The 57671-nt window shown below is 60.3% G+C and carries 51 protein-coding genes and 2 pseudogenes (2 of these 53 cut by a window edge); 27 read left to right on the top strand and 26 right to left on the bottom strand.

The features are described 5' to 3' along the window. From BT116_RS08795 to bioB, 7 genes are all read right to left on the bottom strand, one after another. Window positions 1-883, bottom strand: partial view of a phenylacyl-CoA dehydrogenase gene (locus BT116_RS08795; protein WP_072342398.1) — the 5' portion only. It extends 923 nt beyond the left edge of the window; 883 of the gene's 1806 nt are visible here — the first part of the coding sequence; its start codon is at window positions 881-883; its stop codon lies beyond the left edge, outside the window. 276 nt (window positions 884-1159) lie between these two features. After that, a complete protein-coding gene (locus BT116_RS08790) occupies window positions 1160-1456 on the bottom strand; it encodes a pyrroloquinoline quinone biosynthesis protein PqqE (protein WP_072342395.1) in 297 nt (98 codons plus the stop codon). Window positions 1457-1574: 118 nt separating this feature from the next. Next, the gene (gene bioD, locus BT116_RS08785) at window positions 1575-2255 is read right to left on the bottom strand and encodes a dethiobiotin synthase (protein WP_072342392.1); all 681 of its coding nucleotides are present in this window, start codon (window positions 2253-2255) and stop codon (window positions 1575-1577) included. Next, the gene (bioC, locus tag BT116_RS08780) at window positions 2252-3064 is read right to left on the bottom strand and encodes a malonyl-ACP O-methyltransferase BioC (protein WP_072342389.1); all 813 of its coding nucleotides are present in this window, start codon (window positions 3062-3064) and stop codon (window positions 2252-2254) included. Before bioC ends, bioD begins: the two co-directional genes overlap by 4 nt. Continuing rightward, complete coding sequence (locus BT116_RS08775; RefSeq protein WP_072342386.1) at window positions 3057-3788, bottom strand: alpha/beta fold hydrolase; 732 nt, start codon at window positions 3786-3788, stop codon at window positions 3057-3059. The genes bioC and BT116_RS08775 overlap by 8 nt, the downstream gene beginning before the upstream one ends. Continuing rightward, window positions 3781-4959, bottom strand: coding sequence for an 8-amino-7-oxononanoate synthase (gene bioF, locus BT116_RS08770; protein ID WP_072342383.1), 1179 nt, complete (start codon window positions 4957-4959; stop codon window positions 3781-3783). Before bioF ends, BT116_RS08775 begins: the two co-directional genes overlap by 8 nt. A 161-nt stretch (window positions 4960-5120) precedes the next feature. Further along, window positions 5121-6176, bottom strand: coding sequence for a biotin synthase BioB (gene bioB / locus BT116_RS08765; RefSeq protein ID WP_063324077.1), 1056 nt, complete (start codon window positions 6174-6176; stop codon window positions 5121-5123). Between the two features lie 90 nt (window positions 6177-6266). Between bioB and BT116_RS08760 the strand changes: the two genes are divergently transcribed. The 5 genes from BT116_RS08760 (at window position 6267) to rarD (ending at window position 12070) form a co-directional block, all read left to right on the top strand. After that, the gene (locus tag BT116_RS08760; protein ID WP_072342380.1) at window positions 6267-7007 is read left to right on the top strand and encodes a ComF family protein; all 741 of its coding nucleotides are present in this window, start codon (window positions 6267-6269) and stop codon (window positions 7005-7007) included. Between the two features lie 58 nt (window positions 7008-7065). Next, on the top strand, window positions 7066-7830 hold the full coding sequence (locus tag BT116_RS08755) for a TOBE domain-containing protein (RefSeq protein WP_072342377.1): 765 nt from the start codon (window positions 7066-7068) through the stop codon (window positions 7828-7830). A 66-nt stretch (window positions 7831-7896) separates the two neighbouring features. After that, a complete protein-coding gene (locus BT116_RS08750; RefSeq protein WP_072342374.1) occupies window positions 7897-9798 on the top strand; it encodes a PhoX family protein in 1902 nt (633 codons plus the stop codon). A gap of 205 nt (window positions 9799-10003) precedes the next feature. Next, window positions 10004-10978 carry a serine/threonine protein kinase gene (locus tag BT116_RS08745; protein ID WP_072342371.1) on the top strand — a complete coding sequence of 325 codons (975 nt, stop codon included), beginning with the start codon at window positions 10004-10006 and terminating at the stop codon, window positions 10976-10978. Window positions 10979-11182: 204 nt separating this feature from the next. Further along, window positions 11183-12070 (top strand): EamA family transporter RarD, encoded by an 888-nt coding sequence (rarD, locus tag BT116_RS08740; RefSeq protein WP_072342368.1) that lies wholly within the window; start codon window positions 11183-11185, stop codon window positions 12068-12070. A gap of 217 nt (window positions 12071-12287) precedes the next feature. Here the strand turns inward: rarD and BT116_RS08735 are convergent, their stop codons facing one another. Beyond that, a complete protein-coding gene (locus BT116_RS08735) occupies window positions 12288-12806 on the bottom strand; it encodes a glycine cleavage system transcriptional repressor (RefSeq protein ID WP_072342365.1) in 519 nt (172 codons plus the stop codon). 554 nt (window positions 12807-13360) lie between these two features. Here BT116_RS08735 and BT116_RS08730 point away from each other — a divergent pair. Continuing rightward, the gene (locus BT116_RS08730; RefSeq protein ID WP_072342362.1) at window positions 13361-15538 is read left to right on the top strand and encodes a malate synthase G; all 2178 of its coding nucleotides are present in this window, start codon (window positions 13361-13363) and stop codon (window positions 15536-15538) included. Window positions 15539-15794: 256 nt separating this feature from the next. On the opposite strand, the gene BT116_RS08725 is transcribed toward BT116_RS08730, so the two are convergent. Continuing rightward, on the bottom strand, window positions 15795-16241 hold the full coding sequence (locus BT116_RS08725; RefSeq protein WP_072342359.1) for a response regulator: 447 nt from the start codon (window positions 16239-16241) through the stop codon (window positions 15795-15797). A gap of 258 nt (window positions 16242-16499) precedes the next feature. Here BT116_RS08725 and BT116_RS08720 point away from each other — a divergent pair, with 258 nt between their 5' ends. From BT116_RS08720 to BT116_RS08680, 9 genes are all read left to right on the top strand, one after another. Further along, window positions 16500-18434, top strand: coding sequence for a putative nucleotidyltransferase substrate binding domain-containing protein (locus BT116_RS08720; RefSeq protein WP_305883132.1), 1935 nt, complete (start codon window positions 16500-16502; stop codon window positions 18432-18434). Then, a complete protein-coding gene (locus BT116_RS08715) occupies window positions 18431-19138 on the top strand; it encodes a 3'-5' exonuclease (protein ID WP_072342353.1) in 708 nt (235 codons plus the stop codon). The genes BT116_RS08720 and BT116_RS08715 overlap by 4 nt, the downstream gene beginning before the upstream one ends. Before the next feature lie 174 nt (window positions 19139-19312). Continuing rightward, window positions 19313-19831 (top strand): RNA polymerase sigma factor, encoded by a 519-nt coding sequence (locus BT116_RS08710; RefSeq protein WP_072342350.1) that lies wholly within the window; start codon window positions 19313-19315, stop codon window positions 19829-19831. Next, complete coding sequence (locus tag BT116_RS08705; RefSeq protein WP_072342347.1) at window positions 19828-20802, top strand: FecR domain-containing protein; 975 nt, start codon at window positions 19828-19830, stop codon at window positions 20800-20802. Before BT116_RS08710 ends, BT116_RS08705 begins: the two co-directional genes overlap by 4 nt. Window positions 20803-21032: 230 nt before the next feature. Further along, the gene (locus BT116_RS08700) at window positions 21033-23471 is read left to right on the top strand and encodes a TonB-dependent siderophore receptor (protein WP_072342344.1); all 2439 of its coding nucleotides are present in this window, start codon (window positions 21033-21035) and stop codon (window positions 23469-23471) included. Window positions 23472-23688: 217 nt separating this feature from the next. Then, window positions 23689-24819, top strand: a complete 1131-nt coding sequence (locus tag BT116_RS08695; protein ID WP_072342341.1) for a PepSY-associated TM helix domain-containing protein — start codon at window positions 23689-23691, stop codon at window positions 24817-24819. After that, window positions 24816-24995: a hypothetical protein gene (locus BT116_RS08690; protein ID WP_072342338.1), complete on the top strand. Its 180-nt coding sequence runs from the start codon at window positions 24816-24818 to the stop codon at window positions 24993-24995. The genes BT116_RS08695 and BT116_RS08690 overlap by 4 nt, the downstream gene beginning before the upstream one ends. Before the next feature lie 205 nt (window positions 24996-25200). After that, entirely contained in the window at window positions 25201-26499 is a 1299-nt protein-coding gene (locus tag BT116_RS08685) for an MFS transporter (RefSeq protein ID WP_072342335.1), read from the top strand. A gap of 83 nt (window positions 26500-26582) precedes the next feature. Further along, entirely contained in the window at window positions 26583-27212 is a 630-nt protein-coding gene (locus tag BT116_RS08680) for a glutathione S-transferase (protein ID WP_072342332.1), read from the top strand. A 510-nt stretch (window positions 27213-27722) separates the two neighbouring features. Here the strand turns inward: BT116_RS08680 and creD are convergent. The 4 genes from creD to creB all read right to left on the bottom strand — a co-directional run bounded on the left by creD (window position 27723) and on the right by creB (window position 32395). Next, window positions 27723-29096 (bottom strand): cell envelope integrity protein CreD, encoded by a 1374-nt coding sequence (gene creD, locus BT116_RS08670; RefSeq protein WP_072342326.1) that lies wholly within the window; start codon window positions 29094-29096, stop codon window positions 27723-27725. A 54-nt stretch (window positions 29097-29150) separates the two neighbouring features. Beyond that, window positions 29151-30125 carry an alpha/beta hydrolase gene (locus BT116_RS08665; RefSeq protein WP_072342323.1) on the bottom strand — a complete coding sequence of 325 codons (975 nt, stop codon included), beginning with the start codon at window positions 30123-30125 and terminating at the stop codon, window positions 29151-29153. Between the two features lie 171 nt (window positions 30126-30296). Beyond that, the gene (gene creC, locus BT116_RS08660; protein WP_072342320.1) at window positions 30297-31715 is read right to left on the bottom strand and encodes a two-component system sensor histidine kinase CreC; all 1419 of its coding nucleotides are present in this window, start codon (window positions 31713-31715) and stop codon (window positions 30297-30299) included. Beyond that, window positions 31715-32395, bottom strand: coding sequence for a two-component system response regulator CreB (gene creB / locus BT116_RS08655; protein WP_072342317.1), 681 nt, complete (start codon window positions 32393-32395; stop codon window positions 31715-31717). The genes creC and creB overlap by 1 nt, the downstream gene beginning before the upstream one ends. Window positions 32396-32573: 178 nt before the next feature. Between creB and BT116_RS30100 the strand changes: the two genes are divergently transcribed. Then, window positions 32574-33596, top strand: a complete 1023-nt coding sequence (locus tag BT116_RS30100; protein WP_083569124.1) for an RHS repeat-associated core domain-containing protein — start codon at window positions 32574-32576, stop codon at window positions 33594-33596. Window positions 33597-33891: 295 nt separating this feature from the next. On the opposite strand, the gene BT116_RS08645 is transcribed toward BT116_RS30100, so the two are convergent. Then, window positions 33892-34398, bottom strand: a complete 507-nt coding sequence (locus BT116_RS08645) for a retropepsin-like aspartic peptidase RloA2 (protein ID WP_072342314.1) — start codon at window positions 34396-34398, stop codon at window positions 33892-33894. A gap of 293 nt (window positions 34399-34691) precedes the next feature. Here BT116_RS08645 and BT116_RS08640 point away from each other — a divergent pair, with 293 nt between their 5' ends. After that, the gene (locus BT116_RS08640; RefSeq protein WP_072342311.1) at window positions 34692-35585 is read left to right on the top strand and encodes an acyltransferase; all 894 of its coding nucleotides are present in this window, start codon (window positions 34692-34694) and stop codon (window positions 35583-35585) included. Window positions 35586-35666: 81 nt separating this feature from the next. Further along, complete coding sequence (locus BT116_RS31400; protein ID WP_256572585.1) at window positions 35667-36692, top strand: RHS repeat-associated core domain-containing protein; 1026 nt, start codon at window positions 35667-35669, stop codon at window positions 36690-36692. Between the two features lie 109 nt (window positions 36693-36801). Here BT116_RS31400 and BT116_RS08630 read toward each other — a convergent pair. After that, window positions 36802-37245, bottom strand: a pseudogene (locus BT116_RS08630) (DUF2780 domain-containing protein). 225 nt (window positions 37246-37470) lie between these two features. Here BT116_RS08630 and BT116_RS08625 point away from each other — a divergent pair. After that, on the top strand, window positions 37471-37866 hold the full coding sequence (locus BT116_RS08625) for a DUF3757 domain-containing protein (protein WP_139197655.1): 396 nt from the start codon (window positions 37471-37473) through the stop codon (window positions 37864-37866). A 36-nt stretch (window positions 37867-37902) separates the two neighbouring features. Here the strand turns inward: BT116_RS08625 and BT116_RS08620 are convergent, their stop codons facing one another. Beyond that, window positions 37903-38481: a DUF2780 domain-containing protein gene (locus BT116_RS08620; RefSeq protein WP_072342304.1), complete on the bottom strand. Its 579-nt coding sequence runs from the start codon at window positions 38479-38481 to the stop codon at window positions 37903-37905. 301 nt (window positions 38482-38782) lie between these two features. Between BT116_RS08620 and BT116_RS08615 the strand changes: the two genes are divergently transcribed. From BT116_RS08615 to BT116_RS08590, 6 genes are all read left to right on the top strand, one after another. After that, window positions 38783-39205, top strand: coding sequence for a DUF3757 domain-containing protein (locus tag BT116_RS08615; RefSeq protein WP_072342301.1), 423 nt, complete (start codon window positions 38783-38785; stop codon window positions 39203-39205). 105 nt (window positions 39206-39310) lie between these two features. Then, window positions 39311-39886 (top strand): hypothetical protein, encoded by a 576-nt coding sequence (locus tag BT116_RS08610; RefSeq protein WP_072342298.1) that lies wholly within the window; start codon window positions 39311-39313, stop codon window positions 39884-39886. Window positions 39887-40611: 725 nt separating this feature from the next. Then, window positions 40612-40884 (top strand): hypothetical protein, encoded by a 273-nt coding sequence (locus BT116_RS08605; protein ID WP_072342295.1) that lies wholly within the window; start codon window positions 40612-40614, stop codon window positions 40882-40884. Window positions 40885-41063: 179 nt separating this feature from the next. Next, window positions 41064-41276, top strand: coding sequence for a cold-shock protein (locus BT116_RS08600; RefSeq protein WP_063324053.1), 213 nt, complete (start codon window positions 41064-41066; stop codon window positions 41274-41276). 24 nt (window positions 41277-41300) lie between these two features. Then, window positions 41301-42389 (top strand): RHS repeat-associated core domain-containing protein, encoded by a 1089-nt coding sequence (locus tag BT116_RS30095; protein WP_083569122.1) that lies wholly within the window; start codon window positions 41301-41303, stop codon window positions 42387-42389. A 149-nt stretch (window positions 42390-42538) separates the two neighbouring features. After that, window positions 42539-43564 (top strand): RHS repeat-associated core domain-containing protein, encoded by a 1026-nt coding sequence (locus BT116_RS08590; RefSeq protein WP_072342292.1) that lies wholly within the window; start codon window positions 42539-42541, stop codon window positions 43562-43564. Window positions 43565-43684: 120 nt separating this feature from the next. On the opposite strand, the pseudogene BT116_RS30445 reads toward BT116_RS08590, so the two are convergent. After that, window positions 43685-43815 (bottom strand): annotated as a pseudogene (locus BT116_RS30445) (formaldehyde dehydrogenase, glutathione-independent); the annotation flags it as partial. 121 nt (window positions 43816-43936) lie between these two features. On the opposite strand from BT116_RS30445, the gene BT116_RS30090 reads away from it, so the two are divergent. Further along, a complete protein-coding gene (locus tag BT116_RS30090) occupies window positions 43937-44947 on the top strand; it encodes an RHS repeat-associated core domain-containing protein (RefSeq protein ID WP_083569121.1) in 1011 nt (336 codons plus the stop codon). 104 nt (window positions 44948-45051) lie between these two features. On the opposite strand, the gene fdhA is transcribed toward BT116_RS30090, so the two are convergent. From fdhA to BT116_RS08545, 8 genes are all read right to left on the bottom strand, one after another. Beyond that, window positions 45052-46251, bottom strand: a complete 1200-nt coding sequence (gene fdhA, locus BT116_RS08580) for a formaldehyde dehydrogenase, glutathione-independent (protein WP_063324052.1) — start codon at window positions 46249-46251, stop codon at window positions 45052-45054. Between the two features lie 155 nt (window positions 46252-46406). Then, on the bottom strand, window positions 46407-47264 hold the full coding sequence (purU, locus tag BT116_RS08575) for a formyltetrahydrofolate deformylase (RefSeq protein WP_063324051.1): 858 nt from the start codon (window positions 47262-47264) through the stop codon (window positions 46407-46409). A gap of 206 nt (window positions 47265-47470) precedes the next feature. Then, a complete protein-coding gene (locus tag BT116_RS08570) occupies window positions 47471-48103 on the bottom strand; it encodes a sarcosine oxidase subunit gamma (protein WP_072342289.1) in 633 nt (210 codons plus the stop codon). A 135-nt stretch (window positions 48104-48238) separates the two neighbouring features. Continuing rightward, on the bottom strand, window positions 48239-51256 hold the full coding sequence (locus BT116_RS08565) for a sarcosine oxidase subunit alpha (RefSeq protein WP_072342286.1): 3018 nt from the start codon (window positions 51254-51256) through the stop codon (window positions 48239-48241). Beyond that, complete coding sequence (locus BT116_RS08560) at window positions 51253-51582, bottom strand: sarcosine oxidase subunit delta (protein WP_014340581.1); 330 nt, start codon at window positions 51580-51582, stop codon at window positions 51253-51255. Before BT116_RS08560 ends, BT116_RS08565 begins: the two co-directional genes overlap by 4 nt. A 14-nt stretch (window positions 51583-51596) precedes the next feature. Continuing rightward, on the bottom strand, window positions 51597-52847 hold the full coding sequence (locus BT116_RS08555; RefSeq protein ID WP_003206307.1) for a sarcosine oxidase subunit beta: 1251 nt from the start codon (window positions 52845-52847) through the stop codon (window positions 51597-51599). Between the two features lie 21 nt (window positions 52848-52868). Beyond that, window positions 52869-54122 (bottom strand): serine hydroxymethyltransferase, encoded by a 1254-nt coding sequence (gene glyA / locus BT116_RS08550; RefSeq protein ID WP_072342282.1) that lies wholly within the window; start codon window positions 54120-54122, stop codon window positions 52869-52871. A gap of 379 nt (window positions 54123-54501) precedes the next feature. Next, on the bottom strand, window positions 54502-55206 hold the full coding sequence (locus tag BT116_RS08545; protein ID WP_083569120.1) for a TraX family protein: 705 nt from the start codon (window positions 55204-55206) through the stop codon (window positions 54502-54504). 195 nt (window positions 55207-55401) lie between these two features. On the opposite strand from BT116_RS08545, the gene BT116_RS08540 reads away from it, so the two are divergent. Further along, on the top strand, window positions 55402-56442 hold the full coding sequence (locus BT116_RS08540; RefSeq protein ID WP_072342276.1) for a threonine aldolase family protein: 1041 nt from the start codon (window positions 55402-55404) through the stop codon (window positions 56440-56442). Window positions 56443-56661: 219 nt separating this feature from the next. Here the strand turns inward: BT116_RS08540 and gbcB are convergent, their stop codons facing one another. After that, on the bottom strand, window positions 56662-57671 hold the 3' portion of the coding sequence (gbcB, locus tag BT116_RS08535) for a glycine-betaine demethylase subunit GbcB (protein WP_060743118.1). Its footprint extends 91 nt past the window's final position; only the last 1010 of its 1101 coding nucleotides appear in the window; the start codon falls outside the window, past its right edge; it ends in the stop codon at window positions 56662-56664.

Raw genomic sequence — 57671 nt, 5'->3', positions numbered from 1 at the left:
CGGTGTTCATGAAGGTGAACATGCAGTTCAGGCCTTTGTTCGCCGGGCCGATCAGGTAACCGGTGGCCGCGTCGAAGTTCATCACGCAAGTGGCGTTGCCGTGGATGCCCATCTTGTGTTCCAGGGAACCGCAGCTCACCGCGTTGCGCTGGCCGATGGAGCCGTCGGCGTTAGGCAGGAACTTGGGAACGATGAACAGCGAAATGCCCTTGGTACCAGCCGGTGCGTCCGGCAGGCGCGCCAGCACGATGTGAACGATGTTGTCGGCCATGTCGTGTTCGCCGGCCGAAATGAAGATCTTGGTGCCGGAAACCTTGTAGGAACCATCGGCCTGAGGCTCGGCCTTGGTGCGCAGCATGCCAAGGTCAGTGCCGCAGTGTGGTTCAGTCAGGCACATGGTGCCGGTCCATTCACCGGACACCAGCTTGGTCAGGTAAGCCTCTTGTTGCTCAGGCGTACCGTGCTCGGAAATCGTGTTCATCGCGCCATGGGACAGGCCCGGGTACATGCCCCACGACCAGTTGGCTTCACCGACCATCTCGCTGACCGCCAGGCCCAAGGATTCCGGCAGACCTTGACCACCGTGCTCGACGTCGTGGGCCAGGCTTGGCCAGCCGCCTTCGACGAATTGCTTGTAGGCTTCCTTGAAACCAGTCGGAGTCTTCACGCCGGACTCGCTCCAGGTGCAACCTTCGATGTCGCCCACACGGTTCAGCGGCGCCAGCACCTGCTCACAAAACTTGGCGCCTTCTTCGAGAATGGCGTCAACCATGTCCGGAGTTGCGTCCTGGCAAGCCGGAAGGCTCTGATAATGCGCTTCGTAGCCAAGCAGTTCGTCACGAACGAAGCGAATATCACGCAAGGGGGCCTTGTAGTCAGGCATAGCGATAAACCTCTGCTGATGTAACCGGGAATGAACGACCGCGTGGATTTGTTGTAGCGGTCAAACAGTTGTTTGAAACATACGTTTACGCCCAAATCTTGTCAAGCGCCGATCTTTTGCCGTTCGTCATCAGCCTGAGAAAAATGTCGGACACGGGAAATCTATCGCGCTGAAGATTCCGCAATGCGCGTAGGAAAAGATTAGTTGAGCAATAAGACGTTAGAGACAAGAACGCCGCGAATAATCGCGGCGTTTTCGTAAATCTGAAGGGCAGGATCAGGCGAAGGTATCGATTAACGTACCGAGCATTTCGTCGGATGCCTTGGCGACATTAACGCCCAGTTGCAGCTGGAACTTGCCCTGGGCCATTTCGACCATGTTGGCGGCCTGGTCCGACTGCTGGCTACGATCCACCGAACGCAAGCGATCAACCTGGACTTCCGAGGACTGGCTGGTGACCGAACGCTCGATCGTATTGTTGGCGATCTGGCTGGAGGCCTGATCGACGCGGTTCTGCCCTGTCTGAATCGTGCTCAGACCGGCATAGAACGCGGTACTTCCTGAGATTTCCATGGCAGAGCTCGTCTTCTTGAGGGGTCGACAGGGGCCATTGAAGCAGAACCCCAAGGAAAAGGCCCGACAAAAACACTAATGGCACAGTGCCGCGTCATAGGCAAAACCTTGGCGGGACTCAGTCCAGCAGATCCAATTGCAGGTGTCCGGCCACGGCTTCGGCCGTCACGCTCTGAATCCGCGCCACCCTGCCCAGGCACGGCGCCGGAAGTCGCTCGGCCAAGGTTGCCAGGTTTTCTTCCAGGCGCGAGGTGGCCGGGTCGACGATGTTCGCGACCCAACCGGCAAGCTGCAAGCCATCACGAGCGATAGCCTCGGCGGTCAACAACGCGTGGCTGATGCAACCCAGGCGTACGCCCACCACCAGAATCACCGGCAAGCCCAGCGCGATCGCCAGATCGGAAAGATTGTCCTGGCCGGCCAGCGGCACGCGCCAACCACCCGCGCCTTCGATCAAGGTGAAGTCGGCGCCCAGCGCCAGCACTTCGCGCATCGGGCCGAGTAGCGACTGCACCGTCAACGCAACGCCCGCTTCCCGAGCGGCCAAGTGCGGCGCTATTGCCGGTTCGAACGCCACCGGATTGACCTGTGCATACGTCAACGGTATCGAGCATTCGGCCAGCAAGGCCAAGGCATCGGCATTGCGCAGGCCCTTGGGGGTGACCTCGCAACCGGAGGCTACGGGCTTGCCGGCGGCGGTGCTCATGCCGGCCTGTCGCGCGGCGTGCAGCAGGCCTGCCGCGACGGTGGTCTTGCCCACGTCGGTGTCAGTGCCGGTAATGAAATAGGCCTGGCTCATAGCGGTTTCTCCAAAACGGCGTAGACCACCTGGTAAGTCGCCGGCAGTCCCAGCGCCTGACGAAACTGCTCATAGGCTTCAACCAGCGCCAGGATCCGCGCCCTGCCGGTCAAGCCGCCGGGGCGCCCGGGGTTCAGATTGTGGGCGCCCAAGGCTTTCAATTCATGCGTCAGGCTGCGCACGTCGGGGTAATGCAACACATGGGGACGGTTTTCCAGACTGACGACATTCAGCCCGCTGTCCGCGCAAAGGTGTTGATACGTCTCGAACCCACGGAAACGATTGACGTGCACCAAGCCATCCACCTGACGCCAACTGTCGCGCAATTCGTACAAAGTGCCTACACAGAGGCTGGTGAAGGCAAACACCCCACCCGGTTTCAACACTCGATGGGCCTCGCTCAGCACAGCGGCAAAATCCGCACACCATTGCACCGCCAAGCTGGAGAACACCAGGTCACAGCTCGTCGCTTGCAAAGGCAACCGCTCAGCATCACCGGCGACAAAATGCGCGGCGCCACCTTGGGGACGAGCATGGTTGAGCATGCCTTCGGCGATGTCCAACGCCAGGCCGGAATCCACGCCATAACGCGCGCCCAGGGCCCGGGTGAAATAGCCAGTGCCGCAGCCCAGGTCCAGCCAACGTTGTGGGATAAACGAAGACGGCAAGCGCCCGAGCAACTGTTGGCCCACGTCGCGCTGCAGTTCGGCCACGCTGTCATAGCTGGTTGCCGCCCGGGAAAACGAAGCCGCCACCTGGCGCTTGTCGGGCAAGGCACCGGGCAATTTGGGAAGAGACAGATCAGTCATCGCCGGACTCATGCAAAAAAGCCTGGATCGCCCCCGCGACACCGTGCGGGTCCTCCAGAAGGAATCCGTGGCCGGCCTGTTCGATCAGGCCGATTTCGACATCCGGCAGCAAGACCAGCAACTCACCCGCGGCTTCGGCCGGCACCAGGGCATCGAGCCCGGCAAACAGATGCAATTGCGGGCCACGAAAGCGCTGCAATGCGGCGCGAGTGTCCAATTGCGCCAACAGTTCGAGCCCGGCCATCAAGACCTCGGGCGACGTGCCCGGCGCCCCGGCCAATAACAACCGCGACAACCCGCGTGGGTCGCTGCTGCCCTGGGCACACAGCAAACTGAAGCGCTTGAGGGTCTGGCGTGGATCGGTCGCACAGCCGGCGAGAAAACCATCGAAGGTTGCTCCATCCATCGCACACGGCCATTGCTCGTGGGCGACAAAGGACGGATTGCTCGCCAGGGTCAGCAGGCCGCAGCAGCGCTCACCCCGACGCGCCGCCAGCGCCGAGGCCAGCATACCGCCCAGGGACCAACCGCCCAGCCAGGCATCCTGGGGTACGGTGGCGTCCAATTCTTCGAGCCATTCATCCGGGTCGTTCGATAGCAACGCCGGCAATGGTTCGATTTCCACTCGCAAGTGCTCGTCGAGCCCGTGCAACGCCGCCGCCAGCGGCTCCAGCGGTGAAACGCCCAAGCCCCAGCCCGGCAGCAATATCAGTCGGTCACGCATCGCTTGGCTCCGGTCCCAACAGGGCAAAACACTCGGCCAGTGCATTCAACAATAGCTGCACCTGGGCCTCGCTGTGGGCGGCGGTCAGGGTCACGCGCAAACGGGCGCTGCCAGCCGGTACGGTGGGTGGGCGGATCGCCGTGACCATCAGCCCGCGCTCTCGCAGCATTTGCGACAAACACATGGCCCGTCCCGCATCGCCAATCAGGATCGGCTGGATCGGCGTGAAACTGTCCATCAGTTGCAGGCCAATCTGCTCGGCACCCTGGCGGAACTGACGAATCAGCGCCTGCAAGTGCTCGCGTCGCCAATGCTCGCTGCGCAGCAGCTCAAGGCTCTTGAGCGTGGCGCAGGCCAGGGCCGGCGGTTGGCTGGTGGTGTAGATGTAGGGGCGAGCGAACTGGATCAGGCTTTCGATCAGTTCTTCACTGCCGGCGACAAAAGCCCCGGCGGTGCCAAAGGCCTTGCCCAGGGTGCCCACCAATACCGGTACGTCATCCTGGCTCAAGCCAAAATGCTCGACGATACCGCCACCATTGGCTCCCAACGGGCCGAAACCGTGTGCATCGTCGACCATCAGCCAGGCGCCCTTGGCCTTGGCTTCACGGGCCAGGGCTGGCAGGTCGGCGATGTCGCCGTCCATGCTGAACACGCCGTCGGTGACCACCAGGGTATTGCCGGTGGCTTTTTCCAGGCGGCTGGCCAAACTCTGGGCATCGTTGTGCAGGTAACGGTTGAAACGCGCACCGGACAACAGGCCGGCGTCGAGCAGCGAGGCATGATTGAGGCGGTCTTCCAGTACCGTGTCGCCCTGCCCCACCAGCGCGGTGACCGCACCGAGGTTGGCCATGTAACCGGTGGTGAACAGCAACGCCCGCGGGCGGCCGGTCAGGTCGGCCAAGGCTTCTTCCAAGGCGTGATGAGGGCCGCTGTGGCCGATCACCAAATGGGAGGCGCCACCCCCGACACCCCAACGGAGCGCCCCGGCGCGCCAGGCTTCGATCACTTGCGGGTGATTGGCCAGGCCCAGGTAATCGTTGTTGCAGAACGCCAGCAACGGCTGGCCGTCCACCACCACTTCCGGGCCCTGGGGGCTTTCGAGCAGCGGGCGCTGGCGATAGAGGTTGTCGGCACGACGGGCAGCCAGACGTGCGGCGAGATCGAAGGGCATGCAGGCCTCAACTGTTTAAAGACTGGCCAAAGCCCCTTGTGGGAGCGAGCTTGCTCGCGATAGCGGTGTGTCAGTCGACATCAATGCGAATGTTCCATCGCCATCGCGAGCAAGCTCGCTCCCACAGGGTCTTGCATTCCAATCCGGGTATCGGTGAGTGGTCAAACAGCGGCGTTGTAGAACTGCTCGCTGCTCTTCTGCTCCACCAGCGCCTGTTCAATCGCCGCCTGGTGCACTTCGTCGGCATGTTCTTCGCGGGCTTCGGGCTGGATGCCCAGGCGTGCGAACAACTGCATGTCCTTGTCGGCTTGCGGGTTGGCGGTGGTCAACAGCTTGTCGCCGTAGAAAATCGAGTTGGCACCGGCCAGGAACGCCAGGGACTGCATCTGCTCGTTCATCGCTTCACGGCCGGCGGACAGCCGCACATGGGACTGGGGCATCATGATCCGCGCCACGGCGAGCATGCGGATGAAATCGAACGGATCGACGTCCTCGGCATTCTCCAGCGGCGTGCCGGCGACCTTGACCAACATGTTGATCGGCACCGATTCCGGGTGCTCCGGCAGGTTCGCCAGTTGGATCAGCAGGTTCGCGCGGTCGTCCAGGGACTCGCCCATGCCGAGGATGCCGCCGGAGCAGATCTTCATCCCCGAATCACGCACATAGGCCAGGGTTTGCAGGCGCTCGCTGTAGGTGCGGGTGGTGATGATGCTGCCGTAGAACTCCGGCGAGGTATCGAGGTTGTGGTTGTAGTAGTCCAGGCCAGCCTGGGCCAGCGCTTCGGTCTGTTCCTGGTCAAGGCGGCCCAGGGTCATGCAGGTTTCCAGGCCCATGGCCTTCACGCCTTTGACCATTTCCAGCACATACGGCATGTCCTTGGCCGACGGATGTTTCCAGGCCGCGCCCATGCAGAAACGGGTAGAACCGATGGCCTTGGCCCGTGCAGCCTCTTCGAGGACCTTCTGCACTTCGAGCAATTTCTCTTTATCCAGGCCGGTGTTGTAGTGACCGGACTGCGGACAATATTTGCAATCTTCCGGGCACGCGCCGGTCTTGATCGACAGCAGCGTGGAAACCTGGACGCGATTGGCGTCGAAGTGCGCGCGGTGCACGGTCTGCGCCTGGAACAGCAGGTCATTGAATGGCTGGACGAAGAGTGCTTTGACTTCGGCCAAAGACCAGTCATGACGCAGGTTGGCAGTGGTGCTGGCGCTCATGGGCATTTCCTTGATTATGCTTGGCTGGCGCCTGGGGCATGGAATACCCACAGGCGCGACACGGATGTTCGGCATATTTAAGGAAGAGTCATGCGCTGTCAACCACGATACAAAGGACAGGTTTACATCTGGTTAAAAAACAAACAATCCTGCCTGCTGTGCGGCGAAAGCACCGATACGCCGCAGCCGATCTGCACGCCCTGTGAAAGCGAGCTGCCCTGGCTCGGTGATCAATGCAGCGTCTGTGCCTTGCCACTGCCCATGGCCGGGCTGCGTTGCGGACAATGCGCCGCGCAGCCGCCGGCCTTCGAACGGGTCCTGGCGCCCTGGGCCTACGACTTCCCGGTGGACAGCCTGATCACCCGTTTCAAGCACCAGGCGAAATGGCCCCTGGGCCGACTGCTGGGCGAACTGCTCGCGCAGTCGTTGCAACATCATTTCGACGAAGGGCTGGAACGACCCGACGCACTGGTACCGGTGCCACTGGCGACCCGGCGTTTGCGCCAGCGCGGTTTCAACCAGGCGGCGCTGCTGGCCCGCTGGCTCAGTGGTCCGTTGGCGATCCCTTGCGAAGAACACCTGCTGCGACGCACCCAGGACACCCCCGCCCAACAGGCACTCGATGCCAGGGCTCGGCGGCGAAACCTGCGTCAGGCCTTTGCCCTGGCACCCCAGGCTGCGTTGCACAACCGTCATTTGGCGTTGGTCGACGACGTGCTCACCACGGGCGCCACCGCCCAGGCCCTGGCCGCCCTGCTGCTCGATGCCGGCGCTGCGCGGGTCGATGTGTACTGCCTGGCTCGCACGCCGAAACCCGGAGAGTCGGCTTGACGCGCCACGCCCAAGGCGCCAACGTCCGCTCATCGACCCTTGCACGCAGTTTTCCGCCATGTCCTTGCCCACGCTTCTGACCCAGCACATCGCTCGGCGACCACAACGCATCGCCCTGTTGCAGCACATCGCCGAACAAGGTTCGATCACCCGCGCCGCCAAGAGCGCGGGCCTGAGCTACAAGGCGGCGTGGGATGCCATCGATGAGTTGAACAACCTGGCGGACCAACCGTTGGTGGAGCGCAGTGTTGGCGGCAAGGGCGGTGGCGGTGCCAGGCTGTCGGAGGAAGGCCAACGCGTGCTGCGCCTGTATCTGCGCCTGCAAGCGCTGCAGACACAACTATTGGAAGCGAGCGAGGATGCCGGTGACCTGAGCCTGCTCAGTCGCCTGATGCTGCGCACCAGCGCCCGTAATCAACTGCATGGCAAGGTCCTGGACATCGAGGCCCAGGGGCACAACGACCGGGTACGCCTGGAGCTGGCCCGGGGCCTGGTCATCGAAGCCCAGATTACCCACGACAGCACGCTGCGCCTGGAGCTGGATGTCGGCACTAACGTGGTGGCGCTGATCAAGGCTGGCTGGCTGGAATTGCACCCCGTCGAGCAAGTGGAAAAATCGCAGGTCAATACGCTGCGCGGCATGATCGAACAGGTCGATGCCGCCGAAGACGGCCCCAGCGAAGTGCGCATCAGCCTGCCCAACGGCCAGACGCTGTGCGCCCTGGCCGACCCGCTTGAGCTACAAAAGCAGCATCTGGAAGGCGGCTCACCGGTGCAAGTGACGTTTTCAGCGACAAATGTGCTGCTCGGCACACCGCTGTAGCGTGTTGCAACAATAGTTTCATCGACCCGCTTTAAGGTGACTGCCAAAACCAGCAGGGAGCCTGAGATGAGCCTATTAGAAGAAAACCAATCCACCGACCTGGAAAAGATCGTCGGCCTGAGCCGGCGCAGCTTCATTAGCGCCGGCGCCCTGTGCGGCGCGGCGATGTTCCTGGGCGGCAACCTGCTGAGCCGCAGCGTCCTGGCCGCCGCCGTGAGCGAAGGCAACAGCCGGCTGCTGGGCTTCAACAGCATCGCCGCCGCCACGGCCGACACCATCACGTTGCCGCCAGGTTACAAATCCTCGGTGCTGATCAGTTGGGGCCAGCCGCTGCAGAAAAATGCACCGGCGTTCGACCCCAGTGGCAACGGCACCGCCCGCGCACAGGAAGTGCAGTTCGGCGACAACAACGACGGCATGAGCCTGTTCCCGTTCCCCGGCGACAATAACCGGGCGCTGATGGCGATCAACAACGAATACACCAACTACCGCTACCTCTTCCCCCACGGCGGCCAGCCGCAGTCGGCCGAAGACGTGCACAAGGCCCAGGCCAGCGAAGGGGTGTCGGTGATCGAGGTCCAGCGTCGTCGCGGCCAGTGGCAGTTCGTCCAGGAGTCGCGCTACAACCGCAGGATCCACGGCAACACGCCGATTCGCCTGCGCGGCCCGGCCGCCGGTCACGACCTGCTGAAAACCAGTGCCGACAAGAGCGGCAAGAAAGTCCTGGGGACTTTCCAGAACTGCGCTAACGGCATGACACCGTGGGGCACTTATCTGACCTGCGAAGAAAACTTCACCGACTGCTTCGGTAGCAGCAAGTCCGACTTGCAGTTCGACGAAGCGCAAAAACGCTATGGCGCCACCGTCACCAGCCGCGAGATCAACTGGCACCTGTACGATCCGCGCTTCGATCTGGCGAAAAACCCCAACGAACTCAATCGCCACGGCTGGGTGGTGGAAATCGACCCGTTCGATCCAGAATCCACACCGGTGAAACGCACCGCCCTGGGCCGTTTCAAACACGAAAACGCCGCCCTGGCGCAGACCAACGACGGTCGCGCCGTGGTGTACATGGGCGACGATGAACGCGGCGAGTTCATCTACAAGTTCGTCAGCCGCGAGCGCATCAATCATCGCAATGCCAAAGCCAACCGCAACCTGCTGGACCATGGCACCTTGTATGTGGCGCGCTTCGATGCCGGCGACGGCAACCCGGACCATCCCAAAGGCAAGGGCCAGTGGATCGAGTTGACCCATGGCAAGAACGGCCTCGACGCCAGCAGCGGCTTCGCCGACCAGGCCGAGGTGCTGATCCATGCGCGCCTGGCCGCCAGTGCCGTGGGCGCCACCCGTATGGACCGCCCTGAGTGGATCGTGGTCAGCCCGAAAGACGGTCAGGTCTATTGCACCCTGACCAACAACTCCAAGCGTGGCGAAGACGGCCAACCGGTAGACGGGCCGAACCCTCGGGCCAAGAACGTCTACGGGCAGATCCTGCGCTGGCGCACCGACCGCGACGACCATGCGTCCAAGACCTTCGACTGGGACCTGTTCGTGGTCGCCGGCAACCCGACGGTACACGCCGGCACGCCGAAAGCCGGATCGTCCAACATCAACCCGCAGAACATGTTCAACAGCCCCGATGGCCTGGGCTTCGACAAGGCCGGCCGGCTGTGGATCCTTACCGATGGCGACTCCAGCAACGCCGGAGACTTCGCCGGCATGGGCAACAACCAGATGCTCTGCGCCGACCCCAACAGTGGCGAAATCCGCCGCTTCATGGTCGGGCCGGTGGGCTGCGAAGTGACCGGGATCAGTTTTGCGCCAGACCAGAAAGCCTTGTTCGTCGGGATCCAGCATCCCGGGGAAAACGGTGGCTCGACCTTCCCTGAGCACCTGCCCAATGGCAAGCCGCGGTCTTCGGTGATGGTGATTACCCGTGAGGATGGCGGGGTCATCGGCGCCTGACAGGAACTCATCGCGAGCAAGCTCGCTCCCACAATGTGGACTGCCCCCAAAAAGTTGGACTGTTGGGGTCAGTCCAATGGATCCGCTATCCCTGTGGGAGCGAGCTTGCTCGCGATAACGTCAGCACAGCCGCCACCTATCTGCCTCTGTCTGCGCTACCATGCTGTGCCGGACGCGGCAGCCCTGCCGCTGCGCAGGAGTCAGCATGTCCCATCCGTTTGAAACCCTCACGCCCGACCTGGTACTCGATGCCGTTGAAAGCATCGGTTTCCTCAGCGACGCCCGCGTGTTGGCCCTCAACAGCTACGAGAACCGCGTCTATCAGGTCGGCATCGAGGATTCCGAGCCGCTGATCGCCAAGTTCTATCGCCCTCAGCGCTGGACCAACGAAGCGATCCTGGAAGAGCACAGCTTCACCTTCGAGCTGGCCGAATACGAAGTGCCGGTGGTGGCGCCGCTGATCCACAACGGCACCAGCCTGCACGAACACGCCGGGTTTCGTTTCACCCTGTTTCCCCGTCGCGGCGGCCGTGCACCGGAGCCGGGCAACCTCGACCAGCTCTATCGCCTGGGACAATTGCTCGGGCGCCTGCACGCGGTCGGGGCGACCCGTCCGTTCGAGCATCGTGAAGCCTTGGGCGTGAAGAACTTCGGCCACGATTCACTGGCCACCGTGCTGGCAAGCGGCTTCGTCCCTCGTAGCCTGCTGCCGGCCTACGAGTCGGTCGCCCGGGACCTGCTCAAGCGCGTCGAAGAGGTCTACGCCGCCACCCCCCACCAGAACATCCGCATGCACGGCGATTGCCACCCGGGCAACATGATGTGTCGCGACGAGGTGTTCCACATCGTCGACCTGGACGACTGCCGCATGGGCCCGGCGGTGCAGGACCTGTGGATGATGCTCGCCGGCGATCGCCAGGAATGCCTGGGCCAATTGTCGGAACTGATGGACGGCTACCGAGAGTTTCACGACTTCGACCCGCGACAATTGGCACTGATCGAGCCACTGCGGGCCCTGCGCCTGATGCACTACAGCGCCTGGCTGGCGCGGCGCTGGGACGACCCGGCGTTCCCGCGCAGCTTCCCGTGGTTCGGCAGCGAACGTTACTGGGGCGACCAGGTATTGGCGTTGCGCGAGCAACTGGCGGCGCTCAATGAAGAGCCGTTGAAGCTGTTCTGACCTACTACAGGTCCCCTGTGGGAGCGAGCTTGCTCGCGATGGCGATCGAATACTCGACACCTCTGTCGACTGACACATCGCTATCGCGAGCAAGCTCGCTCCCACAAAGGGATTTGCGCTGGAACCCTCACAAAGGTTCACAGCATGACCCGACAAATCTCCTTACAATCACGTCTTTGTTAGCTGCCTAAGCAAGGATTCTGCATGCAAGCCGCCAACCCGCGTCGCGGGTACATCCTGGGCCTGAGTGCCTACATCATCTGGGGTCTGTTCCCGATCTACTTCAAGGCCATCGCCAGCGTGCCGTCGGTGGAGATCATCATCCATCGGGTGCTGTGGTCGGCCCTGTTCGGCGCGGCGTTGCTGCTGGTCTGGAAACACCCGGGCTGGTGGCGCGAACTGCGGGACAACCCAAAGCGCCTGGCGATCCTCGCCCTGAGCGGGACACTGATCGCGGCCAACTGGCTGACCTACGTCTGGGCGGTGAACAACGAGCGCATGCTCGAAGCCAGCCTGGGTTACTACATCAACCCGCTGGTGAACGTTTTGCTGGGCATGTTGATCCTCGGCGAGCGCCTGCGCCGCATGCAATGGCTGGCGGTGAGTTTGGCGGCGGTCGGTGTGGCGCAACAGGTCTGGCAAGTGGGCAGCCTGCCGTGGGTGTCACTGGTGCTGGCGCTGACTTTCGGCTTCTACGGGTTGATCCGCAAGCAGGCACCGGTCAAGGCGTTGCCGGGGCTGGTAGTGGAAACCTGGATGCTGGTGCCGATCGCCATCGCCTGGTTGCTGTTCAATCCCACGGCCACCAGTGCCCAGGCGGCATTCTGGACCACTTCCGAAGCCTGGTGGCTGGTGGCGGCTGGCCCCGTGACGCTGGTGCCGTTGGTGTGTTTCAACGCCGCAACACGGCATTTGCCCTACACTACCATCGGTTTTCTCCAGTACATCGCGCCGACGCTGGTACTGCTGCTCGCCGTGATGCTGTTTGGTGAGCACCTGTCGTCCAGCACACTGGTGGCGTTCCTGTTTATCTGGGCCGGGCTGGCGGTGTACAGCGTCGATGCGGTGATCAGCATGCGTCGGCGCAGCTGATCAAAAAACGCACAAACCTCTATAGGCCACGTCTGGCGTGGCCTGCGCTCATCCTTCCCAAGGTTATCCACAGCGTGATCCCCGCCGTTTGTGCACAAGCCCTTGATAACTGATGATTTTTTGAGCATTCCCCGCCGAGGCCCGGCGGGCTTGGGCTGGAGCCGGGTCTCTACAGGTTATCCACAGACAGGCGCAGTTTTTCCTTGGATAACCTTCGTCACGCTTCGTCGCTGAGCTTAAGCTCCACCATCAACTCATCGGCCAGGGTCTCCAGGCGTTCCTGCAACGTCTCCAGTGACAGGGTCAAGGGCACCCCCAGGATCGCTTCGGCGTGGAACAGCAGCTCGCTGCTCATCGGCGCCGGCCGGACGTAAGTCACCAGACGCTCGACATTGACGCCCTGCTCGCTCAACAGCCGGGTGATGTCCCTCACTATGCCGGGACGGTCGTTGCCCACCAGCTCCATGGTGATGGGTTTCCAGGTGCAGGACTCCTCAAGGGCGCTTTCAGCGATCAACACGCGGATGTCGTAAGTCGATAACCCCTGCAAGGCTTCGATCAGTTCCTCATGGGCCTCGGCGGGGGCGCCGATTCGCAAGATCCCGGCAAACTGCCCAGCCAGGCGCGACATGCGGCTTTCCAGCCAGTTACCGCCGTGGTCGGCGATGCAATCGGCAATGCGCTCGACCTGCCCGGGCTTGTCCGGGGCGAAAACAGTGATGACGAGGTGGTCCATGGCGCAGTCCTCTTGTTGGGGAAGGGACAGTATAGGCAGGACGCACAAGTCCTGTGGCGAGGGGATTTATCCCCGCTGGGGCGCGAAGCGGCCCTAAATCCGACACTTCGGTGTATCAGACAGATTGAGTTGGATGTCTTGGGGCTGCTTCGCAGCCCAACGGGGATAAATCCCCTCGCCACAGGACTCGTGCGCCCACGTAAATCGTGTACAAGTTTTAATATTTATCTGGAACAATCCACATATTTTTTGAGAACATCCGCTACCGCGCCGTGACTGTACTGCTTTAGTCGGTCGCGGAACGACGCAATTAGTCTAATTTTCACAACCGCAATTGATCATGTAGTATGCCGCAGCGAGCACTACATAACGTTGTACCGATGTCTGCTTAAGGCGCAGTCGCATCCCTGAAAAGCCCCGTCAGCAAGGCTTACCACCCAGCCGCCAGCGATGGCATGTACTGGTTCCGGGGTTTGTGCTTTAAATGTCCCGAGGCTTCATTGTCAAAATCGAAGAGCTGAAAAGCGAAATAGCTGAGCAGAGTGAGGCAAGCAATGACTGAACACGTTCAAGTCGGTGGCCTGCAGGTCGCCAAAGTCCTGTTCGACTTCGTGAATAACGAAGCCATTCCCGGAACCGGCCTCACCGCCGACGCGTTCTGGGCCGGTGCCGACAAGGTCATCCACGACCTGGCGCCGAAGAACCAAGCCCTACTCGCCAAACGCGATGATTTCCAGGCGCGGATCGATGCCTGGCACCAGGCCCGTGCTGGCCAGGCCCACGACGCCGTGGCTTACAAAGCCTTCCTGCAAGACATTGGATACCTGCTGCCAGAAGCGGCGGATTTCCAGGCTACGACCCAAAACGTCGATGACGAAATCGCCCGCATGGCCGGCCCGCAGCTGGTGGTGCCGGTGATGAACGCCCGCTTCGCCCTCAACGCATCGAACGCCCGCTGGGGTTCGCTGTATGACGCGCTGTACGGCACCGATGCCATCAGCGAAGCCGATGGCGCGGAAAAAGGCAAAGGCTACAACAAGGTCCGCGGCGACAAGGTCATCGCCTTCGCCCGCGCCTTCCTCGACGAAGCCGCGCCCCTGGCGGCCGGCTCCCATGTCGACTCCATTGCTTACAAAATCGTCGACGGCAAACTGGTGGTCACCCTCAAGGGCGGCAGCAACAGCGGCCTGCGTGACGATGCCCAGTTGATCGGCTTCCAGGGCGATGCCTCGGCACCGACCACCGTGCTGTTGAAACACAACGGCCTGCACTTCGAAATCCAGATCGATGCCAGCACCCCGGTCGGCCAGACTGACGCCGCTGGCGTCAAAGACATCCTGATGGAAGCCGCGCTGACCACCATCATGGACTGCGAAGACTCGGTCGCCGCCGTCGATGCCGATGACAAAGTGGTGATCTACCGCAACTGGCTCGGCCTGATGAAAGGCGACCTGGCTGAAGAAGTCGCCAAAGGCGGCCAGACGTTCACCCGCACCATGAACCCCGACCGTGTCTACACCGCTGTCGACGGTTCGAGCGTGACCCTGCACGGCCGCTCGCTGTTGTTCGTGCGTAACGTCGGCCACCTGATGACCATCGACGCGATCCTGGACCAGCACGGCAACGAAGTGCCGGAAGGTATTCTCGACGGCCTGATCACCAGCCTGGCAGCGATCCACAGCCTCAACGGCAACACCAGCCGTCGCAACAGCCGCACCGGCTCGGTGTACATCGTCAAGCCGAAGATGCACGGCCCGGAAGAAGCCGCGTTCACCAACGAGCTGTTCGGTCGCGTCGAGGACGTGCTGAACCTGCCGCGCAACACCCTCAAGGTCGGGATCATGGACGAGGAGCGCCGTACCACGGTCAACCTCAAGGCCTGCATCAAGGCCGCCAGCGAGCGCGTGGTGTTCATCAACACCGGCTTCCTCGACCGTACCGGCGACGAAATCCACACCTCCATGGAAGCCGGCCCGATGGTGCGCAAGGCCGACATGAAAGCCGAAAAGTGGATCAGCGCGTACGAGAACTGGAACGTCGACATCGGCTTGAGCACCGGCCTGCAAGGCCGTGCGCAAATTGGCAAGGGCATGTGGGCGATGCCGGACCTGATGGCGGCGATGCTTGAACAGAAAATCGCTCATCCGCTGGCCGGCGCCAACACCGCATGGGTTCCCTCGCCGACCGCCGCGGCCCTGCACGCGCTGCATTACCACAAGGTCGACGTGTTCGCCCGCCAGGCCGAGCTGGCCAAGCGCGCGCGAGCATCGGTGGACGACATCCTGACCATCCCGCTGGCCGTCAACCCGAACTGGACACCGGAGCAGATCAAGAACGAACTGGACAACAATGCCCAGGGCATCCTTGGCTACGTGGTGCGCTGGATCGACCAGGGCGTGGGCTGCTCCAAAGTGCCGGACATCAACGACATCGGCCTGATGGAAGACCGTGCGACGCTGCGTATCTCCAGCCAGCACATCGCCAACTGGCTGCGCCACGGCATCGTTACCCAAGACCAGGTGATGGAAAGCCTCAAGCGCATGGCGCCGGTGGTCGACCGCCAGAACGCCAGCGACCCGCTGTACCGTCCGCTGGCACCAGACTTCGACCGCAACATCGCCTTCCAGGCGGCGGTCGAGCTGGTGATCGAAGGCACGAAGCAGCCTAACGGCTACACCGAGCCGGTGCTGCACCGTCGTCGTCGTGAGTTCAAGGCAGCCAATGGGTTGTGATTGAGCAGCCGTGACAACGAAAAAAGCCCTGATCGAAAGATCAGGGCTTTTTCATTGGAAGTAACAATACTGCCAACCCAGGCAATAACGCCAAGCGCTGCATTTGTGGCGAGGGGATTTATCCCCGCTGGGTTGCGAAGCAACCCTAAAGCCTGTCGGCTCGGTGTGTCAGGTTGATTGGGTTGAACTCTATTGGGCTGCTGCGCAGCCAGCGGGGATAAATCCCCTCGCCACAGTTTATGTTCCACTGGCGGTCTTAAAGATCCACCCCCAACTCATGCTTGACCAACCCCAGCAACTTGTCGGTATCGATCGGCTTGAGCAGAAAGTCCACCACGCTCAGGTGCATGGCTTCGATGGCGTCCTTCACGTCGGCATCGCCCGACACGATGATGATCGGCAGCGCCGCCCGCGGAGACTCGCGCACCAGGCGAATAAGTTCCAGCCCATCGACATTGCCCATCCGCAGGTCGGTGATCAACAGGCCGATCGATGGCTTGGTTTCCAGCATCTTGAGTGCCGTTTCACCACTGGCGGCGGTCATGCAGTGAATCCCGTCCAACGCCAGGATCTCCGACAGCAGCTCACGAGCGTCCTTGTCGTCATCGACGATCAAGACGCGCTGCGGCGGCAGGTCGGGTTCCAGCATGACGGCACTCAGCGCCTCGCGCTCGGCGTCACTCAAAATATCGTGGTCGGACATGGTGCTCTCTACGTTCTTTAAATCGATCCCCTGGCACAGTGGTCAGACATCGTTCTGCGGCGCTTCAATGTGCACTTCGTCGGATTTTTTTCCAAGAACATTTAATGAAGATTTTTCTGACGCTTGGCGTAGGATTTTTCCGTAAGCCCACCCCTAGGCGGCGACCTAGACTTACGTCCAATGGGCACCCCGCTCTGAGGGGCCGACCATGGGAGAACAGATCGACCACAACAATTCAAAAAAGACTGCGTAATGGTTATGAAAAAAGCGGACGCCTTCACCCAGGCAGGGAAAACCGCGGTGTTGCAAAACATCCAGGGGACACTGCAGTTTCTCCAGCGTTTCCCACCGTTCAATCAGATGGAAAACGCTCACCTGGCCTATCTGGTGGAGCAATGCCTGCTGCGTTTTTATGCGCCGGGCGAAACCATCATCAAACCAGCCGACGGCCCGGTGGAGCACTTTTACATCGTCAAGCAAGGCCGAGTGGTAGGTGAACGTCCGCATACGGCCAAGGGTGGAACCGAGACGACCTTCGAAATCACCACCGGCGAGTGTTTCCCCCTCGCCGCGCTGCTGGGCGAACGGGCCACGCGCACCGAACACCGGGCCGGCGAAGACACGTTCTGCCTGCAGTTGAACAAACTGGCCTTCATCAAGCTGTTCGCCCTGTCCGGCCCGTTTCGCGACTTCGCCCTGCGCGGGGTCAGCAGCCTGCTCGACCAGGTCAACCAACAGGTCCAGCAAAAATCTGCGCAAACCCTGGGCACCCAGTACTCCCTCAACACGCGGCTGGGCGAACTGGCGATGCGCCATCCAGTCAGTTGCAGCCCGGACACGCCGCTGCGCGAAGCCGTGAAGCTGATGCACGACCAGCAGGTCGGTAGCATCGTGGTGGTTAATGAACAGAAAGCTCCGGTGGGAATCTTCACCTTGCGCGACCTGCGGCAGGTGGTGGCCGATGGGGCCGGGGATTTTTCCCAAGCCATCGTAGGACACATGACTCAGGCACCGTTCTTCCTCTCGCCGGACCACAGCGCCTTCGATGCGGCCATCGCCATGACCGAACGGCACATCGCCCACGTTTGCCTGGTCAAGGACCAACGCCTGTGTGGCGTGGTGTCGGAGCGCGATCTGTTTTCCTTGCAGCGCGTCGACCTGGTACACCTGGCCCGGACCATTCGCAACGCGCCCAAGGTGGAAAACCTCGTGGCCCTGCGCGGCGAGATCGGCCAACTGGTGGAACGCATGCTGGCCCACGGCGCGTCATCGACCCAGATCACCCACATCATCACCCTGCTCAACGATCACACCGTATGCCGGGTCATCGAGCTGACCCTGATCGACAAAGGTGACCCAGGCGTGCCGTTCAGTTGGCTGTGCTTCGGCAGTGAAGGCCGGCGCGAACAAACCCTGCACACCGACCAGGACAACGGCATTTTGTTCGAGGCCCGGGACGCCGCCCATGCCGCGCAGATTCGCGGCCTGCTGCTGCCCATCGCCCAGCAGATCAACCAGAGCCTGGCCTTGTGCGGCTTCACCTTGTGCAAGGGCAACATCATGGCCGGCAACCCCGAGCTGTGCCTGTCCCGTGCTGAATGGGCCCGGCGTTTTTCGGCATTCATTCGCGAAGCAACCCCGGAAAACCTGCTGGGCTCGAGCATCTATTTCGACCTGCGGGTGGTCTGGGGCGATGAGCAAGGTTGCGAGCAGTTGCGCCGGCAGATCCTCGATCAAGTGGCCGATAACCGCTTGTTCCAACGCATGATGGCCGAAAACGCTCTACGCCACCGCCCGCCCGTGGGCCGCTTCAGGGATTTCGTGCTGAGTCGCAAGAACGGCGAAAAAGCCACCCTCGACCTGAAAGTGCAAGGCCTGACGCCCTTCGTCGACGGGGCCCGTCTGCTGGCGCTGGCCAACGGCATCGAAGCCAACAATACCCTGGAGCGTTTGCGGCAATTGGTCGACAAGCAAGTGATCGAACCGCTCGATGGCGCAGCCTACGAAGAGGCCTATCACTTCATTCAACAGACCCGCATGCAGCAACATCAATTGCAAACCCGCGAGAACCTGCCCTATTCCAACCGCGTCGACCCCGACAGCCTCAACCATCTGGACCGACGCATCCTGCGCGAATCCCTGCGCCAGGCCCAACGCCTGCAAAACAGCCTGACGCTGAGGTATCAGTTGTGAGCATTTTTTCCTGGTTGCGCCCAGCCCAGCCAATGTTGTCCGAAGAAATGCAAAGGCGCCTGGAATGCCTGCCGACGGCTTCAGCCTTGGGTGAATGCGATCTGCGGGAACAACGCTGGGTCGTGCTGGACCTGGAAACCACCGGATTGAACCTGAACAAGGACCAGGTGCTGTCCATCGGCGCGGTGGTCATCGAAGACGGCGCCATCGACTTCAGCCAGCAGTTCGAACGCACCTTGCAATGCGATAAGCAGAAACTCGGGCCCAGTGTGCTGATCCATGGCCTGGCGCCCAGCGCCATTGCCGCCGGCAGCGACCCGGCCGAGGCGCTGCTGGCGTTCATGGAGTTCGTCGGCGACAGTCCGCTACTGGCCTTTCACGCGCCGTTCGATTCCCACATGCTCGGGCGCGCCTTGAAAGACTACCTGGGCTATCGCCTGCAACATTCATTCCTCGACGTGGCGGACCTGGCCCCGATGCTTTGTCCCCAGGCCAACCTGCGCAAGTCGGGCCTGGACGAGTGGATCGACTGGTTCAAGCTGCAAGTCTTCGACCGCCATAACGCCAGTGCCGATGCCCTGGCCACGGCAGAACTGGCGCTGATCCTGTTCAGCCGCGCCCGCCAGCAACAGATCCTGAGCCCGCTTGACCTGCAAGAACGCCTGAGCCAATGGAAACGGCGGCAGCAAGCGCCTTCGCTTTGACTCACCTTGAAGATGGACACACTACCCTGTGGGAGCGAGCAAGCTCGCTCCCACACAGAACCCGGCCTCAATTTCCTTATCCCACACCGCCCGACCAGCGCCAATTGCTTTCCCGCCCCCGCCTCTGACACAATCGCGAACAATTCTCGTTACTTAAAACGTCGGTGATGCTCCGTGTCGTCAGTCCCTAGCCCCCACAGTGATCTGGTTGGTGCGTTATACCGTGACCATCGTGGTTGGCTATTGGCCTGGCTGCGGCGCAACGTGGCGTGTTCGCAACGGGCCGAGGACCTGAGCCAGGACACCTTTGTGCGCTTGCTGGGTCGCGAAGAGCTGAAGGCGCCCCGCGAACCGCGGGCGTTTCTGGTGGCCATCGCCAAGGGCCTGTTGTTCGATTATTTCCGTCGAGCGGCACTGGAGCAGGCCTACCTCACCGAACTGATGCTGATCCCCGAGGCCGAGCAGCCCTCGGTGGAAGAACAGCAAATCATCCTCGAAGACCTCAAGGCCATCGATCGCCTGCTTGGCAAACTGTCGAGCAAGGCCCGCGCAGCCTTCCTCTATAGCCGCCTCGACGGCCTCGGCCACGCCGAAATTGCCGAGCGCCTGGGGGTTTCGGTGCCGCGCGTACGGCAGTATCTCGCCCAAGGCATCCGCCAGTGCTACATCGCACTATATGGTGAGCCGACATGAGTCAGGCCCATGCCAAACCGGTCTCGGCCAGCGTGCTGGATGCCGCCATTGCCTGGCAGTTGTCCCTGGACTCGAGCAGCGCCCAGGAGCGTGAAGCCTTCGCCCAATGGCATGCCGCCGACGAAGAACACGCCCGGGCCTGGCGGCAGCTGGGCATGCTTGACCAACGCTTCAGTGTGGCCAACGGGCCGGCGCGCGCCGCGTTGCTGCAATCGCGGGTGAGCATTCGTCGCCGGATACGCAAGGTCGGCAGCGGCCTGGCCAGCGTTATCGCGGTCATCGGCCTGGCGCTGTTTGCCGGCGATCGTTACCTGCCGCTGGATTACTGGCTGGCCGATCAGCGCACCGCGACGGGCGAACAGCGCACCCTGCGCCTGGACGACGGCACGCTGATCAACCTCAACACCCACAGTGCCTTGGACGTGCGTTTCGATGACAAGCAGCGCCGCATCGTCCTGCAAGAAGGCGAGATCCTGGTGGAAACCGGTCACGACGACCCGCGTCCGTTCATCGTCGAGACCCGGGAAGGCCGCCTGCGCGCCTTGGGTACACGATTCCTGGTCAAGCGTGAAGACGAAGGCACGCGCCTGAGCGTGTTGAAATCCGCTGTGGCGGCGCATCCCCAGGCCACGGACCAGGAACAGATCCTGCGCGAAGGCCAACAAGTGCTGATGCGCCGCGACAGCCTCGGGCCGACCCTCACCTTGAACCCCGGCGCCGATGCCTGGACCCGCGGCATGCTGGTGGTGGATAACGCGCGTCTTGAAGATTTGGTCCATGAGCTGGGGCGCTATCGTCGCGGCTACCTGAGTGTGGAGCCGCAAGTGGCGGATTTGCGCATCACCGGCAGTTTCCCGCTGCACGACACCGACCTGGCCCTGACCGCCCTGCTGCCGACCTTGCCGGTGCAGGTCGAGCATCACACGCGGTGGTGGGTGGTGGTGGGGCCCCGGGCTGAAGCCAAGCCCTGAAAGGCTTTGTGATGAAGCGAATGGCCTCATCGCGAGCAAGCTCGCTTCCACAGGATGATTCGTGGCGACCCGATCAATGTGTGAGCGAGCTTGCTCGCGATGAGGTCATCACTGACACAAAGCCACTACCCGCAAAACGAATCTAAATTATTTTCATCCACCCCTATCACTTTTCAATTTTCATCCGGCATCCAGGCAATTGAGAAATATTTCCATTCAGGAGCCGCCGTATGTCCCGCCCGCTAGACACCCTGTTGCGCCCCAGCCTGTTGGCAATCGCCATCGCCTTCGCCACTCCCTTCGCCAGCGGCCCGCTACTGGCCGCCGAACAGGCCTCGAGCGTGCGCACCTACAACCTGCCTGCCGCGCCACTGGCCAGCACCTTGAACCAGATCGCCAGCCAGGCCGGTCTCGCCCTAAGCCTGAATCCGTCCCTGGCCTCGGGTAAAACCTCGGCCCCGGTCCAGGGCCAGTTCGACGCCACCGACGCATTGCGCCAGGCCTTGCGCGGCACCGGCCTGCAACTGGAACAAAGCAGCGCTGGCACCTACAGCCTGGTGGCTGTACCTGAAGGCGTCATGGCCCTGCCGGAAACCAGCGTGATCGGTGCCGGCCTCAGCGAAACCGCGTGGGGCCCGACCGAGGGCTACGTCGCCACCCGCACTGCCGCCGGCACCAAGACGGATACGCCGATTGTCGAACTGCCGCGCTCAGTCTCCGTGGTCACGCGCCAGCAGATGGAAGACCGTTCGGTCCTCAACCTCAATGACGCCCTGCGCTACACCGCCGGTGTGCAGAGCAGCGGCTACGGCTCGGATTCGCGCAACGACTGGCTGTTGGTCCGCGGCTTCATACCGACCCAATTCCTCGATGGCCTGCCGCTGCCCAAGGGCAACTACATCACGCCGAAAATCGAGCCCTGGAACCTGGAGCGCATCGCCGTGCTGCGTGGCCCGGCCTCGTCGGTCTACGGCCAGACGCCCCCCGGCGGCATGCTGGACATGGTCAGCCGTCGCCCGCAGGCCGAAAGCAGCCATGAAGTCGAGTTGCAGGCCGGCAGCTACGAACACAAGCAGATCAATTTCGACAGCACCGGCAAGGTCGATGACGAAGGTCAGTTCCTCTATCGGCTCAGCGGCACCGTGCGTGACAGCAACTCCCAGGTCGACCACATCCCGGACAAGCGCTACAACCTCGCGCCGAGCCTGACCTGGAACATCAACGACGACACCCGCCTGACCTTCCTGTCCCAGTACACCCGCGACGACACCGGCATCACCGGGCAGTTCTTGCCGCTGCAAGGCACCAAGCTGTCTTCGCCAGCGGGCAAGATTTCCCACCACAAGAACCTCGGCGATCCGGATTGGGAATTCTACGACCGTACCTACTACGCGCTGGGCTATGCGTTCGAACACCGTCTGAACGACACCTGGCAGTTCCGCCAGAACCTGCGCTACACCAAGAGCGACCTGGAAACCCAGGGCATCTCCGCTGGCGGGCAATTCTGGCCGGCGGGGCCTGAGGAAGCAGTCAGTGCCGATGGCACCGTCAAGCGCAGCGCCAGTGTCATTGACGAAGACATCAGTCAGTTCGCCGTGGACAACAATTTCCAGGCCGACTTCCAGACCGGCGCCCTCAGTCACACCCTGCTACTGGGCCTGGACCACCAGCGTTCCAATAGCAATTCCCGTTGGCTGTGGGGCTCGACCGGCGTGCCGACCAGCAATATCCACAACCCGATCTACGGACAGGATTTCTCCAACGTCCAGTACTTCACCATGTACGACTACAACCAGAAAACCAACCAGACCGGCCTGTACGTCCAGGACCAGATCGCCTTGGACAATTGGCGCCTGACCCTCGGTGGGCGTGAAGACTGGATTCACACCGGTACCGAATTCCACAACCAGAACAACGTCACCAACACCCAGCGCGACAAGAAATTCAGCGGCAACGCAGCATTGAGCTATGTCTTCGATAACGGTGTGACGCCCTACATTTCCTTTGCCCAGTCGTTCCAGGCGGCGGCGGGTTCAACCGTCAACAGCACCGAAGCGTTCAAACCTACCGAAGGCGAACAATACGAAGCGGGTATCAAGTACCAGCCACCCGGCACCAAGACACTGCTGACCGCTGCGGTGTTCGACCTGACCCAGAAAAACAACTCCGTCACCGAAAACAACGTCACCCGCCAAGTGGGAGAAGTCCAGGTGCGTGGCCTGGAACTGGAAGCCTCGGGTGACGTGACCGACAACCTGAAACTGATCGGTTCCTATACCTACAACGACAGCGAAATCACCAAAGGCACGACGGCGGAAAAAGGCAAGCGCATGGCCCAGGTGCCGCGCAACCAGGCCACCGCCTGGGCGGACTACACCTGGCATAACGGCCCGCTGGATGGCTTCGGTGTCGGCGCCGGTGTGCGTTATGTCGGCGATACCTACGGCAACACCACCAACACCGACTGGGGCCATGTCGGGTCCTACACCGTGTACGACGCCTCGGCCCATTACGACCTGGGCCGTTTGAACAAGACCCTCAAGGGCGTCACGGTGGCGGTGGACGCGAAGAACCTCTTCAACAAGGACTACCTGTCCACCTGCGACGGCTTCTACTGCTACTACGGCGACCAACGCAACGTCGTCGCCAGCGTGAATTACAAATGGTAAACGGTTAGCATTTGCAAAACCTTTTGAGGGCACCTGTACCTGAGACCCGCCAGTCAAATGAACACCCTGTGGGAGCGAGCTTGCTCGCGAAGACGGCGTAACAGTCAACATTGATGTTGTCTGACACACCGCTTTCGCGAGCAAGCTCGCTCCCACAGGTTTCGCGGCTTGACTGACGGGGCTCAGGCATCGAGGCCCTCTTGCATTCGGATCGCTCATGAAAAGCAAAACCATCCGCCGCTGGTCCTTCGTCCACACCTGGACCAGCCTGATCTGTACGGTGTTCCTGCTGATGCTGGCGATCACCGGGCTGCCGCTGATTTTCCATCATGAAATCGAGCATCTGCTGGGCGACGCGCCCGAGTTCCGAGAGATGCCTGCCGACACGCCACACCTGGACCTCCAGCAATTGGTGGAAAAGGCCAAGGCCCATCGTCCGGGTGAAGTGGTCCAGTATTTTGGCTGGGACGAAGACGAGCCCAACGGCATCTTCACCATCATGGCGCCGACACCGGACACCGAGCCCAATTCCTCCCATACCTTCATGCTTGATGCGCGCACCGGAGAAGCCCTGGAAATGCCCTCGGCCAATGGCGGCTTCATGATGGTCATGCTGCGCCTGCACGTGGACATGTTCGCCGGGTTGCCGGGCAAGTTGCTGCTGGCGTTCATGGGGCTGTTGTTCGTGATCGCCATCGTTTCCGGGGTAGTCCTGTACCTGCCGTTCATGCGCCGGTTGAAATTCGCCACGGTACGCCAGGACAAATCCACGCGCCTGCGCTGGCTCGACCTGCACAACCTGATCGGCGTGGTCACACTGGTCTGGGCGCTCACCGTGGGCGTCACCGGCGTGATCGCCGCGTGCGCCGACCTGATCATCGCCGCCTGGCGCAACGACAGCCTCAGCACCATGGTCGAACCCTATCGCAACGCCCCGCCACTGACGCAATTGGCCCCGGCTACCCGCTTGCTCGACATCGCCAAGGAAGTCGCGCCGGGCATGGAACCGAGCTTCATCGCCTTCCCCGGCACGCTGTTTTCCAGCCAACACCACTACGGCGTGTTCATGAAAGGCAGCACCCACCTGACCTCGCACTTGCTGACGCCAGTATTGATCGACGCCAGCACCCTGGAGGTCACCGCCGTGGCCGAACGGCCGTGGTACATGGACGTCATGAGCCTGTCCCTGCCCCTGCACTTCGGCGATTACGGTGGCCGGCCGATGCAGATTTTCTGGGCCACCCTCGACGTGCTGACCATCATCGTCCTCGGCAGCGGCGTCTACCTGTGGCTGGTGCGGCGCAAAGCGGCCAAGCGTGCAACGGTCGGTGCGGAGGTCGTCTCGTGAGGCCTCGGCAGTCGAGTTTCTGGAAAGTGTTTGGCATGCCCGTGCTGATCGCCATTCTCTGCGCCCTCGGGCTGTTCAGTGCCTTGCTGGGTGACGGTCTGTGGGACGCCGTCAGTTGGCTCGGGTTGGGTATCCCTTCTGTATTGGCGGTGCGGGGATTGGTCCCACGCCGCTGAGTCATCCGGGCGTGCATTTGGCCAGATGAACACCCTTCTCTCCTCGTCATACGACAACCGCCGATACGCCGGTTGCTTTCGCCCCCTCAGCCTCTGACATATTTGTTGACAAATTAATCCTTGCACTCCTATAAAGGCGCACGTTGTACGACAACCTACAACACAACATGCGACACCAAATCCAAAAATAATTGATGGTGAAGTGATGAAAATCAAAGGCATCCGCTGGTGGATGGTTGGCCTGGTCACGGCCGGCCTGATGGTCAACTACCTGGCTCGCAATACCCTCTCAGTGGCCGCTCCCACCCTGATGAGCGAAATGAACATCTCCACCGAGCAGTATTCCCACATCGTCGTGGCCTGGCAGATCTGCTATGCCCTGATGCAGCCAGTGGCCGGGTACATCATCGATGCCATCGGTACCAAGATGGGCTTCGCCATTTTCGCCTTCGCCTGGTCCATCGCCTGCGCCGCGGCGGCCATGGCTTCGGGCTGGCAGGGCCTGGCATTTTTCCGTGGCTTGCTGGGCCTGACGGAAGCCGCTGGGCTGCCGGCTGCGGTAAAGACCTCCACCGAATGGTTCCCGGCCAAGGAACGCTCGGTGGCCATCGGCTGGTTCAACATCGGCTCCTCGATCGGCGCCGTGCTGGCTCCGCCGCTCGTGGTCTGGGCGATCCTGAACAGTGGCTGGGAGCTGGCGTTCCTGATCGTTGGCGGCCTGGGCGTGGCCTGGACCTTCCTCTGGCTGATCTTCTACAAGCATCCACGCGACCAGAAGCTCCTGGGCGACACCGAGCGTGATTACATCCTCAGCGGCCAGGAAGCTCACTTCCAAGACCCGACGCCGAAGAAAGGCAGCTGGAAACGCATCATCACCAGCCGCAACTTCTACGCCATCGCCAGTGCACGGATCCTCTCCGAGCCGGCCTGGCAGACGTTCAACGCCTGGATCCCGCTGTACCTGATGACCGAGCGGCACATGAACATCAAGGAGATCGCGATGTTCGCCTGGCTGCCGTTCCTGGCCGCCGACCTGGGCTGCGTGCTGGGCGGTTACCTGAGCCCGTTCTTTCATAAATACTGCAAGGTGTCTTTGTTTACCTCGCGCAAAATGGTCCTGCTGTTCGGCGCGTCCTGCATGATCGGCCCAGCCTGCATCGGCCTGGTCGCCAGCCCTTACACCGCGATCGCCCTGCTGTGCGTCGGCGGCTTTGCCCACCAGACCTTGTCCGGAGCGCTGTATGCCATCACCTCCGACTCGTTCGGCAAGAATGAAGTCGCCACCGCCACCGGCATGGGCGGGATGTTCGGTTACCTGGGCGCTGCGGCCTTCACCCTGCTGTTTGGCGTGATGGTGACCAAGATCGGCTACAGCCCGCTGTTCGTGCTGCTGGCCATCTTCGATGTGGTCGCCGCGTTCATCGTCTGGACCGTCGCCCGGGAACTCAAGCAGCAACCGGCAACGCCGTCGTCCGAGTCGCAAGCACTGCAACCGGCCGTCTGAGGCACCTTGCGGCCGGGCCCCTTCGGCTCGGTCGCACGAACGCGCTATGCTGCGCAGCAAGCCCCACTGATCGAGACGTTGCCATGTCCACCCCCAGCATGACGCTGTTCCACAACCCCGCTTCGCCCTTCGTTCGCAAGGTCCTGGTGCTACTGCACGAAACCGGCCAGCAAGACCGCGTGGCGTTGCAGCTCAGCCAGCTCTCGCCGGTCAAGCCGGACCGGGCGCTGATCGATGACAACCCGTTGAGCAAGATCCCGGCCCTGCGCCTGGCCAACGGGACGGTGATCCATGACAGCCGCGTCATCTTCGACTACCTCGATCACCAGCACGTCGGCAACCCGCTGATCCCCCGGGACGGCGCAGCCCGCTGGCGGCGCCTGACCCTGGCCTCCCTGGCCGATGGGATCATGGATGCGGCAGTGATGATCCGCTACGAAACCGCGCTACGCCCTGTGGAAAAACACTGGGACGAATGGCTCGATGCGCAACGGGACAAGATTCGCCGGGCCCTGGGCATGCTCGAAGCCGAAGCGATTGCCGAGCTGGCCTGCCACTTCGACGTGGCCTCCATCAGCGTGGCCTGTGCCTTGGGCTACCTGGACCTGCGCCATCCCGACCTGGAATGGCGTAAGGCCAATCCGCAACTGGCGGCGTGGTTTGCCGAGGTCAGTCTGCGGCCTTCGATGATTGAGACGGTGCCCAGGGTTTAGCTTTGCGTTAGCTGTACCGGCCTCATCGCGAGCAAGCTCGCTCCCACATTAGGGGATTGGCGGTTCGATCATTCCCACGCTCCTGCGTGGGAATGCCGCCAGGGACGCTCCGCGTTCCGCTTCTGGAAGGTGACGCAGAGCGTGGGGACGATCAGCTTCAAGCCAATCCCCGGGTTGTCCGGGCTGACGCCATCGCGAGCAGCCCGCTCCACAGGGGACTGACGGCTCGATCGTTCCCACGCTCCTGCGTGGGAATGCCGCCAGGGACGCTCCGCGTTCCGCTTCTGGAAGGTGACGCAGAGCGTGGGGACGATCAGCTTCAAGCCAATCCCCGGGTTGTCCGGGCTGACGCCATCGCGAGCAAATCCGCTTTCACAGGGACCGTGGCGCTCCTTTGGGAGCGAGCTTGCTCGCGATAGCAGCGCACCGGATCCAAAGGAAACAACCCAGCAATGCGCATCACCAACACTTCGCGCACCCGCTGATCCTCCCGCAACCCCAGCGACCGGCTCATTTCACCTCTCCCAGATCAAAGCTCATCGCCGCCGCCGGCTTCGCGCCAACCCCGTACCAGTCCAGCTTGCGGGTCAGCACCATGAACACCCCCAGCAGGCCGAACAGCAACAGCGAACCCATCAACAACGCGTAGTCCTCTGCGCTCAACAAGCCGTAGAGCAAACCGTACAAGCCCGCCAGCCCCGCCGAAAATCCCAGGCCATGGCTGACGCTGCGCAGCACATGGCAGACATAAAAGCCGATCAGCAACACACAGGCACTGGCCGACGCCAGGTAGGCCAAGGCGAAGCCAATGTGCTCCGACAATGACAGCAGCAACAGGTAAAAGAACGCCAGCGCCACACCCACCAAGGCGTACTGCACCGGATGCACCGCCAGGCTCTTGAGCACTTCGAAAAGGAAGAAGCCGGCGAAGGTCAGGGCGACGAACAGCAACGCATATTTGATCGCCCGGTCGCTCTTGAGGTACTGGTCCACCGGGTCGATGAAACTCACACCGAAGGCCCGGCTGCGGAACGCTTCACAACTATCGCTTGGTTCGCAGGCTTGCAGTGTTTCCAGAAGGTTGGTGGAGAAAAACGACGTCTGCCAGTCGGCACTGAAACCCTGCTCATTGATCTCGCGATTGGTGGGCAGGTAGTTGCCAATGAAGCTGGGATGTGGCCAGTCGGCCGACAGGTGCACCTTGGTGGATTTGCCCACTGGCAGAATCTGGAACTCGCCGGTGCCTTGCAGGCGCAGGTCAAAACCGAAGGTCAGCTCAGGGCCGCCCTGGGCGGTGATCATTGGCAGCGGCACATGCACACCCTGCCCCAGCCAGCCGAGCCGCGAGCCAGGCAGGAAGTCGACGGTCTGTTGGTTCAGCGTCAGCGTCAGCGCATTCTCGATGCCGCGAATATCGCTGATGCCAACGCTCAGGTATGGCTCGTCGAAGCGGTAATCGGCAAAGTCCTTGGCAGCGACACCGTAGCGCTCAGGCACCTTGAAGCGGCCATCGATCCGGTTATCGGCATGGAACAAGCGCGCTTCGTAGATGCCCCGGGCACGGGTTTCGGTGCGGATTTGGCCGTCGAGTTCAAACTGCTCCGGTAAAAAATACAACTCACCTGCTCGCTCGACGGTTTCCAGGAAACGCACGCCGGTCTTCTCGTTGGTATTCCAGACCTTCACGCTCTTGCGAAACGGCACCACGATCATCGGCCCGATCAGTTGCTGGTTGTAGCTGGAGCTGCGGGCGATGTCCTGCAGCACACCGTCACGCAGTTCCTGGCGCTCATCAATGAGCCCGTTGATCATCAACAACGGGACCATCAACAAGAGAATCAATAGGGCGATCATGCCCAGTTTTATGGCGAGACTGCGGTTCATGTGGGGCTCTCCCTGTTCGAATGAGGGAGAGTCTGGGGTGGCTGTGTGTTGGGCTTATGGAGCGATTGTGGAGATTGTGTGGAGACGGCCATCGTCGTGCTGGGCGCGAACGCCGGCATCCGCCACGTCCACGGCCTGGAACGCTTCGCGCAGGGAATCTTCCATCAGCTGCCAGGCCTCCTCGGCCGACTCGTCCGGCCCCAGGTGGGTGAACATGTGGTCGCAGCCTTCAAACATTCGCAACCGCACTGGCACGCCGGCCTGACGCAATTTTTCGGCGTAGGCCTCGCCCTCGCCACGCAAGATATCGTACTGCGCGGTGATCACCGTGGCCGCCGGCATCCCCACCAGCGAATCGACCGGCGACAGCAAGGGCGACGCCAACGGATCGAGCGCCTGCGCCGGATCGCTCAGGTAGCAGCGCATGAAGAAGCGCATCAGGCCGACACCGAGCAAGGGACGGGCAACGGTGGAAGTCTTCAGCGCTGGGTCTTGGGCCAGGTCCAGCGCCGCATAATCGATCAATTGATGCACCACTTTCAGTGTTCGATGACCTCGCGCCAGGCCCGCCACCACCGCGGCCAGATTACCGCCGGCGCTATGACCACCGACGGCGATCCGCTGGGGATCGATACCCAACGCTTCGGCCTGGCCCGCCAACCACTCCAGTACCGCAAAGCATTGCTGCGGCGCTGCGGGAAAGACCTGCTCTGGCGCCAGCGCATAGTCCAGGTTGACCACCAGGCAATTCAGGTTGTGGGCCAGTCGACGGCAATAGCTGTCGTCATGCTCGGGCGTTCCGGCGACAAAACCACCCCCGTGGAAATTCAGATACACCGGCAGCGTCGTCGCGGTCTGGGAATGGGGCCAGTAGAACAACGCCCGCGCAGGTCCCCATGGGGTTGCAATGGTTTGTTCGGCCACTGCGCGCAACGGAAACCGCGCGGGGTCATAGGTGAACTTCGCCTTCATTCGTTTGGCGAAGGCGCGCAGCAACTTGGCCTGCAATTTTTGCCAGAGGCTTACCATGCTCATGCTCCCGGTTGTGTAGCCACGAATAGGACCAACGAACCGAAAGCCATCTCGCCGTAAGGCAGGGCGTGCTGACAGGTCTAGTTATTGTTCGTCAGTGCTGAGCGAAAACTAAACCTAAAAAATGATTATGTAAATTAACCAATAACAAAATTAATCAAATTTTTCTCAAGGCAAGCGCAGCACCACCTCCACCCCACCCTCGACGTTGCCAATCCTGAATTCACCGCCATGCAACTGCACCACTTCCTCCACGAAGTTGAGCCCCAGGCCGGTGCTCTTGCGACCACTGTCCGGGCGCGGCAGGGAGTAGAAGCGCTCGCTCAGGCGTGGCAGGGCGTAGTCGGGAATCGGTTCGGCCTGATTGAACAGGCGGATCTCGACGTGGTTGTCGATTCGTTCGGCGCTGATGCGCAGCAATCCATGGGCGGGGGTAAAGTCCAGGGCGTTTTCCAGCAGATTACCCAGGGCCTGGCGCAACAGAAATGCCTCACCCGTTAGGGTCAGGTCGGCGGCAATACGTTGCTCGACCTTTAGCTGACGACTTTCGATCCAACCACCGCGCGCTTCCAGCAACTCATCCAGCAAAGCCACCAACGGCACAGCGACCACGTCCTCCAACCCCTGTCGTTGTTCGATCTGGGCCAGGTTGAGCAAGCGTTCGATCAACTGCTGCATGCGCACGCTTTCACTCTCGATGTTGCTGACGAAACGCTGGTGCTGGGCCGCCGGCATATCATTTTGCAGCAGTTCGGCAGCGCCGCGGATCGCCGCCAGCGGGCTCTTGAGCTCGTGGGTCAGGGTGTGCACGTAACGCTCGACGTAGGCCTTGCCTTCGAGTTGGGTGCGCATGTGCTCCACCGCCCCCGCCAGTTGCTCGAACTCGCCGCCGCGATAATGCGGCACTTCCACCCGGCGTCCCTGGCTGACCGCCTGGGCGTAGCTCGTCAAACGGCGCAATGCTGCGCTGAGCCACCATGACAACAAAGCCCCCAGCAGCAGGCCGAGCACGATCAGCCCCGCGCCGTAGGCCAGCAGGCGCCGCTCCGTGCGGTCGACATAGGGCTGCAGCGAACTGTTGGGCTTGGCCACGGTGACGACACCGATGATGCGGCCGCTGTCGCGGATCGGCGCACCGACGTGCATCACCGAAGACGTTGGATCATCGGCAACGCTGCGGGTCGAACGGGCGCCGTAGTGGCCGCGCAGGGTCAGGTAAACGTCGTTCCAGCGCGAATAATCCTGGCCCACCGCCACGCCACTGGAATCGAGCACCACGATACCCTTGGCATCCGTGACGTAGATGCGATGGCTGACCTGGTTTTTCGGCAAGCCCCAGATCGTCGCCGCCGGCTGGCGCTCGCCGTAGGCCTTGAGCAACTGCGGCCAGCGATTCTGGTTGAGGGTGCCGGCCTTGAAATCGTCCCGCAGGATCTCGGCCATCAGGTTGGCCGTGTCCACCAGGGTTTCTTCGGTGGACTGACGCACGCCGGGGCGGATTTCCTCCATGACCGTGTTGAGCACGAAATACCCGGTCAGACCGATAAACAGCACATACACCAGGAAAATCCGGATCCCCAGCGACATCAGCTGTGCCCCGGGCTGTAGCTGTAGCCCAGGCCCCGATGTGTCTGGATCGGTTCGGCCTCGGCCCTCACCAGGCGCAACTTGGCGCGCACGCTCTTGATGTGGCTGTCGATGCTGCGCTCATAGCCGGCATCACTGGCCACGCCCAGGGCGTCGAGCAATTGTTCGCGGCTGAAGACCCGCTCAGGTTGCTCCAGCAGACAGTTCAGCAGGCGAAATTCGTGGCGCGTGAGGTTCAGCGGTTTACCGCGATAGTTGATCTGCACCCGGTCGCTGTCCACCTGGAACAACGCCGTGCTCGAGTCCGCCGCCAGTCGCGGCGCCACACGCTTGAGGATCGCCCGGACCCGGGCCGCCACTTCGCGGGGGCTGAAGGGCTTGACCACGTAATCGTCGGCACCGATCTCCAGGCCCACGACCCGGTCGATCTCGCCATCCCGGGCTGTCAGAAAGATGACCGGAACGTCGCTGAAACGTCTGAGATTTTTACACGTCTCGAATCCGCTGATATCCGGCAGGCCCACATCGAGGATGATCAGGTCGGCCGGGGTGTTCTTCTGGTGATCGAGGGCGGCGGCGCCAAGGCTCAGCCAAGTGGTGTCGAACCCCTCCCCTTGCAGGGCAAACACCAGCGTATCGGCGATGGCGGCTTCGTCTTCGACAATCAGGATATGAGGCATGGCTTGCGAGCCCGGCAATAAAGTTGCCGGAACGGTGCCGCAAGGCTTGGGGCACGTCAATGGCAGTTGAGTTTATGGGTGGGACGCTGTTGCACCTAACAGTTCTGATAGTTGGCATCCACCGGAAAAAGACCGATGCTGAGGCTGGATTTCTTGGTCCTTATCTGGAACTCAGTCGATGTCTACCGTCCCTAACGAAACCGTAGGGTGCCGCTATCACTACGACCCGCTTGATCGCCTGAGCGATTGCGCCCCCATGAATGCTGCCGCCATTCAGCGTTTTTATTGCAAAAGCCGATTGGTCACTGAAATACAGGGCGCGGTGCAGCGTAGTGTTGTCCAGCACGACGATCAGTTATTGGCGCAGCAACAGCGACAGGGGAGCGTCGCGAATGCAATTCTGCTGGCCACAGATCTACGACGCTCGGTGTTGCACACACTCGATGCTCAAACACATCAACCATTGATTTATACGCCCTATGGCCATCTCCCAGCGGAAAGCGGCCTGACCAGCCTGCTTGGGTTTAACGGCGAGCGCCGTGATCCGGTGAGCGGGCATTATCTGCTGGGCAATGGTTATCGGGCGTTTAATCCCGTGTTGATGCGATTCAATAGCCCGGACAGTTTGAGTCCGTTTGGCAGGGGTGGGTTGAATGCGTATGTATATTGCTTGGGAGATCCGGTGAATCTTGAAGATCGGACGGGGCACATGCCCCTTAAATGCTTTCCACTGTTTACTCGGAGGCCCCGCACTCCTACTACGGTCAATCAGGGCATACCTGTTGCCCAGACAAGCACAACCGCCCCTGTTACCTCAAACAAAGCATCGACACCTTTATCTAGTGCATCAGCGCCCGGCAGTAGCAGTACGTTGCAAGCGCCCAGGAAAAGCTCTCAGTCAAGCAGCACGAACCCATACCCATCTATTCCGGAAGTATTTGTCGAAAAATGGCAATCGCAAGGCGCATTTAGTTTTCAAATTATTGACACACAAAACTATAAAACTATAGAAGTCGTACAGATCACACCCACCCAGAGAAACACTTACGATTTCCTGCTTTTAAGCGACAGCATGGATATCTCTACTTTATCCGAACAAATACGCCAAGACTTTGGGCTACAGAAACAAGAAAATAGACTCTACATGCTTTCACTCGATAACGTGCGCCCCATAGATGACTTTATAAATATTAGACGATAGAGAGATAAATCCAAACCCCCCACTTTTCCCACCCACGCTACAAACATCTTCGCAAGACATCACGACTTCGCCATGAATTTAACCACGCTAAGATTCGGACGTTCTATGAGCCTTTACAGGAGATAACATTTCCATTCAAGTAGGGCCTGAAAGAGAAAGCAGATAATGATGATCTCCAGCCAAGTAAACTTCTACGTCAGTACAAAAATCCACCTATTATCCGAGCATCGAAACAGAAGACCATTCGGATATGGCGTCCAAGCACAACGCTGCTGGACGCCTTAGCCCTCATCCCTCAACAATCAGGCTTATCCGCCGTAAACCGCCGCGCCGGGTTCACCGCTGCGCCAAACTCACGCAGGGCCTTGGCACCAATCAACAACGGGTAGTTGAAACTACTGCGGTCGGTCAGGTTGACCTCCACGGTGCGCTTGACGTTACCCAGGCACAGTTCCAGATCCACCACCGGGCGCTTGGTCGGCGCAATTTTTTCGTCGTCGTCCTCGTCTTCTTCAGAACGGGTCTTGATCTTGCTGATGCGCGCAATCTTGTGCTCGTAGAGTTTATTGCTCGCACCTTTGGTCGCCAGGCGGAAACGTACCCAGTCATCGCCGTCACGGGTGAAGGTCTCGATGTCCTTGGCCGACAGCGAAGCGGTCAGCGCACCGGTGTCCATCTTGGCCTTGAGCACTTCGCCACCGATTTCCGGCAGCGCGATGTATTCGTAGCGCCCGTACAGGGTCGGCTCGGCGGCCAGCACTGGAAGGGCCACCAGGGTAAGCAGGGCGAGAAAGGATTTCATGCAATAGGGCTTCCTGTGTGGGGTGGGGGTTTAGACCGTGACGGGTGAATTCGTTCGGTTGGACAGGTACCTGTGGCGAGGGAGCTTGCTCCCGCTCGACTGCGCAGCAGTCGCAAAATCGACCCGATCATGGCCACTATGGGGGGCCGCTTCGCAGCCCAGCGGGAGCAATCTCTGGCCACAAAAGCCAACCCAGCATACCCGCCAAAAGGTGAAACATTTGTCCACGCCGATTTGGCCTGCCGCCGGAAGCTGCTTATCATGGCCCGCCCACCCGCTTGCAAGAGTCATGTATGCGCCGCCTGCTCACCGGCTGTTTCGTCACGCTGCTGTTGTTACTCAACACCCTGGTGCTGTTCGGGCCGCTGATGGTGTTCGCCGTGCTCAAACTGATCCTGCCCGGGCGCTTTCGCGACTATGCCTCGTGGGCGGTGATGTGGATCGCCGAGACCTGGGCCGAAATCGACAAGCTGATCTTCGCCCTGTGCATCCCCACCCGCTGGGACATCCGCGGCGGTGCCAACCTGCGCGGCGATACGTCTTACCTGGTGATCAGCAATCACCAATCCTGGGTCGACATCCCCGCCCTGGTCCAGACCCTCAACCGGCGCACGCCGTTCTTCAAGTTCTTCCTCAAGAAAGAACTGATCTGGGTGCCGTTCCTGGGGCTGGCCTGGTGGGCGTTGGACTACCCATTCATGAAACGCTACACCAAGGCCTTCCTCGCCAAGAACCCGGAACTGGCCGGCAAGGACCTGGAAATCACCAAGGCCGCCTGCGAGCTGTTCAAGCGCCAGCCGGTCACCGTGGTCAACTACCTCGAAGGTACGCGCTTCACCGCTGCCAAAAGCCAACAGCAACAGTCACCCTTCACCCACCTGCTCAAACCCAAGGCCGGTGGCGTGGCGTTCGTACTGGCGGCGATGGGTGAACAACTCGATGCCGTACTGGACGTGACAGTGGTGTATCCGCAGAAGCGGATTCCCGGGTTCTGGGATTTGATCAGCGGCGCAGTGCCCCGGGTCATCATCGACATCCAGACCCGCGAGCTGGACCCGGCGCTGTGGCAAGGGGATTACGAGAACGACCCGGTGTTTCGCCAGCATGTGCAGGATTGGGTTAACCAGCTGTGGACTGAGAAGGATCGGCGGATTGCGGCGTTGCGTAGCGAAACAATGGATTCCTAACAGTTCTGATAGTAGGCAGCGGCGGGGAAACCTTCGATGCTGGTGGTCCGGATTTTTGGACCCTTGCATGGAGCCCGGTGCATGCCTACTGCCCCTCGCGAAATCGTATTGTGCCGGTACCACTACGACCCGCTCGATCGCCTGACCGATTGTGCGCCCTCCGCCGAGGCCCGCACCCAGCGTTTTTATTGCAAGAGCCGATTGGCGACCGAAATACAGGGAGCGGTGCAACACAGCGTCTTTCAACACGACGACCAACTGTTGGCGCAACTACGGCGCGAGGATGCAAGGGGCGACACCACGCTGCTGGCGACCGATCAACAGCGTTCGGTATTGAACGCCCTCGATGCGACCCGACCGCATCCTCTCGCCTATACGCCTTACGGCCACCGCCCGGCGGAAAACGGCTTGCTCAGTTTGCTTGGGTTTAACGGCGAACGGCCAGATCCAGTGACGGGGCATTATTTGTTGGGGAATGGGTATCGGGCGTTCAATCCGGTGTTGATGCGGTTCAATAGTCCAGATAGTTTGAGTCCGTTTGGGGAGGGTGGGTTGAATGCGTATGCGTATTGTGGAGGGGATCCTAGAAATAAAATGGATCAGACTGGCCACATCGGAATATTTAGTCGAATATTCAGCGGAATATTCAGCTCTATCGGCCAAAATTTAACTCCAGTAGAGAAAATACTTAAAGGTGCCAAAGTAAAATTCGGAAAGGAAATTCTCGTCCCGCGACTTCCAGAAACTTCCGGCCCCTCCATTCAACTAAGTAAGTATTCGAGCGACGAAATAGCTGGGCTTTCAAATGAGCTAAACATACATAACAGTGCAATTTACGATCAAGTAATTAGCAAAATCTATCATCCGATAGATGCTCCAATGAGCGCACAAAGTTCTCAAACAATCGCGGACATCAACGAACTATTATCTAACCATAAAATCATTGACTATCAGAATCCGCCCGGAAGCAGGGTCGCGAACATACACCATCTAGTGGACTCTATAAAGCTTCATAGAAACTTGATCGAAGCACAGGCAAAGGCCCAGCATCTTCCAGCTTTCAGAACGTCAAAGCTAGCCAGCCAGCGACAAACCATCCGACGCTAACCCCCAGGCCAGGCTAGCAAAGGTATTTTAATGATTATGGATAACCCAATTTTAATAATAGCGCTGGGCAGATTCACCACTCGCGTCCCATGCAGCTTTGTACAACAGGCTAACTATTCACGCACCAGTGCCCGCCGCCCCCCCCCCAAATGCCACTCAGGTTCTGGAGCGACGAACTAGCCCCTGCTGTCCGAGATATTGAAGAATCACCGGAGCAAACCACCCAATCATCCCGCTGTCCATGCCCAACGCACTGAAGGCGTTGTTTACGTTGACGTTCCCCAGCAAGCCATCGAGCAAGGCATTTTTATCCGCCCCACCACCAAGCAAACCGCCCAGACCATTAAGCCCGCCAATGGCACTGTTACCAGCAATCTGATCAAGACCCGGCGGCTTTCGATGCGGCAGCCACGGCGCCCTCCCCCTGTTCAGCCTGATTACCTTGCATCGCCAACACCACATTGGCCGCATCACTGCGGCTGAACTGCGCGAAGGCCGGGCTGGCGGCCAACGTCAGCAGCCAAGACAGAGCAAAACCGCGTGAAACCTTCATCCCGAACATCCTCGGAACCCTGAAAAAACCGCCCCATCTGTTAATCCTTCAGACGTCTCCGCTTTTCATGAAGTTTTGAGTTCTTATCGCCAAAGGTTAACAGGCAATAACCAACTAATTCCAAATCAACATAACCAACTGTCAGCATTGACAGTAGCCCTCGCCAAGCACAGCCGCAAACATGTCGCCGGGACACATTGTGGAGGCAAGCCCATGAGAAACTTAATGACTGATGGCGGCGCAGGAATTTGCTTACTGATAATCGGCCATGTTCATGCCGCAGAAGTCACCTGTCCGGCTACAACACTCATCCATGGCACCACTGAAACAGTAGAAATTCAGGATGATCGCGAATGGCAGAGCCAGGACCTTGGACAGGAGGCCAATCCAGCGGTGCAGCAATTCAACGGTGCTGAGTTCGCGGTCCATGAACCCGACGAAGATGAACAGGTGCCGAGGAGAGTGATCATTAGCTGCAATTACGGCGAGAACAACCTCACGCTGGATTATCTTGACGTCCAGGAGCCGGCGTCCTTGCCCTGGTCGGCCAACCATTGCGCCAGTCGGGACACCTACTCCTGCAAGCCGGTGAACGCCGACTATTTCAGCTTGAGGTTTTGATGGTTCCGTGGCGGATTTTCGATGTCGCCACCTTCATCAAACACCCGCCCCCGTGCCCCAGATCCCCCCCAGATTCTGCAGCAACGAACCCGCCACGCCCTGTTGGCCGAGGTACTGCAAGATAATCGGGGCAAACTGGCCGATCATGCCGCTGTCCATGCCCAGCGCACTGAAGGCATTGTTCAGGTCGCCGGTGTCCTTGACGTTGCCCAGCAAGCCGTCGAGCAGTGCATTCTTCTCCGATCCGCCCCCGAGCAAACCGCCCAGGCCATTGAGCCCGCCGATGGCGCTGTTCCCAGCGATCTGATCCAGGCCCGGGACACTTTTGCTCAACTCGGAAAACTGCGGCTCGCTGAGTCGGTTCTTCGCCAGCCCCAGCATCGCACCGGCACCGCCGATGGCCTGTTCCGGCGTGATCTTGAGTTCCGATCCCAAGGTGTTGAGCAGCCCGGCGGCTTTCGGCGCGGCGGCCACGGCGCCCTCGCCCTGTTCGCCTTGGTTGCCCTGCATCGCCGACACCACATTGGCTGCATCACTGAGACTGAACTGCGCGAAGGCTGGGCTGGCAGCCAGCGTCAACAAGCAAGACAGAGCAAAACCACGTGAAACCTTCATCCGGGACATCCTCTAGACCATGAAAAAGCCGCTCATCAAGAGCGGCGTAAAGCGAGCGTTGGACTGGCGCGGATGCAGATTGTTCCTAAACGTATTACAGGAATGGCCGATAGCCATTACAGAAAAATCTTCCAAGGCCGTCAGAAGTGTCTGATTCAATGAAAAATGCGCTTTTTCTTATAGCTATAAGTTACCAAACATCCATATACAGTTCTGAATTGACATAAATAACTGCCAACATTGACAGTAGCCCGCCCGACCAAAGCCGTGAATCGTTGATCTGAGCCCTGGAGCCTGGCACATGAGAAAAATACTGGCTGGAGGCGCGGCGTTGCTTTTGCTGATCACCGGCCACGCCCATGCCGGTGAAATAACCTGCCCTGCCGTCACTGACATCCATAAAAACATTGAATCGGTGGAAGATGTTTTTTTCGTCGAGGCACAAGACAGCCACGAATGGGAGAGCGAAAGCCTGGTGGACGTGGTCGACCCGGCAACGCTGCAATTCGAAGGCGCCGAGTACGTTATCCATGAAGCCGACGAGGACAGACAGGCAGCCACAACGGCGACCGTCACGTGCCGGTACGGGGCCATAAATCTGAATATGGAGTATCAGCAGATCTTGGAACCGGCCTTTTCAGAGTGGGCGAATAATCGCTGCGAAAGCCCGGACACCAAAATTTGCAGGTTAATGGACGCAGACTACTTCAACCTGTTGCTTTGATCGGGAATGGCAACCGCGTCACTGTTCCTGCACAGCATTTCAAGGCGCCCTGCCATCGCCTGCACCGTTACCGTACAGTGCGGCTTTCTCCTGCAGAGTTTGCCTATGAACGTAAAAATCGGCGGCGCGGCCCTCGCCGTCATCCTGACGGGCATGCTCATTGTCCTGGGCGTCAACGAGTACCAGCGTGGCCCGCTGAATCCGGAACTGGCCGACGGCACCAGCGAAGAACAAAAGACCTGGCTGACCATCGAACACCGCATCAAGCGCTCCGCCCCGACGCTTACCGATGTGACCCGCGACCAGCAAACGCTGACGTTGCGCTACCGTCCAAACACCGCCGCGGATGACAGCAACGCCTGGGTTGCGGACCTGCTGCGGGTTGTCGGCCATGGCCTGGCGGCACTCAACGGCGCACCGGGGGGTAAGCAGTACACGCAAGTGACCGTCAAGGCGCGCCTGCTGGCCGATGATGACGTGAAGCTGGTCTACGACATGCAAGGCTTCGACGCCATCAAGACGCAACAGGATGGCTACGTCACCTTCGCCAGCATGCCCCGTAGCCTGGACTTCAGCGCCGATGCCCTGACCCAGGCGCAAGACTATTGCCAAGGCCCCAGCGCCCGGGGCTTCTACCCTGAGTTCTGCGACCGGGTCGAGGCCGCGACTGCACACCAATAACCGGGTGGCGAGGGAGCTTGCCCTCGCCACGATTGATCGTTCCCATGCTCCCGCGTGGGAATGCCGCCAGGGACGCTCCGCGTTCCGCTTCTGGAGGGTGACGCAGAGCGTCACGGGATGCATTCCCACGCAGAGCGTGGGAACGATCAAACTGCACACCAATAACCGGGTGGCGAGGGAGCTTGCTCCCGCTCGAGTGCGAAGCGCTCGCCGCGGGTATCGGAAAGCAGGGGCTGCTCTCCCATTGTGGCGAGGGGATTTATCCCTGCTGGGCTGCGCAGCAGCCCTAAAGCCGCGAACTCGATCTTCCTGACGCATCGAGTTGTCTGGTTTGGGGGCTGCTTCGCAGCCCAGCGGGGATAAATCCCCTCACCACAACGGAAGCGGTATTCCCGCCTGAATACTCACGACCAAAAATCCCACAAATACTTGGGAAATCCCCCGCAACTTCGAACCTTGCACCGCTCCACAGGCGAAACCTATAGTTCTTCCCGTCGTCCACATGGCGACTCGGGTTTGGCGACTCGATAAACTACGGTCAGAAGCCCTGCTTTTTGGCACGGGCTTTTGCACTCGAAAAACTACTTAATGGTAGTTGTGCGCGGGAGACCTGAGGTCTGCCGGAGTCCGTAGCTATCCGGTTCGCCAACCCGCGTACAGCTGCCACCCATTCGTTTGGCGACGAGTGAGTGGCGGCATCCACCAAGCTACGGGAGTTCTACCCAATGAACCGATACGTCCCCATCACCGGCGTCGACTGCACCCCCGCCACCCTGCTTATCGACACCCAAGCCCCCCTCGACGTCCTCTACGAAACCGCCGCCTACCGCATCCGCGCCGCCACCCAACTGCTGGAAAACATCGCCTTCCGCGAGGAGATCAGTTCCGACGCCGTCGTCCTCCACGACTTCGCCCTGCTCCTGGCGATTCCGTTGCGCGATGGCTGCGACGTGCTGGACGTGATCGGCCGCCGCTTGCAGGCGCAAGCCATGGCATGACTGCCACGTGACCGTGATCTGAATATCACCTGCAATCGGTTATTCCCTCTCGGTATTGCCTACTGTCAACTCTGACAGTAGGCAACGATTTACCCCGATCCTAAGCTCCCGTCGTGTCAACGAAAACAAGGCCATGGGCAACCACGCCTTTATCCATTCGGACAAGCAGGACAATAAAAATGAACGACCGAATCAAGGGAACCGTTAAATGGTTTAACGATGCAAAGGGCTATGGCTTCATTTCTTGCGGCAAGGGTGGCGAGGAATTGTTCGTTCACTACTCGGCGATATCCGGCGAAGGCTATAAAACCTTGAAAGAGAGACAAACCGTCTCCTTTGAAATCGAGCAGGGAAGCAAGGGAATGCAGGCCACCAAAGTTACGCCGGAATAATCGGTCCATTCAGGGAGCCAACCCATGTCTGCTAACCGTGAAACACCGCTCTGTCGCTACCATTACGACCCATTGGATCGTCTGGCCGACTGTTCACCATCGACCCAGGCCAGTACCCAGCGCTTTTATCTGCAAAAGCGCCTGGCCTGCGAGATACAAGGTTCTATAGGGCGTCCGATTTTCCGGCAGGCCGATCAACTCCTCGCGCAACAACAGCGTCAGAACGGCGCCGTCGAAACCACTTTGCTTACCACCGATCAACAACGCTCGGTATTGCACGCACTCAATGCAACGCAGCCTTATGCCCTTATCTATACGCCTTACGGCCACCGCCCGCCGGAAAACGGTATGCTTAGCTTGCTCGGCTTCAATGGCGAACGGTCGGACCCGGTGACGGGTCATTATTTGCTGGGTAATGGTTATCGGGCATTCAACCCGGTGTTGATGCGGTTCAACAGCCCAGACAGTTTCAGTCCGTTTTGGGCGGGTGGGTTGAACGCCTACGTCTATTGTATAGGCGACCCTGTTAACAGCACTGACCCTTCGGGGCACTACGTTAGCTTTTCCAGTCTTTGGAAAACCTTTTTAAACTTCTTAAGACCTCGGACACCAAATACCCCGTCACCCGCGACTTCGTTTCAAGCCACGACTGTAAACGCAGCAAACAGTGCTTCCCGGATCGTAAATTCGGGTTCGATGGCTTCAGCTTCGTCCAAACCATTGCGCGGGCCTATTCCCACCCCAGCCCCCCCCAAAAATGCCACATCGCCCGGCTTCCAAGACTCAATCAGCGCTGGGGCTCCTAGCAGTTCTATGCCAGAGCAGAGACTTCCAAAAATTGGACCGTTACCACCATTGCCTGCCAATGCACGACTGCACACTTATTGGTCGTTCCCTCGGGCTACAGAACGGCCTACAAATATTTATCACTCGCCCAGCACTAAGGACCCGAAAACACCTCCTACAACGCGTCAAGATTTGTATATACCTATTCCGACTGAGCGCTTCTCACCCATGGAAACAATATTTGAGTCACCAAAAGACCTGCGGCTTCGGCAACAAAAGGCCCGGAAAATTATTGAAAGAGGAAAAAGAATTCGATACGACTGGTAAATAGAGCAGCGTCAATTTAAATCCCTGAGTAAGTTAACGTGAGTGACGTATTTTCCCACTCGGCCCTAACAGAGTTGCTAGTCGACGACTTTAACCAATTGTGCCACAGTAACTTTTGAAATACGCGTACGCTCCAGGGAGTACTGTCGATGCCATTCGAACGCGAAAACGTACTCTGTCGATACCGCTACGACCCGTTGGATCGCTTGGCCGATTGCACGCCAACAGCCCAAGTCAGCTCCCAACGTTTCTACCTCAAGGATCGTCTAGCCACAGAAGTTCGGGGGACGGCGCAGTGCTCCATTTTTCAACTGGAGGACCAACTCATGGCGCAGCAACAACGCCAGGAAGACACTGTCCAAACCACTTTTCTCGCCACCGATCACCACCGGTCGGTATTACAAACGCTCGCCGCAACGCAGCTTCACCCTATCGCTTATGCGCCTTACGGTCACCGAGCCCTGGAAAACGGTCTACTCAGCCTGCTCGGCTTCAACGGCGAACGATCGGACCCGGTGACGGGGCATTATTTATTGGGAAATGGTTATCGAGCGTTCAATCCGATGTTGATGCGGTTCAACAGCCCAGACAGTTTGAGTCCATTTGGAAAGGGTGGATTGAATGCGTATGGATACTGCGTTGGGGACCCTGTGAATCGAAGCGATCCGACGGGACATCTACCTAACTTTTTAAAGCCTGTACTAAGGCACCTAAAAATCATAAAAAGACCGAATCCGGCTACGATCATAGACGTTCATGGCATAACACTTCCTGCAACGAACGACATAAAAAATATAGATATATTCATATCCCCTACAGAGGAATTTTTAATATTACCTATAGGCCCTGAACATGAAGTTCCACGCATTTCCCGATTCGAATTCAAACTATGGAAAGACAGCAACAAAATAATCAAACAAGAAAGATTCTTAGCCCATCAACTAAAAAACTCCGCCAACCTCACATCCGAAATAGAAGACCTTCACGAAATCATTCAAAAAACACTAGAATCTAGAACGACTCACAAAGCTAATCTGCACAGGTATGAAGCGGGAATCAAGCAGATGACTGACGAGGCCTTCCAACCAACATCGTTCTTTTTTACCTATCCTGGTGGCCCTCCAACTTACGAGTGGGCAGAGCAGCACTCACGACAAATACGCAATCAAACTTAAATCTTATCTTACCAAGCAAAATAGAATCGAAATTTATTAGTTGCTACGTTTCCACTGAAGAAACCCCCGAAAAAAGGGCGACATCACTGTCGTCCTTTTTTCCGTCTTGCCCTTTGCCGCTTACGTCGCGCAAAAAAACTTGTGCGGTTCAATCAAAAACTTCTTCGGTGCGTCATGCAGTCTGATCACCTGTACACGATTTCAGCAATGTTGATACGGTCCCACATGATCGCCTGCACCAGTGGGCGGTTTCATTTCATGAGTGAGGGCTGGCTGCTGCGGGCAGCTAAACCTAACACTTCTGCTAGCTAGACAGCCGACCTTCTACCTGAACATGATGTTGCTATCTGTATTTTCCATAGAACAAAGCCCATGTCCTCCGCAGATGAAACCGTGCTCTGCCGTTACCACTACGACCCACTGGATCGTTTGACCGACTGCACACCACCGACCCAGGCCCGCGCCCAGCGCTTCTACCTGAAGGAGCGCCTGACCAGCGAAATCCAGGGCCCGGTAGAGCGGTCGATTTTCCAACAGGACGAGCAACTCCTGGCGCAACAACAGCGCCAGGATGGCGCCGTCGGAACCACTTTGCTCGCCACCGATCAACAACGCTCGGTGCTACACGCGCTCGATGCCACGCAGCCTCATCCCCTCGCCTATACCCCGTACGGCCACCGCCCTGCGGAGAACGGCTTACTAAGCCTGCTCGGCTTCAATGGCGAACGGCCGGACCCGGTGACGGGGCATTATTTGTTGGGCAATGGTTATCGGGTGTTCAATCCGGGGTTGATGCGATTTAACAGTCCGGACAGTTTGAGTCCGTTTGGTAAGGGTGGGCTGAATGCATATACCTATTGCGACGGGGATCCGCTTAATAGGCGGGATCCAACAGGACACTTCTTTTTTCCTAAAGGGTTTAACCCTATCAAAGGGCTCAGAAACTTGTTGGGCCAAAAAAAATCCCCCCATAAAGCTGAAGCCCCCTCGCCGACCAAACAATATGCTGTGGGTTACCATGGCACTACGGATAGCAGCGCACAAAATTTGCTCAACCGCGGAGTTCTGGATGGATATGCAGGGGCCAACAGCAAACCGGAAGACTTGGTACTGGGTGAAGGATTCTACATAGCCACAGATCCCGGAGTTGCAGAGGAATACGCTCGTTCATTGCTCTCAAAAAGCGAACGAACAGTCGTACTAAAAGTATACGTAACCGATATGCCTTCAAAAGCACTCGACATTGACTATTACCGAGGCGAGGGGATGAGCGAGGGGATAAAGTCTTTGCGCCCTCATATCTATGAGGATATTTCATTTAAATACCATGGTTCTTTCAGGCGCAACCCTATGACTGTTCAAGTCAATCAGGTCCGCCAATGAATAGGCTTCGGACCTTGGTGCATGCATGCGGCGAGCAATGAAAATAACGACTAACAAAAAAGGGCGACATAACTGTCGCCCTTTTTTCCGTCTTGCTTCCAACCTTACGCCGCACTAAACAACTTATGCGGATCAATCACAAACTTCTTCGGCACGCCCGCATCGAACTCGCCATAGCCCTTCGGCGCATCATCCAGGCTGATCACCTGCACACCGACGATTTCAGCAATGTTGATGCGGTCCCACATGATCGCCTGCATCAACTGGCGGTTGTACTTCATGACCGGGGTCTGGCCGGTGTGGAAGCTGTGGGATTTGGCCCAGCCGAGGCCAAAACGGATGCTCAGGGCACCGATCTTGGCGGCGGCATCGATCGCGCCTGGGTCTTCGGTGACGTAGAGGCCGGGAATACCGATCTTGCCGGCGACACGGGTCACCTGCATCAACGAGTTGAGCACGGTGGCCGGGGCTTCGTGCTTGACGCCGTCATGGCCGTGACCACGGGCTTCGAAGCCAACGCAGTCGACGGCGCAATCCACTTCTGGCTCGCCCAGCAGTGCGGCGATTTGCTCGTGCAGCGGGGTGTCGGTGGAGAGGTCGACGATTTCGAAGCCCTGGGCCTTGGCATGGGCCAGGCGGACTGAGTTGACGTCACCGATGATCACCACTGCCGCGCCCAGCAGGCGTGCGGAAGCGGCAGCCGCCAGGCCAACCGGGCCGGCACCGGCGATGTAGACGGTGCTGCCAGGGCCAACACCAGCAGTGACGGCGCCGTGGTAGCCGGTCGGCAGGATGTCGGACAGGCAGGTCAGGTCGCGGATTTTCTCCATGGCCTTGTCGCGGTCCGGCAGCTTCAGCAGGTTGAAGTCGGCGTACGGCACTAGCACGTATTCGGCTTGGCCACCGGTCCAGTCGCCCATGTCCACGTAACCGTAGGCACCGCCGGCACGGGCCGGGTTGACGGTCAGGCAGACGCCGGTGTGTTGCTCTTTGCAGGAACGGCAGCGCCCGCAAGCCACGTTGAACGGCACCGACACCAGATCACCGATTTTCAGGTTCTCGACATCGCTGCCCTTTTCAATCACTTCACCAGTGATTTCGTGACCCAGGACCAGACCGGTCTGAGCCGTGGTACGGCCGCGCACCATGTGCTGGTCGGAGCCGCAGATGTTGGTGGAGACCACGCGCAGGATGACACCGTGCTCAATCTTCCTGCCGCGCGGGTCCTGCATTTTTGGATAGTCGATTTTCTGTACTTCAACCTTACCTTGGCCGAGATACACGACACCACGATTACCAGACATGCTTTCACCTCGCTGTTGTTTTTGTGGAACTGCGTTGCCCAGGCAGGCAGCGCGTTGATTGCTCGGGTTAGTGCTTGTGTCTTTGTTTCTTTGTTGTCTGTAAGGGCCTCATCGCAAGCGAGCTCGCAAATGGACTGCGAAGCGGCCCCAAAAATCTAAAGAACGACAGTGCGATTGGCGTTCAAGAACACCCTTCTTTCGATGTGATACCCCACGGCCCGGGCCAAGGTGAGCCCTTCGATGTCCCGCCCCTTGGCAATCAGGTCTTCGGGATAGTGGCTGTGGTCCACCACTTCCACGCCCTGGGCGATGATCGGACCTTCGTCCAGGTCGTTGTTGATGTAGTGCGCCGTCGCGCCGACCAGTTTCACGCCCTTGTTGTAGGCCTGGTGATACGGCTTGGCACCCTTGAAGCCCGGCAGCAGCGAGTGGTGGATGTTGATCGCCTTGCCGTCAAGCTTGCGGCACAACTCCGGCGACAGCACTTGCATGTAGCGCGCAAGGATCACCAACTCGGCACCGGTGTCTTCGATCACCTGCCACACCTGCCGCTCCTGGGAAGGCTTGTCGTTCGGGTCCAGGGGGAAATGGTAGTAGGGAATCTGGTGCCAGTCGGCCAACGGCTTGAGGTCGGGGTGGTTGGACACCACGGCCACCACGTCCATGGACAACTGGCCGATGCGCTGGCGGTAGAGCAAATCGTTGAGGCAGTGATCGGCCTTGGAGACCATGATCACGACTTTGGGCCGATAGTTGGGTGGCGTCAGTTCGAAGACCATGCCGAAGGCTTCGGCACGCTCGGCCAGGCCGGTGCGGAAATTCTGCTCGTCAAAACCATCCGGTTGGCGAAATTCCACGCGAATGAAAAAACGCCCCGAGAGCCGGTCGTCGAAGGAGTGGTGCTCAGTGACGTAGCAGCCCTGCTCGAACAGAAAGCGGGTCACCGCGTCCACCGTACCGAGCACGCTGGGGCAGTCGGCGGTGAGAATCCATGTGTCTGGTGCACGACTCATTGCGGTGACTCCTGTTTGTTATGGCTAAACCCCCGCACAGCGCAGAACCCTGTGGCGAGGGGATTTATCCCCGCTGGGCTGCGAAGCAGCCCCAAAAGCTTGATGCGATCGGCCTGATACACCGAGCTGGCTGGTTGAGGGCTGCTGCGCAGCCCAGCGGGGATAAATCCCCTCACCACAAAAGTGTTCGGCTTTAGAACGTGTTTTTAGGCCTGCACGCTCAATCCATACTCAGCCGCGGCATCCTGCAACCACAGCCACCAGTAATCGGAGAAGCTGCGGCGAATCACCAGTTCCCAGGTGTCTTCGGCGGTGTGGCGGATCACCAGTTGCGACTTGGCGAACACCGTGCCCACAGCCTTGCCCACCGGGAAGTTGCTGGGGTGAACATCGTAGCTGGTGGATTTCATCAGCACGTCGCGCACGTTCGGACCGGACAGTTCGAGGATCTGCTGGCCGCCGCTGACGTTGACGATCTGGATGTGCAGGTCGCCCAAAGCTTCACGCAGTTTCTGCTCGGCAGCGAACTCTTCGCCGGTAGGCACTACCAGCAGCCACTCGTCCGGGCCGAGCCATTGCAGGCTGGTTTCACCCTTGACGATAACGGTCAGGGCGCCTGGCAATTCCAGGCCCAGGGCCTTGTGCACGCCGGCGGCGAACGCCGGGTCGTGACCGTCGCCACGGAGGGTCAGGTGGCCCAGGAGTTTTTTCTCGCGCACGGTGACACCGGCGTTCTTGCGGCCCTTGCCCACCAGGCTGGCGAGGTCGGCATGGTGCAGCGACGACTCGGCCTTGGCCCCGGTGGTTGGGCGTTGTTGGTACACGTTGACTGCGGTCATGTGGAGCACCTGTCTCGTAGATTGATCGTTCCCACGCGCTGCGTGGGAATGCCGCCATGGACGCTCTGCGTCCGCTTTTGGGACGCTCTGCGTCCCGGGATGCATTCCCACGCAGCGCGTGGGAACGATCAGGTATCAAATATTCTGCCGATCCCCCTTCGGATCGAAGAACACCGAAGAAACAATCTCTGCCTCGATCACGCTGCCGTCGGCCAATGGCGCGAACACGCGCTCGCCCATCCGCTTGAGGCCGCCCCTGACCACACCCATGGCAAATGAATAACCCAGGGAGTTGTGGGCATAGCTGGAGGTCACGTGGCCAACCATGGTCATCGGGATCGCCTGCTTGGTGTTGAACACCAGTTGCGCGCCTTCCGGCAGCCAGACATTCGGGTCGATCGGCTTGAGGCCCACCAGTTGCTTGCGGTCTTCACGCACGCAATCTTCGCGATTCATGCCGCGCCAGCCGATCCACGAGAACGGTTTGGTGCGGCCTACGCACCAGCCCATGTTCAAGTCGTCCGGGGTCATCGAGCTGTCGGTGTCCTGGCCGACGATGATGAAGCCCTTCTCGGCCCGCAGTACGTGCATGGTCTCGGTGCCGTACGGGGTCAGGTTGTATTTCTTGCCCGCCTCGACGATCTGCTCGAGCACGCCCATGGCGTAGTCGGCCTGCACGTTGATTTCGTACGACAGTTCACCGGTGAACGAGATCCGGAACACCCGCGCCGGCACGCCGCCCACCAGGCCTTCCTTCCAGGTCATGAACGGGAAAGCGTCCTTGTCCAGGTCGATGTCAGTGACTTCGCTCAGCAGCTTGCGGCTGTTGGGGCCCGACAGGGTCATGGTTGCCCAGTGGTCGGTGACCGAGGTGAAGTACACCTTCAGGTCCGGCCATTCGGTCTGGTGATAGATCTCCAGCCATTGCAGCACGCGCGCCGCGCCACCCGTGGTGGTGGTCATCAGGAAGTGGTTGTCCGCCAGACAGGCCGTTACGCCGTCGTCGAAGACCATGCCGTCTTCCTTGCACATCAGGCCGTAGCGGGCCTTGCCCACGTCGAGCTTGGTCCAGGCGTTGGTGTAGACGCGGTTGAGGAACTCACGGGCATCCGGGCCCTGGATGTCGATCTTGCCCAGGGTCGAGGCATCGAGCAGGCCGACGCTGTCACGCACCGCCTTGCATTCGCGCTTGACCGCGGCATGCATGTCTTCACCGTTTTTCGGGAAGTACCAAGGGCGCTTCCACTGGCCGACGTCTTCGAACTCGGCACCGTTCTTCACATGCCAGGCATGCAGCGCGGTGAAACGCACCGGCTCGAAAATGTGCCCGCAGTGCCGGCCAGCCACCGCGCCGAAGGTCACCGGCGTGTAGTTCGGACGGAACATGGTGGTGCCCATCTGCGGGATGCTCACGTTCAGCGAACGAGCCGCGATGGCCAGGCCGTTGACGTTGCCCAGTTTGCCCTGGTCGGTACCGAAGCCCAGTGCGGTGTAGCGTTTGACGTGTTCCACCGACTCGAAGCCTTCGCGGGTGGCGAGTTCGATGGCGGCGGCAGTGACGTCGTTCTGCAGGTCGACGAATTGCTTCGGCGCCCGTGCAGTGGATTTTTCGTGAGGCACCTGGAACAGCGCCAGGGTCGGCTCTTCATGACGGCTCAGGGCCTTGGGCAACACGCCCTCCACTGCCTTGAAGCCGGCTTCGCTGGCCGCGCGCACGCCGCCCTCGAAGCCATCGGCCAAAGTATCGCCGAGGCTGTAGACACCGTTCACACCACCGACGCATACGCGCTTTTGCGGTGCTTCGCCCGGTACGAAACCGAGGATGTCTTCACGCCAGATCGGCTTGCCGCCCAGGTGCGACGCCAGGTGAACCACCGGGCTGTAGCCGCCGGAGCTGGCCACCAGGTCGCAGTCCAGCCATTCGCCAGGACTGGTGACTTTATGGGCGCGGACGTCGATCGCGGCAACACGTGCCCCGGTGACGCGCTTGCTGCCACGGGCTTCGATCACGGCGCTGCCGGTGAGGATGCGGATGCCCTTGGCGCGGGCTTCTTCCACCAGCGCGCCACGCGGGTTGCTGCGCGCGTCGGCCACGGCCACCACTTGCAGGCCGGCGTCGAACCAGTCCAGGGCCACGCGATAGGCATGGTCGTTGTTGGTGCTCAGCACCAGTTTCTTGCCCGGTGCCACGCCGTAGCGACGCACGTAGGTGGACACCGCGCCGGCCAGCATGTTGCCCGGCACGTCGTTGTTGCCGTAGACCAGCGGACGCTCGCAGGCACCGGTCGCCAGCACCACGCGCTTGGCGCGGACGCGGTTGATGCGCTGGCGAACCTGGCCGATCGGTGCGCGGTCACCGAGGTGATCGGTGAGGCGCTCGTGGATGGTCAGGAAGTTATGGTCGTGGTAACCGTTCACCGTGGCGCGAGGCAGCAACACCACTTCTGGCATCGCGCGCAGTTCGGCCACCGCCGCAGCGACCCATTCGGTCGCGGGCTTGCCGTCGAGGCTCTCACGGGAGTCGAGCAGGCTGCCGCCGAACTCTTCCTGCTCATCGGCCAGGATGACGCGCGCACCGCTGCGGGCCGCGGCCAGTGCGGCGGCCAGACCAGCAGGGCCAGCGCCGACGACCAGCACGTCGCAGTGGCGGTTCATGTAGTCGTAGGTGTCCGGATCGTTCTCGGTCGGCGAGCGACCCAGGCCTGCGGCCTTGCGGATGTACTTCTCGTAGGTCATCCAGAACGATTGCGGGTACATGAAGGTCTTGTAGTAGAAACCCGGCGGCATCAGCTTGCCGCCGACCTTGCCGAGAATGCCCATCATGTCGTTGTTCACGTTCGGCCAGCCGTTGGTGCTGGTGGCGACCAAACCTTGGTACAGCGCCTGTTGCGTGGCGCGCACGTTCGGGATCTGCGTGGCTTCGGTGGCCCCGAGCTGCAGCACGGCGTTCGGCTCTTCGGCACCGGCGGCGAAGATGCCGCGCGGGCGGGAATACTTGAAGCTGCGGCCAATGATGTCGACGCCGTTGGCCAGCAGTGCAGCGGCCAGGGAATCGCCCTCGAAACCTTTGTAGGTCTGGCCGTTGAAGGTGAAGCTCAGCACTTTGTTGCGGTCGATCCGTCCGCCGTTGGACAGGCGATTGATCTGGCTCATACCTTCTCTCCCAGAGCCTGTGCAGCCGCTTTCGGACTGTCAGCCTTGTCGGTGAACTGCGGCTTTTGGCCGATCTTGTAGGTTTCGAGAATCTCGTAGGTCACGGTGTCACGGGTCACGTTGAAGTACTGGCGGCAACCGGCGACGTGGTCCCACAGTTCATGGTGCAACCCGCGTGGGTTGTCACGGAAGAACATGTAGTCACCCCACTCCTCGTCGGTGCAGGCGTTCGGATCCAGCGGACGCGGGATATGCGCCTGGCCGGATGCATGGAATTCCTCTTCGGAGCGCAGTTCGCCGCAGTGAGGACAGAAGATGTGCAACATAGGGATTTCTCCTGTTAGTGGGCGACGGCAGCAGCGCCGTGTTCGTCGATCAATGCGCCGTTGTGGAAACGGTCGATGGAAAACGGCGCGGCCAGTGGGTGCATTTCACCCTTGGCCAGGCTTGCAGCGAAGACGTTGCCCGAGCCCGGGGTGGCCTTGAAGCCGCCGGTGCCCCAACCGCAGTTGAAGAACATGTTCGGCACCGGGGTCTTGGAGATGATCGGGCAGGCGTCCGGCGTGGTGTCGACGATGCCGCCCCACTGACGGTTCATGCGCACCCGCGAGAGCACCGGGAACATTTCGACGATGGCCTGGATGGTGTGTTCGATCACCGGGTACGAACCACGCTGGCCGTAGCCGTTGTAGCCGTCGATACCGGCGCCGATCACCAGGTCGCCCTTGTCGGACTGACTGATGTAGCCGTGCACGGCGTTGGACATGATCACGCTGTCGATGATTGGCTTGATCGGTTCCGACACCAGCGCTTGCAGCGGGTGGGACTCGATCGGCAGGCGGAAGCCGGCGAGCTTGGCCATGTGTCCGGAGTTACCGGCGGTCACCACGCCGACGCGCTTGGCGCCGATGAAGCCCTTGTTGGTTTCCACGCCGATGCACACGCCATTTTCCTTGCGGAAACCGATCACTTCGGTCTGCTGGATCAGGTCCACGCCCAACGCGTCCGCCGCCCGAGCAAAGCCCCAGGCCACGGCATCGTGACGGGCCACGCCGCCGCGACGCTGGACGGTGGCGCCCATCACCGGGTAGCGGGTGTTTTTCGAGCAATCCAGGTAGGGGATCTCGTCGGCCACTTGCTTGGCGTTGAGCAGCTCGCCGTCCACGCCGTTGAGGCGGTTGGCGCTGACCCGGCGCTCGGAATCACGGATGTCCTGCAGGGTGTGGCACAGGTTGTAGACGCCACGCTGGGAGAACATCACGTTGTAGTTCAGGTCCTGGGACAGGCCTTCCCACAATTTCATCGCGTGTTCGTACAGGTGGGCCGATTCGTCCCACAGGTAGTTGGAGCGCACGATGGTGGTGTTGCGCGCGGTGTTACCGCCGCCCAACCAGCCCTTCTCGACCACGGCCACGTTGGTGATGCCGTGTTCCTTGGCCAGGTAATAGGCGGTCGCCAGGCCATGCCCGCCACCGCCGACGATGACCACGTCGTAGACTTTTTTCGGTGTCGGCGTACGCCACATCCGCTGCCAGTTTTCGTGATGGCTGAGAGAGTGCTTGAAGAGGCCGAAGCCCGAATAGCGTTGCATAGTCATTACTCCAAAACCGACTCAGCGATAAACCGGGAAGTCCGCGCACAGGGCCGCTACTTGCTGCGCGACATTGGCCTCGACATCGGCATCGCCGAGGTTGTCGAGAATGTCGCAGATCCAGCCGGCCAGTGTGACGCACTGGGTCACCTTGAAACCACGCGTGGTCACCGCCGGGGTGCCAATGCGCAGGCCCGAGGTCACGAACGGCGATTGCGGGTCGTTCGGCACGGCGTTCTTGTTGACGGTGATGTGGGCGCGGCCCAGGGCAGCATCGGCGTCCTTGCCGGTCAGGCCCTGACGAATCAGGCTGACCAGGAACAGGTGGTTATCGGTACCACCGGACACTACATCGTAGCCGCGCTTGATGAACACGCCAGCCATGGCCTGGGCGTTATCGATCACTTGCTGCTGGTAAGCCTTGAAGGCAGGCTCCGCCGCTTCCTTGAAGCACACCGCCTTGCCGGCGATCACGTGCATCAACGGGCCGCCCTGGGCGCCGGGGAATACCGCGGCGTTGAGCTTTTTCTCGATCTCTTCGTTGGCCTTGGCCAGGATCAGGCCGCCACGTGGACCGCGCAGGGTCTTGTGGGTGGTGGTGGTGACCACGTCGGCGTAAGGCAGTGGATTAGGGTACAGACCGGCGGCGACCAGACCGGCCACGTGGGCCATGTCGACGAACAGCAGGGCACCGACCTTATCGGCGATCTGGCGGAAACGTGGGAAGTCCAGGGTCTTGGAGTAAGCGGAGAAACCGGCAACGATCATTTTCGGCTTGTGCTCGACCGCCAGGCGCTCGACTTCGTCGTAGTCGATCAGGCCGGTGGTGGTGTCGATGCCGTATTGCACCGCGTTGTAGAGCTTGCCCGAGGACGATACCTTGGCACCGTGGGTCAGGTGACCGCCGTGGGCCAGGCTCATGCCCAGGATGGTGTCGCCAGCTTGCAGCAGGGCCAGGTATACGGCGCTGTTGGCCGAAGAACCGGAGTGCGGCTGGACGTTGGCATAATCGGCACCGAACAACTGCTTGGCGCGCTCGATGGCCAGGGCTTCGACTTTGTCGACGTGCTCGCAGCCACCGTAGTAGCGCTTGCCTGGATAACCTTCGGCGTACTTGTTGGTCAGGCCGCTGCCCTGGGCCTCCATCACGCGCTTGCTGGTGTAGTTTTCTGACGCGATCAGTTCGATGTGATCTTCCTGGCGTTGCTCTTCGGCGTTCATCGCCGCCAGCAGTGCATCATCGTAGCCTTGGATTTGGTCTTGCTTGCTGAACATCGCGTCTCTCCCAGCGGCGGCGGTGCGCCTTTCGTCTCGGTGAGGCACGGACCGTTCGGTCGTGCCCTTTGGATGCGATGGTATGGCTGGCGCAGGCATGTCAAATGCCTATGGACGCCACGCAAAGGTGCGTTTACGACATAGGAACAGACATGGTCCTGTTTGGACTAGGGGCATGGTCCTGCTTGAACCAGAGACACGGTCCTTGTGGCGAGGGGATTTATCTGTGGCGAGGGGATTTATCCCCGTTGGGCTGCGAAGCAGCCCTGAAAGCAGGCGCCCCAGAGTGTCAGGTATTGCTTGGATAAAGGCTTTGGGGCTGCTTCGCAGCCCGACGGGGATAAATCCCCTCGCCACAGGTCCCCCATTCCACAAGGGGTTACGCGGCGATCTGGCGAACCACGAGCAACACCAGAAAATGCGCCGGATAAAGGCCATACGCCCAACGCCGCATCGCAGGCGGATGAAAACGACCGGCCTGTCGCAAAACCACTAACCCAAGCCCTGGCGCGATCAGGCAGGCCAACAACCCCCAGAGCGCCACCCCATCCCCCAGCCACGCCGCGCCATACAACTCTCGCCATTGATTGGCCGCCACGCAGACTACCCCTGGCAAAGCCGCGAAATACCAGGGTCGGCGCAACACCAGTAGCGCGGCCAGCGGCAGCAGCACACCGAAGAACCCGAACATCAGCCGCGACGAAAACAGCGCCGCCAATAGCAACGCCATCGCGGCCAGGCACCGCGCCTCCAGGGTGGGCGTCTGCCAGCAGCGCGCCACCAACAACCCCAACACCAGGGTTGGCATCACATTCAGGGTGGTGGGGTCGGGAATGAACAAGCGGTAAGGGATTTCGCTGATGGCACTAAATAGCAGCAGCCAGCCCAGGTAACGCCATGGAGCGACGTGGGTTCCACCGCGCCCCAGGTTCGCCGCCATCGCCAGGCAGAACCACGGGAACGCCAACCGTCCTGGCACATACAACCAATCGACGGAAAAACCGACATATCGCAGATGATCGAGGACCATCGACAAAAGAGCCAGCCACTTGAGCAGGTCCAGGGCGCCGTCACGCCGGCTCATGTGTATAGCGGCCCGAAGACCTTGTGACTTTCTGACAGCAACATCCGGTGTGTTCCCCCGCTAATCTTGGGTAAAGTGCGCACCAGTATCGACCACGGCGCTGTGGACCCAAACACGCCGAACCATGGAACGCCCCATCCAGGCATTCCGCCAGGGATCTCTTTACCCAGGACTCTCTATTCAAGGAGCAAGGCCATGACCGACAAGAGTCAACAATTTGCCAGCGACAACTATTCCGGCATTTGCCCCGAAGCCTGGGCGGCCATGGAAGAAGCTAACCAGGGTCACCAACGCGCCTACGGGGACGACGAGTGGACCCACCGCGCGGCGGACGACTTCCGGGCCTTGTTCGAAACCGACTGCGAAGTGTTCTTCGCGTTCAACGGCACGGCGGCCAACTCTTTGGCGCTGTCGTCGCTGTGCCAGAGTTACCACAGCGTGATCTGCTCGGAAACCGCCCACGTCGAAACCGACGAATGCGGCGCGCCGGAGTTCTTCTCCAACGGTTCCAAACTGTTGGTGGCGCGCACTGAAAACGGCAAGCTGACCCCCGAGTCGATCCGCGAGATCGCCCTCAAGCGCCAGGACATCCACTACCCCAAGCCCCGGGTCGTGACCCTGACCCAGGCCACGGAAGTCGGCAGTGTCTACACCCCGGAAGAAATCCGCGCCATCAGCGTCACCTGCAAGGAACTGGGGCTGAACCTGCACATGGACGGCGCGCGCTTTTCCAACGCCTGTGCCTTCCTCGGCTGCTCCCCGGCCGACCTGACCTGGAAGGCCGGCGTGGACGTGTTGTGCTTTGGCGGTACGAAAAACGGCATGGCGGTGGGTGAAGCGATCCTGTTCTTCAATCACGACCTGGCCGTGGACTTCGACTACCGCTGCAAACAGGCCGGGCAACTGGCTTCGAAGATGCGTTTCCTCTCCGCGCCCTGGGTCGGTTTGCTGCAAAACCAGGCCTGGCTCAAGCACGCCCGCCACGCCAACCACTGCGCCCAATTGCTGGCAGAGCTGGTCAGCGACATTCCCGGCGTGGAACTGATGTTCCCGGTCCAGGCCAATGGCGTGTTCCTGCAACTCTCGGAACCGGCCATCGCCGCGCTGACCGCTCGCGGCTGGCGCTTCTACACCTTCATCGGCAAGGGCGGCGCGCGGTTCATGTGCTCGTGGGATACCGAAGAAGCGCGGGTGAGGGAATTGGCGGCGGATATTCGAGAAGTGATGGCCGGCTAAGTAAAGACTCATTCAAGACCGGGCCCGACCACTGTTGGGCCGAGGACATGATTAACCTGTGGCGAGGGGATTTATCCCCGTTGGGCTGCGAAGCAGCCCTGAAAACCCACAACCGCGCTGTATCAGGCTGACCGAGCTGGCTGTTTTGGGGCTGCTTCGCAGCCCAGCGGGGATAAATCCCCTCGCCACAAGAGCTCATCACCCGCCAGAGAGAACGGATCAGAACTCGATCCGCACATCCCCCTTCGGCACGCTGCAGCACGACAGGATGTAGCCCTCGGCCTCGTCGTCCTCGGTGATCCCGCCGTTGTGGTCCATCTCCACTTCCCCGCCCAGCTTCAACACCTTGCAGGTGCCGCAGATGCCCATGCCGCAGGCCTTGGGGATCATCATGCCGAGCTTGGCAGCCGCAGCGTGCACGGTTTCGCCCGGGCCCACGCGAATGCTCTTGCCAGAGGAGGTGAACTCCACCAGGTGCAGGTCCGCCGCATCGACTTCCGGCGCGTCTGCAGCCTGTTCGGCCTGCTCCACGGCGTCGGCGCGGGCTTCCGGTGGTGTAGCGCCGAAGGATTCCTCGTGATACCGCTTCATGTCGTAGCCGGCCGCTTCCAGCAGGCGCTTGACCGCGGTCATGTACGGGGTCGGGCCGCAGCAGAACACCTCGCGCTCGAGGAAGTCGGGCACCATCAATTCCAGCATCTTGTGGTTCAGATAACCGCGATACCCGGCCCAGGGCTCGCCCAGGCCATGTTTTTCGCAGATCAGGTGCAAGCTGAAGTTGTCGATCCGCGACGCCATGTGTTCCAGCTCGCGGTGATAGATGATGTCCTTGGGCGAGCGGGCGCTGTGGATAAAGGTCATGTCGACATTGGCGTTGGTGTCGTAGAACCAGCGCGCCATGGACATGCACGGTGTGATCCCCACGCCACCGCTCAGGTACAGGACTTTCGGGCTCGGAAAATCGATGGCGTTGAACAACCCCACCGGCCCGTGCACCGCCAGCTCCTGGCCTTCATGCAGGGTGTCGTGCAGCCAGTTGGAAACCTTGCCCCCCGGCACGCGCTTGATGGTCACCGAAAAACTGTAGGGCACCGACGGCGAACTGGAGATGGTGTAGGAGCGCATGATCGGCTGGCCTTCGATTTCCAGCTCCAGGGTGACAAACTGCCCCGGCTTGAAAAAGAACATGATTGGCTGGTCGGCCATGAAGCAGAACGTGCGCACATCCC

Origin of the sequence: Pseudomonas sp. NFACC16-2 (assembly GCF_900119205.1) — a bacterium.
In the GTDB taxonomy this organism is placed as follows: domain Bacteria; phylum Pseudomonadota; class Gammaproteobacteria; order Pseudomonadales; family Pseudomonadaceae; genus Aquipseudomonas; species Aquipseudomonas fluorescens_Q.
Note: the sequence above shows the minus strand (reverse complement) of the source record. Positions and strands in the feature narration are given on the sequence as shown.

Bases quoted from the DNA above. Each gene is read 5' to 3' on its own strand.
- BT116_RS08555 (WP_003206307.1), bottom strand. From the start codon at position 52,847: ATGCAACGCTATTCGGGCTTCGGCCTCTTCAAGCACTCTCTCAGCCAT.
- BT116_RS08700 (WP_072342344.1), top strand. From the start codon at position 21,033: ATGTCCCGCCCGCTAGACACCCTGTTGCGCCCCAGCCTGTTGGCAATC.
- BT116_RS08590 (WP_072342292.1), top strand. From the start codon at position 42,539: ATGCCATTCGAACGCGAAAACGTACTCTGTCGATACCGCTACGACCCG.
- fdhA (WP_063324052.1), bottom strand. From the start codon at position 46,251: ATGTCTGGTAATCGTGGTGTCGTGTATCTCGGCCAAGGTAAGGTTGAA.
- BT116_RS08705 (WP_072342347.1), top strand. From the start codon at position 19,828: ATGAGTCAGGCCCATGCCAAACCGGTCTCGGCCAGCGTGCTGGATGCC.
- BT116_RS08745 (WP_072342371.1), top strand. From the start codon at position 10,004: ATGTCCCATCCGTTTGAAACCCTCACGCCCGACCTGGTACTCGATGCC.
- BT116_RS08775 (WP_072342386.1), bottom strand. From the start codon at position 3,788: ATGCGTGACCGACTGATATTGCTGCCGGGCTGGGGCTTGGGCGTTTCA.
- BT116_RS08730 (WP_072342362.1), top strand. From the start codon at position 13,361: ATGACTGAACACGTTCAAGTCGGTGGCCTGCAGGTCGCCAAAGTCCTG.
- BT116_RS08645 (WP_072342314.1), bottom strand. From the start codon at position 34,398: ATGAAATCCTTTCTCGCCCTGCTTACCCTGGTGGCCCTTCCAGTGCTG.
- BT116_RS08565 (WP_072342286.1), bottom strand. From the start codon at position 51,256: ATGAGCCAGATCAATCGCCTGTCCAACGGCGGACGGATCGACCGCAAC.
- BT116_RS30090 (WP_083569121.1), top strand. From the start codon at position 43,937: ATGTCCTCCGCAGATGAAACCGTGCTCTGCCGTTACCACTACGACCCA.
- BT116_RS08625 (WP_139197655.1), top strand. From the start codon at position 37,471: ATGACTGATGGCGGCGCAGGAATTTGCTTACTGATAATCGGCCATGTT.
- BT116_RS08750 (WP_072342374.1), top strand. From the start codon at position 7,897: ATGAGCCTATTAGAAGAAAACCAATCCACCGACCTGGAAAAGATCGTC.
- bioB (WP_063324077.1), bottom strand. From the start codon at position 6,176: ATGAGCGCCAGCACCACTGCCAACCTGCGTCATGACTGGTCTTTGGCC.
- BT116_RS31400 (WP_256572585.1), top strand. From the start codon at position 35,667: ATGCCTACTGCCCCTCGCGAAATCGTATTGTGCCGGTACCACTACGAC.
- bioC (WP_072342389.1), bottom strand. From the start codon at position 3,064: ATGACTGATCTGTCTCTTCCCAAATTGCCCGGTGCCTTGCCCGACAAG.
- BT116_RS08680 (WP_072342332.1), top strand. From the start codon at position 26,583: ATGTCCACCCCCAGCATGACGCTGTTCCACAACCCCGCTTCGCCCTTC.
- BT116_RS08685 (WP_072342335.1), top strand. From the start codon at position 25,201: ATGAAAATCAAAGGCATCCGCTGGTGGATGGTTGGCCTGGTCACGGCC.
- BT116_RS30095 (WP_083569122.1), top strand. From the start codon at position 41,301: ATGTCTGCTAACCGTGAAACACCGCTCTGTCGCTACCATTACGACCCA.
- BT116_RS08570 (WP_072342289.1), bottom strand. From the start codon at position 48,103: ATGACCGCAGTCAACGTGTACCAACAACGCCCAACCACCGGGGCCAAG.
- BT116_RS08615 (WP_072342301.1), top strand. From the start codon at position 38,783: ATGAGAAAAATACTGGCTGGAGGCGCGGCGTTGCTTTTGCTGATCACC.
- rarD (WP_072342368.1), top strand. From the start codon at position 11,183: ATGCAAGCCGCCAACCCGCGTCGCGGGTACATCCTGGGCCTGAGTGCC.
- bioD (WP_072342392.1), bottom strand. From the start codon at position 2,255: ATGAGCCAGGCCTATTTCATTACCGGCACTGACACCGACGTGGGCAAG.
- BT116_RS30100 (WP_083569124.1), top strand. From the start codon at position 32,574: ATGTCTACCGTCCCTAACGAAACCGTAGGGTGCCGCTATCACTACGAC.
- BT116_RS08560 (WP_014340581.1), bottom strand. From the start codon at position 51,582: ATGTTGCACATCTTCTGTCCTCACTGCGGCGAACTGCGCTCCGAAGAG.
- BT116_RS08540 (WP_072342276.1), top strand. From the start codon at position 55,402: ATGACCGACAAGAGTCAACAATTTGCCAGCGACAACTATTCCGGCATT.
- BT116_RS08600 (WP_063324053.1), top strand. From the start codon at position 41,064: ATGAACGACCGAATCAAGGGAACCGTTAAATGGTTTAACGATGCAAAG.
- BT116_RS08720 (WP_305883132.1), top strand. From the start codon at position 16,500: ATGAAAAAAGCGGACGCCTTCACCCAGGCAGGGAAAACCGCGGTGTTG.
- BT116_RS08695 (WP_072342341.1), top strand. From the start codon at position 23,689: ATGAAAAGCAAAACCATCCGCCGCTGGTCCTTCGTCCACACCTGGACC.
- bioF (WP_072342383.1), bottom strand. From the start codon at position 4,959: ATGCCCTTCGATCTCGCCGCACGTCTGGCTGCCCGTCGTGCCGACAAC.
- BT116_RS08640 (WP_072342311.1), top strand. From the start codon at position 34,692: ATGCGCCGCCTGCTCACCGGCTGTTTCGTCACGCTGCTGTTGTTACTC.
- creD (WP_072342326.1), bottom strand. From the start codon at position 29,096: ATGAACCGCAGTCTCGCCATAAAACTGGGCATGATCGCCCTATTGATT.
- BT116_RS08620 (WP_072342304.1), bottom strand. From the start codon at position 38,481: ATGAAGGTTTCACGTGGTTTTGCTCTGTCTTGCTTGTTGACGCTGGCT.
- BT116_RS08605 (WP_072342295.1), top strand. From the start codon at position 40,612: ATGAACCGATACGTCCCCATCACCGGCGTCGACTGCACCCCCGCCACC.
- BT116_RS08545 (WP_083569120.1), bottom strand. From the start codon at position 55,206: ATGAGCCGGCGTGACGGCGCCCTGGACCTGCTCAAGTGGCTGGCTCTT.
- BT116_RS08725 (WP_072342359.1), bottom strand. From the start codon at position 16,241: ATGTCCGACCACGATATTTTGAGTGACGCCGAGCGCGAGGCGCTGAGT.
- BT116_RS08610 (WP_072342298.1), top strand. From the start codon at position 39,311: ATGAACGTAAAAATCGGCGGCGCGGCCCTCGCCGTCATCCTGACGGGC.
- BT116_RS08790 (WP_072342395.1), bottom strand. From the start codon at position 1,456: ATGGAAATCTCAGGAAGTACCGCGTTCTATGCCGGTCTGAGCACGATT.
- BT116_RS08735 (WP_072342365.1), bottom strand. From the start codon at position 12,806: ATGGACCACCTCGTCATCACTGTTTTCGCCCCGGACAAGCCCGGGCAG.
- BT116_RS08665 (WP_072342323.1), bottom strand. From the start codon at position 30,125: ATGGTAAGCCTCTGGCAAAAATTGCAGGCCAAGTTGCTGCGCGCCTTC.
- creB (WP_072342317.1), bottom strand. From the start codon at position 32,395: ATGCCTCATATCCTGATTGTCGAAGACGAAGCCGCCATCGCCGATACG.
- BT116_RS08760 (WP_072342380.1), top strand. From the start codon at position 6,267: ATGCGCTGTCAACCACGATACAAAGGACAGGTTTACATCTGGTTAAAA.
- creC (WP_072342320.1), bottom strand. From the start codon at position 31,715: ATGTCGCTGGGGATCCGGATTTTCCTGGTGTATGTGCTGTTTATCGGT.
- purU (WP_063324051.1), bottom strand. From the start codon at position 47,264: ATGAGTCGTGCACCAGACACATGGATTCTCACCGCCGACTGCCCCAGC.
- BT116_RS08755 (WP_072342377.1), top strand. From the start codon at position 7,066: ATGTCCTTGCCCACGCTTCTGACCCAGCACATCGCTCGGCGACCACAA.
- glyA (WP_072342282.1), bottom strand. From the start codon at position 54,122: ATGTTCAGCAAGCAAGACCAAATCCAAGGCTACGATGATGCACTGCTG.